Source organism: Streptomyces sp. SudanB5_2050, from assembly GCF_964272335.1.
GTDB lineage: Bacteria > Actinomycetota > Actinomycetes > Streptomycetales > Streptomycetaceae > Streptomyces > Streptomyces rochei.
The window spans coordinates 7,321,519-7,379,189 of record NZ_OZ186760.1 but is presented as its reverse complement, the minus strand read 5'-3'; the positions used below and the strand labels follow the sequence as shown (position 1 = coordinate 7,379,189).

General features: G+C 72.7%; 38 protein-coding genes and 1 pseudogene (1 of these 39 running past the window's edge). 18 read left to right on the top strand and 21 right to left on the bottom strand.

The genetic code is table 11. The features are described 5' to 3' along the window. Positions 1-50: 50 nt before the first annotated feature. Both ACFZP7_RS32410 and ACFZP7_RS32405 read right to left on the bottom strand, forming a co-directional pair. Positions 51-4,751 (bottom strand): annotated as a pseudogene (locus tag ACFZP7_RS32410) (SDR family NAD(P)-dependent oxidoreductase); the annotation flags it as partial. Positions 4,752-4,835: 84 nt separating this feature from the next. Further along, complete coding sequence (locus ACFZP7_RS32405) at positions 4,836-7,352, bottom strand: acyltransferase domain-containing protein (protein WP_385637603.1); 2,517 nt, start codon at positions 7,350-7,352, stop codon at positions 4,836-4,838. 662 nt (positions 7,353-8,014) lie between these two features. Here ACFZP7_RS32405 and ACFZP7_RS32400 point away from each other — a divergent pair. Genes ACFZP7_RS32400 through ACFZP7_RS32370 form a run of 7 tightly spaced genes read left to right on the top strand, consistent with a single transcriptional unit; the run spans position 8,015 to position 16,047 of the window. Further along, positions 8,015-10,042 (top strand): CoA transferase, encoded by a 2,028-nt coding sequence (locus ACFZP7_RS32400; RefSeq protein ID WP_385637601.1) that lies wholly within the window; start codon positions 8,015-8,017, stop codon positions 10,040-10,042. After that, positions 10,039-11,658, top strand: a complete 1,620-nt coding sequence (locus ACFZP7_RS32395) for a thiamine pyrophosphate-binding protein (RefSeq protein ID WP_385637598.1) — start codon at positions 10,039-10,041, stop codon at positions 11,656-11,658. Before ACFZP7_RS32400 ends, ACFZP7_RS32395 begins: the two co-directional genes overlap by 4 nt. An 11-nt stretch (positions 11,659-11,669) precedes the next feature. Further along, a complete protein-coding gene (locus ACFZP7_RS32390) occupies positions 11,670-12,488 on the top strand; it encodes an alpha/beta fold hydrolase (RefSeq protein ID WP_306693450.1) in 819 nt (272 codons plus the stop codon). Then, a complete protein-coding gene (locus tag ACFZP7_RS32385) occupies positions 12,485-13,657 on the top strand; it encodes an enolase C-terminal domain-like protein (protein WP_385637596.1) in 1,173 nt (390 codons plus the stop codon). Before ACFZP7_RS32390 ends, ACFZP7_RS32385 begins: the two co-directional genes overlap by 4 nt. Beyond that, positions 13,654-14,406 (top strand): SDR family NAD(P)-dependent oxidoreductase, encoded by a 753-nt coding sequence (locus tag ACFZP7_RS32380; protein WP_385637593.1) that lies wholly within the window; start codon positions 13,654-13,656, stop codon positions 14,404-14,406. Before ACFZP7_RS32385 ends, ACFZP7_RS32380 begins: the two co-directional genes overlap by 4 nt. A gap of 49 nt (positions 14,407-14,455) precedes the next feature. Further along, positions 14,456-15,253, top strand: coding sequence for an SDR family NAD(P)-dependent oxidoreductase (locus ACFZP7_RS32375; RefSeq protein WP_019330221.1), 798 nt, complete (start codon positions 14,456-14,458; stop codon positions 15,251-15,253). After that, a complete protein-coding gene (locus ACFZP7_RS32370; protein ID WP_355512883.1) occupies positions 15,253-16,047 on the top strand; it encodes an alpha/beta fold hydrolase in 795 nt (264 codons plus the stop codon). The genes ACFZP7_RS32375 and ACFZP7_RS32370 overlap by 1 nt, the downstream gene beginning before the upstream one ends. 64 nt (positions 16,048-16,111) lie before the next feature. On the opposite strand, the gene ACFZP7_RS32365 is transcribed toward ACFZP7_RS32370, so the two are convergent. After that, positions 16,112-17,083 carry a pirin family protein gene (locus ACFZP7_RS32365; RefSeq protein WP_164286730.1) on the bottom strand — a complete coding sequence of 324 codons (972 nt, stop codon included), beginning with the start codon at positions 17,081-17,083 and terminating at the stop codon, positions 16,112-16,114. Positions 17,084-17,182: 99 nt separating this feature from the next. Between ACFZP7_RS32365 and ACFZP7_RS32360 the strand changes: the two genes are divergently transcribed. Continuing rightward, positions 17,183-17,689, top strand: a complete 507-nt coding sequence (locus ACFZP7_RS32360) for a carboxymuconolactone decarboxylase family protein (protein WP_019330224.1) — start codon at positions 17,183-17,185, stop codon at positions 17,687-17,689. A gap of 7 nt (positions 17,690-17,696) precedes the next feature. Here ACFZP7_RS32360 and ACFZP7_RS32355 read toward each other — a convergent pair whose 3' ends face one another. Continuing rightward, the gene (locus tag ACFZP7_RS32355; protein WP_385637588.1) at positions 17,697-18,527 is read right to left on the bottom strand and encodes an alpha/beta fold hydrolase; all 831 of its coding nucleotides are present in this window, start codon (positions 18,525-18,527) and stop codon (positions 17,697-17,699) included. Positions 18,528-18,725: 198 nt separating this feature from the next. On the opposite strand from ACFZP7_RS32355, the gene ACFZP7_RS32350 reads away from it, so the two are divergent. Together ACFZP7_RS32350 and ACFZP7_RS32345 are read left to right on the top strand one after the other, a co-directional pair. After that, a complete protein-coding gene (locus ACFZP7_RS32350) occupies positions 18,726-19,715 on the top strand; it encodes a GlxA family transcriptional regulator (RefSeq protein WP_385637586.1) in 990 nt (329 codons plus the stop codon). 124 nt (positions 19,716-19,839) lie between these two features. Further along, a complete protein-coding gene (locus tag ACFZP7_RS32345; protein ID WP_086876218.1) occupies positions 19,840-20,478 on the top strand; it encodes an HD domain-containing protein in 639 nt (212 codons plus the stop codon). 64 nt (positions 20,479-20,542) lie between these two features. Here ACFZP7_RS32345 and ACFZP7_RS32340 read toward each other — a convergent pair whose 3' ends face one another. The 3 genes from ACFZP7_RS32340 to ACFZP7_RS32330 all read right to left on the bottom strand — a co-directional run bounded on the left by ACFZP7_RS32340 (position 20,543) and on the right by ACFZP7_RS32330 (position 25,871). Beyond that, on the bottom strand, positions 20,543-23,134 hold the full coding sequence (locus ACFZP7_RS32340; protein WP_385638556.1) for an MXAN_6230/SCO0854 family RING domain-containing protein: 2,592 nt from the start codon (positions 23,132-23,134) through the stop codon (positions 20,543-20,545). A 202-nt stretch (positions 23,135-23,336) separates the two neighbouring features. Then, the gene (locus ACFZP7_RS32335) at positions 23,337-24,029 is read right to left on the bottom strand and encodes a DUF4328 domain-containing protein (protein ID WP_031015104.1); all 693 of its coding nucleotides are present in this window, start codon (positions 24,027-24,029) and stop codon (positions 23,337-23,339) included. Positions 24,030-24,239: 210 nt separating this feature from the next. Further along, on the bottom strand, positions 24,240-25,871 hold the full coding sequence (locus ACFZP7_RS32330; RefSeq protein WP_385637583.1) for an MFS transporter: 1,632 nt from the start codon (positions 25,869-25,871) through the stop codon (positions 24,240-24,242). A gap of 130 nt (positions 25,872-26,001) precedes the next feature. Between ACFZP7_RS32330 and ACFZP7_RS32325 the strand changes: the two genes are divergently transcribed. The 3 genes from ACFZP7_RS32325 (at position 26,002) to ACFZP7_RS32315 (ending at position 28,563) form a co-directional block, all read left to right on the top strand. After that, positions 26,002-26,598: an XRE family transcriptional regulator gene (locus ACFZP7_RS32325; RefSeq protein ID WP_355512902.1), complete on the top strand. Its 597-nt coding sequence runs from the start codon at positions 26,002-26,004 to the stop codon at positions 26,596-26,598. Positions 26,599-26,694: 96 nt separating this feature from the next. Further along, positions 26,695-27,672, top strand: a complete 978-nt coding sequence (locus ACFZP7_RS32320; protein ID WP_385637579.1) for a class I SAM-dependent methyltransferase — start codon at positions 26,695-26,697, stop codon at positions 27,670-27,672. 237 nt (positions 27,673-27,909) lie between these two features. Then, the gene (locus tag ACFZP7_RS32315) at positions 27,910-28,563 is read left to right on the top strand and encodes a dihydrofolate reductase family protein (RefSeq protein ID WP_385637576.1); all 654 of its coding nucleotides are present in this window, start codon (positions 27,910-27,912) and stop codon (positions 28,561-28,563) included. A 63-nt stretch (positions 28,564-28,626) separates the two neighbouring features. Here ACFZP7_RS32315 and ACFZP7_RS32310 read toward each other — a convergent pair whose 3' ends face one another. The 3 genes from ACFZP7_RS32310 to ACFZP7_RS32300 form a co-directional block, all read right to left on the bottom strand. After that, positions 28,627-29,520: an aminoglycoside phosphotransferase family protein gene (locus ACFZP7_RS32310; protein WP_385632475.1), complete on the bottom strand. Its 894-nt coding sequence runs from the start codon at positions 29,518-29,520 to the stop codon at positions 28,627-28,629. 120 nt (positions 29,521-29,640) lie between these two features. Further along, entirely contained in the window at positions 29,641-31,203 is a 1,563-nt protein-coding gene (locus ACFZP7_RS32305) for an amidohydrolase (RefSeq protein ID WP_385632473.1), read from the bottom strand. Positions 31,204-31,209: 6 nt separating this feature from the next. Beyond that, complete coding sequence (locus ACFZP7_RS32300; RefSeq protein WP_029394448.1) at positions 31,210-31,422, bottom strand: MbtH family protein; 213 nt, start codon at positions 31,420-31,422, stop codon at positions 31,210-31,212. A gap of 89 nt (positions 31,423-31,511) precedes the next feature. Here ACFZP7_RS32300 and ACFZP7_RS32295 point away from each other — a divergent pair, with 89 nt between their 5' ends. Then, on the top strand, positions 31,512-32,627 hold the full coding sequence (locus tag ACFZP7_RS32295; protein ID WP_385637573.1) for an alpha/beta hydrolase-fold protein: 1,116 nt from the start codon (positions 31,512-31,514) through the stop codon (positions 32,625-32,627). A gap of 84 nt (positions 32,628-32,711) precedes the next feature. Here ACFZP7_RS32295 and ACFZP7_RS32290 read toward each other — a convergent pair whose 3' ends face one another. From ACFZP7_RS32290 to ACFZP7_RS32250, 9 genes are all read right to left on the bottom strand, one after another. Next, on the bottom strand, positions 32,712-32,789 hold the full coding sequence (locus ACFZP7_RS32290; protein ID WP_370443954.1) for a 50S ribosomal protein bL37: 78 nt from the start codon (positions 32,787-32,789) through the stop codon (positions 32,712-32,714). Between the two features lie 141 nt (positions 32,790-32,930). Next, positions 32,931-34,631 (bottom strand): ABC transporter ATP-binding protein, encoded by a 1,701-nt coding sequence (locus ACFZP7_RS32285; protein WP_385637570.1) that lies wholly within the window; start codon positions 34,629-34,631, stop codon positions 32,931-32,933. Then, the gene (locus ACFZP7_RS32280; protein ID WP_385637567.1) at positions 34,618-45,633 is read right to left on the bottom strand and encodes an amino acid adenylation domain-containing protein; all 11,016 of its coding nucleotides are present in this window, start codon (positions 45,631-45,633) and stop codon (positions 34,618-34,620) included. Before ACFZP7_RS32280 ends, ACFZP7_RS32285 begins: the two co-directional genes overlap by 14 nt. Positions 45,634-45,694: 61 nt before the next feature. Continuing rightward, positions 45,695-47,491 carry an ABC transporter ATP-binding protein gene (locus ACFZP7_RS32275; RefSeq protein WP_385637565.1) on the bottom strand — a complete coding sequence of 599 codons (1,797 nt, stop codon included), beginning with the start codon at positions 47,489-47,491 and terminating at the stop codon, positions 45,695-45,697. Then, positions 47,488-48,549 carry an iron-siderophore ABC transporter substrate-binding protein gene (locus ACFZP7_RS32270; protein WP_385637562.1) on the bottom strand — a complete coding sequence of 354 codons (1,062 nt, stop codon included), beginning with the start codon at positions 48,547-48,549 and terminating at the stop codon, positions 47,488-47,490. The genes ACFZP7_RS32275 and ACFZP7_RS32270 overlap by 4 nt, the downstream gene beginning before the upstream one ends. A 92-nt stretch (positions 48,550-48,641) precedes the next feature. Beyond that, complete coding sequence (locus ACFZP7_RS32265; protein ID WP_031015130.1) at positions 48,642-49,499, bottom strand: ABC transporter ATP-binding protein; 858 nt, start codon at positions 49,497-49,499, stop codon at positions 48,642-48,644. A gap of 38 nt (positions 49,500-49,537) precedes the next feature. Next, positions 49,538-50,605 (bottom strand): FecCD family ABC transporter permease, encoded by a 1,068-nt coding sequence (locus ACFZP7_RS32260; protein WP_385637559.1) that lies wholly within the window; start codon positions 50,603-50,605, stop codon positions 49,538-49,540. A gap of 11 nt (positions 50,606-50,616) precedes the next feature. Beyond that, positions 50,617-51,675, bottom strand: coding sequence for a FecCD family ABC transporter permease (locus ACFZP7_RS32255; protein ID WP_385637556.1), 1,059 nt, complete (start codon positions 51,673-51,675; stop codon positions 50,617-50,619). An 11-nt stretch (positions 51,676-51,686) separates the two neighbouring features. Further along, positions 51,687-53,045 carry a lysine N(6)-hydroxylase/L-ornithine N(5)-oxygenase family protein gene (locus ACFZP7_RS32250; protein WP_046248396.1) on the bottom strand — a complete coding sequence of 453 codons (1,359 nt, stop codon included), beginning with the start codon at positions 53,043-53,045 and terminating at the stop codon, positions 51,687-51,689. 179 nt (positions 53,046-53,224) lie between these two features. Between ACFZP7_RS32250 and ACFZP7_RS32245 the strand changes: the two genes are divergently transcribed. Next, positions 53,225-54,172 (top strand): methionyl-tRNA formyltransferase, encoded by a 948-nt coding sequence (locus ACFZP7_RS32245; RefSeq protein ID WP_019330249.1) that lies wholly within the window; start codon positions 53,225-53,227, stop codon positions 54,170-54,172. A 27-nt stretch (positions 54,173-54,199) separates the two neighbouring features. Here the strand turns inward: ACFZP7_RS32245 and ACFZP7_RS32240 are convergent, their stop codons facing one another. Together ACFZP7_RS32240 and ACFZP7_RS32235 are read right to left on the bottom strand one after the other, a co-directional pair. Then, on the bottom strand, positions 54,200-54,901 hold the full coding sequence (locus ACFZP7_RS32240) for a bleomycin resistance protein (protein WP_385637553.1): 702 nt from the start codon (positions 54,899-54,901) through the stop codon (positions 54,200-54,202). A gap of 34 nt (positions 54,902-54,935) precedes the next feature. Beyond that, positions 54,936-55,799, bottom strand: a complete 864-nt coding sequence (locus tag ACFZP7_RS32235; protein ID WP_385637550.1) for a LysR family transcriptional regulator — start codon at positions 55,797-55,799, stop codon at positions 54,936-54,938. Between the two features lie 70 nt (positions 55,800-55,869). Here ACFZP7_RS32235 and ACFZP7_RS32230 point away from each other — a divergent pair, with 70 nt between their 5' ends. The 3 genes from ACFZP7_RS32230 to ACFZP7_RS32220 form a co-directional block, all read left to right on the top strand. After that, positions 55,870-56,187 (top strand): hypothetical protein, encoded by a 318-nt coding sequence (locus ACFZP7_RS32230; protein ID WP_385637549.1) that lies wholly within the window; start codon positions 55,870-55,872, stop codon positions 56,185-56,187. Positions 56,188-56,395: 208 nt separating this feature from the next. Then, complete coding sequence (locus ACFZP7_RS32225) at positions 56,396-56,803, top strand: PGPGW domain-containing protein (protein WP_019330252.1); 408 nt, start codon at positions 56,396-56,398, stop codon at positions 56,801-56,803. A gap of 186 nt (positions 56,804-56,989) precedes the next feature. Then, positions 56,990-57,671 carry the start of a family 16 glycoside hydrolase gene (locus ACFZP7_RS32220; protein WP_385637546.1) on the top strand. The gene runs 2,327 nt beyond the window's last position, so the window shows 682 of its 3,009 coding nt (coding positions 1-682); its start codon is at positions 56,990-56,992; its stop codon lies beyond the right edge, outside the window.

The window sequence follows — 57,671 nt, the reverse complement described above, 5'->3', positions numbered from 1 at the left end:
CGTGGACGAGCCGCAGCCAGGTGCGCCGTTCGTCGCGGTCGGTCAACTGGTCAGCGGGAGATGCCGAGTTCGTTGGTGAGGAAGTCGAGCACTTCGGTGCGTGAGGCGGACTTCAGGTCGCGTGAGGACTCCGACCTGGGTTCGCAGGCGGTCTGCATGTCCTTGAGCCTGCGTCCGATGCGGGCGCGCGCCTCCGGTTCCAGCCCGACGGCGGCGAGTCTCGCCGCGAGTGCGTCGAGTTCGGCGAGCAGGTCGTCCGCGGTGTCCGTCATGGGGGTGCCGTCGATAACCAGTTGCTCGTGCAGGTGGTCGGCCAGCGACGACAGGGTCGGGTGATCGTAGACGAGGGTCGCGGGCAGCTTCATCCCGAGGCGTACGGTCAGCAGGTTGCGCAGTTCGACGGCGGTGAGCGAGTCGAAGCCGATGGCGTGGAAGGAACTGTCCGGGCCGATCGCCGCGCGCGTCTCGTGGCCCAGAACCCCGAGGACGAGTTCCTCCACGAGGTCCAGCACGGCTCGTCGGCGGTCGGCTTCGGGCAGGGCTGCCAGCTTGCTGACCAAGCCGTCCTCCTCGCCCTGACCGCCCGGGCCGTCCTTTCGCTGCTCGCCCAGGGAGCGCACTTCCGGCAGGTCGGCGAGGAGGCGGCTGGGGCGCACCGCGGTGAAGTCGGCGACGAATCGCTGCCAGTCGACGTCCGCCACCACCTGCGTGGCCACCGGCTCGGCCATGACCTGCCGCAGGGTGGCGACGGCGCGGTCGGGGCTCATGAGCGGGAGGCCATAACGGCGCGTGCGGTGGGCTACGGCGGCGTCGGCCACCATGCCCGCGCCCTGCCAGGCGCCCCAGGCGACCGAAGTGGCGGGCAGGCCGTCAGCACGCCGCCGTTCGGCCAGAGCGTCGAGATAGGCGTTTGCGGCGGCGTAGTTGCCCTGTCCCTTGGTTCCGGTTGTTCCGGCCAGCGAGGAGAAGAGCACCAAGTGGGCCTCCCCGGCCGCCTCGTGGAGGTTCAGTGCGCCCTTGGCCTTGACCTCCAGTGCGGCGGCGAGGCGCTGCGGGGTCAGGGCGTCGATCAAGCAGTCGTCCAGTACGCCCGCGGCGTGGACGACCGTGCTCAGCGGCCGTTCGGCCGGTACGGCGCCGATCAGGCGCCGTACCGCGTCCGCGTCGGTGACGTCGCAGGGCTCGATGGTCACGGACGTTCCTGAGGCGCTGAGTTCGGCCAGCAGCTCAGCGGCTCCGGGGGCGTCCGGGCCGCGCCGGCTGACCAGCAACAGGTGCTGGATGTCCTGGGTGACCAGCCAACGCGCCACGTTGGCTCCGACGCCTCCGGTGCCGCCGGTGACCAGCACGGTGCCGCTCGGCTGCCAGTCGTCGGCCGGGGCCGACGCGGCGGAGCGTACCAGTCGGCGAACGGCGATGCCGTCGGCCCGCACGGCAAGTTGGTCCTCGGCGTCGGGAGCGGTGAGGGCCTGAGCCACCAGGTCCCGCATCCGTTCGTCGGCACGTGCGGGCAGGTCGACGAGGCCGCCCCACAACCGAGGCTTCTCCAGCGCGGCGACCCGGCCGAGCCCCCACACAGCGGCCTGCGCGACATCGGCGGGGTCGTCGGCCTTCCTGGTCCTACCGGCCCCGTCAGCCTCGTCGGCCCCGTCGACGGAGACCGCCTGTCGGGTGGCGACCCACAGCGGGCCGATGCCCAGCTCGTCACTGACCTGCACAACCTGCGCCGTGGCGACCAACCCTGTCGGCACCGCAGCCGCATCGGGGTGCGGGCGGCCGTCGAGCGCCAGCAGGCTGAGCACACCGTCGACCCGACCGTCCTCGACGCTCTCACGCACGGCTCCGACCATCGCGTCCCGGTCGGCCGTCGCCGCGATCGGCACGTGGACGACTTCGCACCCGCGCTCGGCCAGCATCTTCTCGGCCCCCTCCACCCAGGGCTCCGTCCCGTCCGACTCGGGCACCAGCAGCAACCAGCGGCCGGAGAGCCGGTCCCCGGAGTCCCTCGTGCCGAGCCGCCGCCAGTGGATGCGGTATCGCCAGCCACCGTCCTGGGCCGCCGAGGAGGCGGTGAACAGAGGAGGTACGTCGAGCCAGTAGTGCTGGTGCTGGAAGGGGTAGGTGGGCAGGTCCACCGTGCGGGCCCGCGGGAACAGCGGGGCCCAGTCGACCGGGTGACCCTGGACGTACAGGGACGCTGCGGCACTCAACACGGTCCGCGACTCGTCGTGGTCGGGGCGCAGGGCAGGTACAGCCGTCACCGAAGTGGCGGTGGCGTCCGCGCAGTGGGTGACCATCGAAGTGAGCGTCCCGGCGGGACCCAGCTCGACGAACGTCCTCACACCCGCGTCGAGCAACGTGGCGACCCCGTCGGCGAAACGCACCGGCTCACGGACCTGACGCACCCAGTACTCCGGCGTCCCCCACTCCTCCGGATCCACCCACGCACCCGTGACATTGGAAACCACCCGCAGCGACGGCACACCGAACGCCACCGACTCCACAACCCGACGGAACTCCCCCAGCATCGGCTCCACCAAAGGCGAATGAAAAGCATGCGAGACCGCCAGACGACGCGACCGCGCCCCACAAGCAGCCACCACACGCTCCACACCCCCCTCAGGACCAGCGATCACCACCTGCCCCGGCGCGTTCACCGACGCGATCACCACGTCCTCACCGAGGAAACCGGCCAGCTCCCCCGCCTCGGCCCGAACCGCGACCATCACCCCACCCGCCGGCAACGCCTGCATCAACCGCGCCCGGGCAGCCACGACCCGACACGCATCCTCCAACGACCACAACCCCGCCACACACGCCGCCGACAACTCACCGACCGAATGCCCGATCAGACAACCCGGCCGCACACCCCAGGACTCCAACAACCGAAACAGCGCCACCTCCAACGCGAACAACCCCGCCTGCGCCCACACCGTCCGGTCCAACTCACCCGCATCCGAACCGAAAACAACCTCCCGCACCCCCGGACCGACCCGCCCACACACCTCGTCGAACGCCTCGGCAAACACCGGGAACCGCTCATACAACCCCCGCCCCATCCCCAACCGCTGACTGCCCTGACCAGCAAAAACAAACGCGGGCCGACCGGAGCTGACGGGCCCCGTCACCACGTTCGCAGCCGGGCGTCCCGCAGCCACAGCGAACAGACCCGCGAGCAGCTCTTCCCGCTCCCGTCCCGCCACCACGGCCCGGTGCTCGAACGCCGCACGAGTCGAAACCAACGACCAACCCACATCCACCACGTTCAACCCACCAGCCACCGACGCCAGCCGGGCAGCCTGCTCCCGCAACGCCTCAGCCGACCGCGCCGAAAGAACCCACGGCACGGCACCCGAAGCAGAGGAATCCGGTGCCGCTTCCTCCTCCGCCGGCGGCTCCTCGATGATCACGTGCGCGTTCGTCCCGGAGATCCCGAACGACGACACACCCGCCCGCCGCACACGCCCCTCCCCCGACGGCCAGTCCCGCGCCTCGGTCAGCAGCCGCACCGCACCCGAGTCCCAGTCCACCTCACCCGACGGCTCATCCACATGCAGCGTCCGAGGGAGACGGCCCTTCTCCATGGCCAGCACCATCTTGATGACACCGGCGACTCCGGCAGCAGCCTGCGCGTGACCGATGTTCGATTTCACCGACCCCAGCCACAACGGACGCTTCGCGTCCCGGCCCCGCCCGTACGTCGCCAGCAACGCCTGCGCCTCGATCGGATCACCCAACCGCGTCCCCGTACCGTGCGCCTCCACCACATCCACATCGGCCGGACCCAGCCCGGCACTCGCCAAGGCCGCACGTATCACCCGCTGCTGCGACGGACCGTTCGGCGCCGTCAGACCGTTCGACGCACCGTCCTGGTTCACCGCCGAACCCCGCACCACCGCCAACACCCGATGACCGTTCCGCCGCGCCACCGACAACCGCTCCAGCACCAGCACGCCCACCCCCTCGCCGAAGCCCATGCCGTCGGCCGAAACCGCGAAGGCTTTCGAGCGACCGTCAGGGGCGAGTCCGCGCTGCCGGGAGAAGGCGACCGGGAGCTGCGGTGTGGACATGACCGTGACGGCGCCGGCCAGGGCGAGGTCGCACTCCCCCGCCCGCAGGGAACGGGCCGCCAGGTGGACGGCGACCAGAGAGGACGAGCACGCCGTGTTCACGGTGATCGCGGGCCCTTCCATGCCCAGCGTGTACGAGACGCGCCCGGACAGCACGCTTCCGGAGGCGCCGGTGGCCAGGTAGCTCTGGGAGCGCTCCTCGGCGTTCAGCAACAGGGTGTTGTAGTCCTGCCAGTTGGAGCCCGCGAAGACGCCGGTCCGGCTGCCGTGCAGGGACTTCGGGTCGATCCGCGACCGCTCGATCGCCTCCCACGAACACTCCAGCAGCAGCCGCTGCTGCGGATCCATCGCCAGCGCCTCACGGGGCGAGATTCCGAAGAAGGCGGCGTCGAACTGTCCGGCCCCGTCCAGGAATCCGCCCTCGCGGACGTACGACCGCCCGGGGGCGTCCGGGTCCGGGTCGTAGAGGTTCTCCACATCCCAGCCACGGTCCCGCGGGAACTCCGAAACGGCGTCCGTCCCGGCCTCCAGCAGCGACCAGAACTCCCCCGGGCTGTTCACCCCGCCGGGCAGACGGCAGCTCATCCCCACGATCGCGATCGGCTCGCGCTCGCTCTCCTCCATCTCACGCACCCGGCGCTGGGTGTCGTCGAGTTCAGCACTGACACGCTTGAGGAGGTGGCGCAGTTTGTCTTCATGTGCCATCGGTTGCCGCCTTCGGGGATCGTGGGGGAAGCGACTCGCAGTGCGGGAGGTCGGCGCGCCTCAGGAGATGCCGAAACGTTTCTCGAGGAGTTCGAACATCTCGTCGTCGGTGGCTGCGGCGAACCGGTCGGTGGCCGGATCATCGACATCATCGACGGCGTCGGCCTGTCTCATCCGCCTGGCCTTGTCGGTCAGGGACCGCAGCAGCTCGTCGATCCGCCGGCCGGTCTCCTGCCGGGGCGTGCGGGCGTGCGGGGCCCGCAACCGTTCCAGCGCCTCGTCGGCCCGTTCCAGCGCAGTCAGCACAGCGGTCTCGGCGTCGATCGGTTCGTCGTCGCGGCTCGGTGCCGGGACCGCCGGGGCGGCGCCCGTCGCGTCGAACAGGGTCATCGCCAGGTGGCGGGCCAGAGCGGCCGGGGTGGGGTGGTCGTAGGCGATGGTGGCCGGCAGGTGGGCGCCGGTGGCCTCGCGGAGGCCGTTGCGCAGCCGGACCGCGCTCAGTGAGCCGAGGCCCATCTCCTTGAACGCCGTGTCGGGGGCGACGGCGTCCGCCATGCCGGCCGGGTCCGCTTCGAGCACCGCGGCGACGGTGCGGCACACGAGGTCCAGCAAAGCCTCGTCGCGCTGCTCGTCCGGGAGGGTTCTGACGCGGTCGGTCCATGTCTCGCCGCCGTCGTCGCCGTGACCCTCGATGCCGTGGTCCTCGACGGTCGGAAGGTCGATGCGGTTGGGGGTCGTGCCGGTGAAGGCGGGCGTGAAGTCGATGTCGATGCCGTGGACATACGCCTCCGCCACCGAGGTCAGGACCCGGCGGGTGCCGCCCTGGCCTCGACGCAGGGTGCCGACGGCGGCCACGTCGTCGATGCCGAACTCGGCCGCGGTGTCCTCGATGGAGGCTCCGAGCAGCGGGTGCGGGCTCACCTCGACGAACGAGCGGTGTCCGGCGGCGAGCAGGTTCCGCACGGCCTGGTGGAAGCGGACCTGGCCGCGGGTGTTGAGGTACCAGTAGTCGGTGTCCAGCGTGGTGGTGTCGCGTTCGGTTCCGTCGACGGTGGAGTAGAACGGCACGGCGGCGGGCCGGGGCGAGACCGGGCGCAGGACGTCCAGCAGGTGGTCGCGGAGGACCTCGACCTGGGAGCAGTGGCCGACGGTGTCCACGCCGGGGATGCGTTTGGCGTGGATGCCCTGGTCGGTCAGGTCGGTGACGATGCCGTCCAGGACGTCGGGCGGGCCTGCGAGCGCCACGGAGCGCGGGCCGTTGAGCGCGGCCAGTTCGACGGAGTCGGGCCAGGCCGCCATGCGCCGGGTGATGTCCTGTCCCGAGGTGGCGACGGAGATGACCGTGCCCTTGCCCACCAGTCGCAGCCAGGCCCGGCTGCGGTGGGCGAGCAGTCGGGCGGCGTCACGCATGTCGAGGGCGCCGGCTACCTGCGCGGCGGCGATCTCGCCGTAGCAGTGGCCGACGACGGCGGCCGGTTCCACGCCGTACGAGCGCCAGACCGCGGCCAGGGAGACCATCGTCGCCCACAGGGTGGGCTGGAGAACGTCCACCCGGCGCAGGGGTGGCGCGTCCGGTGCCTGGCGCAGGACGTCGAGAACCGACCAGTCGACGAACTCGGCCAGCGCGTCGGCGCAAGCGTGCACGCTGTCGTGAAAGGGCTCGCTGGTTTCGAGGAGTTCGGCGGCCATACCGGGCCACTGCGACCCCTGGCCGGGGAAGACGAAGACGGGACGCGGCGATCCGGTGGCGGTGCCGTGGACGAGGTGGGGCGCGTCACCTCCGGTGGCGAGTGCGCGCAGTCCGTCGGTGAGGGTGGCCCGGTCCGCGCCGACGACGGCGGCACGGTGGCGGTCGGGGCGCGCGGTGAGCAGGGTGTGCGCGACGTCGGCGGGTGCGGCCGGTGTGGTGTCGAGGTGGACGGCCAGGGTCGCGGCCGTGGCCCGGAGGGCGCGGGTGTGGGGGGCCGAGACCACCCAGGGGAGCGGTGCCGCGGGTGCGGCGTCCTGGGGCTGGTCGAGGAGGACGAGGACGGTGGTGGCGTCGCTGCCGTGCTCGGTGACCGCGGTGGGGCGCAGGGGTGTGTCGTCGTGCAGGGTCGCCAGCAGGCCCGGGAAGCCCTCGGCGGGGGCCTGGGTGATGCCTGGGGACAACGTGTGGGTGGCATGCGGGGCTTCACGGGCCGGGCTGCCGTGGTCGTCGGGCGCAGGGGCGTGATCCGCCGTGGTGGTGCGGTCCGCCGTGGTGGTGCGGACGATCGCCTGGGGCACAGCCCCCTCGGCGGTTGCCGCTGACTGCCTGGCCAGGATCAACGCGCAGTTCCCGCCGGGAAGTTCGGCACCGACGACGGCGTAAGAGGTGTCGCCCGCCCGCAGCGCTTGGGCGGCGAGGTGCAGGGCGAGCAGTGTGGGTGTCTCGCGGGTGTCCAGAGAGATCGTGGCGCCGGTCAGGCGCAGGGCGGCGGCGAGCCGGCCTGCGGCTCCCGCGCTCCCCGCGGTGATCAAGGTGGCCCGGGTGCGCCGTAGGACGGCCGGGTCGATGCCCGCCTGAGCGCCGGCGGCACGTACGGCATCCGCCATGCGGGCACGGCGTCCGGCGCCGACGAGAAGGACGGGATCGCTTTGCCGTTCGGAGTGCCCTGAGACGGGTTCGGGAGGCTGCAGGAATGGGGCCGAAACAGCACTGCCTGTCATTATTTCGCCCTACAGCAATACATTAATAGAGGCATCCCCCGTAAGTCTCCTTTGAATTGCCGAAGATTTCGGAACAGTTATTCAACCACTTTGCGGACGGAAGCTCGTCATCACTCTGCCAGCCCCAAATTTCACCCGTCAACCAGGGCTCGTGTGATCAGGGTCACGGTACTAATAGCCATGAATGCGGACATTCACTACTGCCATGTCCAGCCCGTCGAGGCGCTCACCAATAGATCGTCCAGCAAACGTAAAGCTCCGTAAAATTTCGTTTTGGCCATTACGGACCCCCTCCCCCTTGCCCCCTGAGCAGGGTTTCCGGATCCGGAGCGGGGGTGTGCGATGATTTTCCGCCGTCTCGGTGCTACGGTCGGCACGGAACGAATCATGCGCGCTTTAATGGCGCATCGGGACTGCCGGCCAGATCCCCCGCGGATGCGGGCGGCGCCGGTGTGATTTCCCTGGCGGTCGCCTCACGGCCGACGTCCACGACCAATCAGCGGTGACGACCGACGCCCGCACCGGTGCGCGGAGCGAGGGAGAATTCCATGACAAGGGCAGGGCCGCTCGAGGGCATCGCCGTACTCATGGCCGGCCGCAGTACACCAGCCGCACTGCTGGGGAGACTGCTCGCGGACCTCGGGGCACGTGTCGTGACGCTCTGCCGATCACCCGATCACGGGGACCCGTTCGAGCGGTGGCTGCACTCCGCCGCGCAGTCCGCGTCCGGTTGGGACCAGGCATCGCGTCTGCTGGAGACGGCCGATGTGCTGGTGTGCGACGCGGAGGGCGATGAGCGGCTCGCCGCTCTGGGGCTCGGGGCGCCGGAACTTCCGCATCGCAGCCCCGAGTTGGTCGCGGTGCGGCTGAGCGCGTTCGGGCTCACCGGCCCGCTGCGTGACGCCCCGGCCACCGAGCGGACCTTGCAGGCGCTGGCGGGCCTGACCTCGGCGACCGGCACCGAGGGGCAACCATCGGTCCTCTCCGTGGTGGGCCTGGCGTCGCGTACGGCGGCCCTGTCCGGTCTGATCGCCGTCGTGGCCGGGCTCATCGGCCGCGAGCGCGGAGGCGGCGGGGACTACCTGGACATCGCCGAGTTCGACAGCCTGTTCACTCTGACGGGCACCCTGCTTCCGAGCGTCGCGCTCGCCGGTCGCCCGCCACGTCGTACCGGCAACCGACACGGCATGGCGGCACCCTGGAACAGCTACACGTGCCAGGACGCCCCTGTCGTCATCTGCACGATGGGCGAGCCGATATGGCACAGGCTGACCGCAGTCCTGGGACGACGGGACCTCCCCGACGACCCGCGCTTCGCCGACACCGCCGCCCGCGTCCGCAACGCCGACGAGCTCGACGAGATCCTCGGCAAGTGGACCGCCGGGCAGCGGGCCGTGGACGTGGTGACCGCCCTGCGGGCCGCCGGCATCCCGTGCGCCCAGGTCGCGGCCCCCGAGGAGGTACGCGACGGAGCCGCCGCCCGGCGTCGCGGCCTGGTCACCGAACCGTCCGGTACACCGGGCAGCCCACTGCGCTCCCTCATACCCGCCGTCACCGACGGTCCGATGCCCCGGCAGGGCCGCCTCTGGGAGCCGATCGCGCGCGGCACTCCTCCGCTGCGCGGCGTCCGCCTGCTGGAGGTCGGCTCGTACACGGCCGGACCGCACGCGGGCCGGCTGCTGGCCCAACTCGGCGCCGACGTACTGAAGGTGGAGCCGCCGCACGGCGAAGGGTCCCGGCGGCTCGCCCAGCAGGTGGCCGGGGTCGGCTACCTCTACTACGTCAACAACGCGGGCAAACGCTCCTGTCGGCTCGACCTCGCCGACGCCGGGGACCGGGCCGGGTTCGAGCGGCTGCTCGCCGGATGCGACATCGTGCTCACCAACCTCGCGGCCGACACACTCACCGCGCAGGGCCTCGCCCCCGATCAGATCCTGTCCCGGCACGGCGTCGTGCACTGCACGGTCACCGGCCATGGCCTGGCCGCCGCCGACCGCAGCGTCGACACCGTGATCCAGGCCGAGTCGGGCATCATGCGCCTCGTCGGCGGCCCGGGCGCCGGGCTGAGGACTCCAGTGTCCAGCGCCGACGTCCTCGGTGCCTACCTGGCCGCTGCCGCCGCCGTCGTGTCCACCTACGTCCGTCTGCGCACCGAGCACGGATGCGCCGCCGACGTCGCGCTGTTCGACAGCGCTGTCTGGCTCACCCAGGACCGCTGGTTCACCGCCCCACCCGCACGGGCCCCCCACCTCGTCCGGGCGGCGGACGGCACGGTCCTCGTCGACGCGGAAGGGCCGCCACCGCAGGCCGAGGGCCCCGTCGCCGCCGTACTGGACGCGGCGGCAGCCGTCGGCGTGCCCGCGGCCCCGCTGCACGACCTGACCCGCGCGGTGCGGCACCCCCAGGTTCTCGCCCGGCGGATGGCCGTCGCCCGGGACTGCGCCGGAACCACCGTGCTCATCACCGGCAACCACCTGCGTTCCCTGCTTCGCGAGGACCCGCCACCCACCTGCGCGCCGGTCGACCAGAACGATCCCGTCTGGCTCCAGCCCGCCCCGACCGAGGGACAGCAATGAAGGTTTTCCACGCGCTCGCCGACGCTCTGGCCGCACACGGCGTCGATACCGTCTTCGGTCTCATGGGCAACGCCAATCTGCTCTATCTGCCCGCCTTCGCCGACGCGGGCGGACGGTTCGTGGCGGTCGCCCACGAGGCGGGCGCCGTCGCCATGGCCGACGGCCGCGCACGTATGTGCGGCGGCATCGGTGTGGCGTCCGTGACGCACGGGCCGGCTTTCACCAACGCCTTGACCCCTCTTGTGGAAGCGGCTCGTAGCCACAGCCAGGTCCTGCTGATCACAGGTGATCCGCCACCGGTGCCCACGCACTTCCACCACTTCGACATCGCGACGGTCGCGGCCGCGGCGGGCGCGGGGTACGAACGCGTCCACAGACCGGCCTCGCTCGTCGCGGACCTGAACCGGGCCGTCCAGCGGATCGTGGCCGAGCGGCGGCCCGTCGTACTCAATGTGCCGATCGACCTCATGCAGGCGGAGGCGGGCGAGCAGGCGCCGGTCACGCTCCCGGTGGCGCCGGGTCCTCTGGCGGCTCCGGAGGCCGAGGCGCTGGACGGCGCGCTGGGGCTGATCGGCTCGGCCAAGCGGCCGCTGGTCCTCGCCGGGCACGGTGCGGCCGTCGCCGGTGCGCGAGAGGCCCTGGTGGAGCTGGCGGACCGTACCGGAGCAGCGCTGGCCACCACCGTGCTCGGCAAGGAGATGTTCGCCGGTCACCCCCGCGACATCGGCATCTTCGGCTCGCTCGCGCACAGCGTGGCGAGCACGGTCATCGCCGATTCGGACTGCGTGATCGCGTTCGGGGCGAGCCTGAACATGTGGACCGTGCTCAACGGCGAGCTGCTCCGCGGCAAGAGAGTCGTGCACGTGGACACCGATCCGGCACGGTTCGGCTCGTACAGCCCCGTCGACGAGCCCGTGGCCGGGGATGCCCGCCGCACGGCCGAGACCATGAACGTCCTGCTGGATCAGGCCGGAGTCACCGCGGCCAACGGCGCCTGGGCGGAGCGCGTCGCCGGGCAACTGGCCGGGTTCTCGCCGCAGGACGACGTCGACGACCGCAGTGGAGCGGAGACCGTCGACATCCGGACGGCCATGATCCGGCTGGACCGGATCCTGCCCGCCGAGCGCAGTGTCGTCAGCGATATCGGCCGCTTCGACGTGGGTGTCTGGCCGTATCTGCGCGTGGCGGACCCGCTGCACTTCACCGTCATGGGCGGCTTCGGCTCGATCGGGCTCGGCGTCGCCGGGGCGATCGGCGCGGCGACGGCCGGGACCGGCCGGCCCGTGGTCGCCGCCGTGGGGGACGGCGGCTTCATGATGCACCTGTCGGAGTTCACGACGGCGGTACGGTACCGGCTGCCGCTCGTCGTGGTCGTACTCAACGACGGGGCGTACGGAGCCGAGCACTACAAACTCAGGAACCACGGCTACGACCCGGCGTACTCGGCGTTCGCCTGGCCCGACCTCGCCGGGCTGGCCACGGCGATGGGCGCACGTGCCCTCACCGTCCGCAAGGCGGAAGAACTCGACGCCGTCGGCGACCTGTTGTCGACGCTCGAAGGACCGCTCCTCGTCGACGTCCGGCTGGACCCCGACGTCAACCTCGTCCGGTACTGAGGAGGCAGGCCATGCCCACCACGAGCATGCTGACCGCTGCCGACGGCACCGGGCTCACCCTGCACCACTGGACAACGCCCGGCGCCACCTCGGCCGTCTTCTACCTCCACGGCATCCAGAGCCACGCGGGCTGGCTGTTCGAGACGGGGCCCGAGCTCAACGCACGCGGCATCGACGTCTACGCCCTGGACCGCAGAGGCTCGGGCCGCAGCGAGGGGCCTCGCGGCCACCTGCCGTCGGCCGATCTCGTCCTCGACGACTACGCCCGCGCCCTCGACGCCGTGACGGCCGAGGTCGGCGGTGCCGGGCCGGTCGCCCTGGGGCAGAGCCTCGGCGGCAGCGTGCTGGCCGCGCTGTGGTGCACCCGCGATCTGCCCGTCCGCAGGTTGGTCCTGTGCGCGCCCGCGCTGGGACAGCAGCGGGCGCGCCACACCGCGGACACGCTCGCCGAGCGCCGCGCGCTCACCGGCAGCGGGCTACGGCCCGTGGGGCTCGCCGACGGCGACTACACCGACCTGCCGCGCTACCGGGAGTTCCTCACCGGGGATCACCTGATGCTGCGCGAGGTCACCTCGGCCACGCAGGCGACGCTCGTGCACCTGGAGGACCACTACGCCCGCGGTGCCCCCCGCACCCGGCTCCCCGTCGACCTGGCGCTCCCCACTCACGACCCGATCATCGACCTGTCGGCCGCGCGAGCGATGCTGCGGCGTCTGACGTCAGCCGTGCACGAGGAGGTCTTCGCCACGGATCGGCACTACGTGGAGTTCACGTCGGCCCGGACGGCGTACTGGGACTGGCTGGCCACGCGGCTGAAGGAGGAAGCGTGATCCGTCGCGTACGGCTGCACACCGCCGTCGTGCCCATGGCCGCGGCCTTCGACCACGCCACGCGCTCCCGTCGCAGCGCGGCGTCCCTGCTGGTCGAGATCGAGCTGGCGGGCACCCGCGGATGGGGAGAGGGAGCGCCCCGCGACTACGTCACCGGTGAGACCCTGGAAGGCGCGGTGCGAGCCGTCCAGGCCTGCGATCCCGGGGAGCTGGCCGAGCGCATCGAGTGGCGGGACTTCGAGAGCGCCGTCGCCTCGATCGCACAGCTGCCGCTGACCGGGCTCGTCGACGGCCCGTCGGCGGCGGCCGCCGTGGAGATCGCCCTGCTCGACGCGGTGTGCCGGCATTTCTCCCGGCCGCTCGGCGACGTCCTGCGGGTCCTGGCCCCGCCTGCCCGATCACGGCGGGACGGACCGACGTCCGTCAGCCTCGTGATCCACCTCTCGCGCGACGTCGCGACCGTCCTGGACGCACTCACGCCGCGGGCGCTGGCGGCGTTGCGGCACGTGAAGATCAAGGTGGCGGAGCCGGCCGGGGCGGTGGACCGGCTGACGGCGGCCCAGGACCGCCTCCCCGCCGACACCCGTGTCTCACTGGACGTCAACGGCGCCTGGACGGCCGAGGAAGCGGAGAAGGTCGCGGGCGAACTGGACGGCGTGGGGTGGGTGGAGGAGCCGCTCCCGCCGCGGTCCTGGCCCGAGTTGGGCCGGCTGCGGCGGGCCACCGGTCTGCCCGTCATGCTCGACGAGTCCTGTACCGGACCGGCCGACCTCCACGCCGCCGCCACCAGCGGCGCCGCCAGCCACATCAACGTACGGCTGTCGAAGTGCGGCGGGTTCCTCGCCGCGGCACGCCTGGCACTGCGCGCCGACGAGCTCGGCGTCGGTTGCCAGCTCGGCGTTCACGTGGCCGAGGTGGGGCCGCTGTGGGCGGCCGGGCGCACCCTGGCCACCGCATGGGACCTGTGGCAGACGGTCGAAGCGGGCCGGGCCGACGAGTGGTTCCCCGTGCCACTGACCACGCCGGCGTTCACCGTCGACCGGTCACTGCACCGGGTCGAACCCTTGACCGGTCCGGGCACGGGCATCGAACCGACCGAAGAACTACTGCGACACACCCGGTGCGCGGCCACCTGGGAATCCGGCGGCGGCTGGCGGAGGATCACATGACGGCACGACGCGACGTGGCTCTGGTGACCGGAGCGGGCAGCGGCATCTGCGCGGAGGTCGCCCGAGGCCTGGCGGCCCGGGGCCTGCGGGTGGTCCTGCTCGACAAGGACGCCGAGGCGGTGCACCGGGTCGCGGACGGGCTCGGCGACCGGCTGGCCCGGGACCCGCTGGTCGCCGACGTGACCGACCCTCACGCCCTGGCGTCCGCCGTCGACTCGCTCGCCCCGCAGCACCGGCCGGGCGTCCTGGTCAACGGCGTCGGTGGCGACACCCGGGCCCGCTCGGTGACCCAACTGACCGAGGCCGACCTCCAGGAGGCCGTCACGCACAACCTGGCGAGCGTGTTCACCATGACCCGGCTGTGCGTCCCGCCGATGGTCGCGGCGGGGTGGGGCAGGGTCGTCAACCTGGCATCCGTGGCCGGTCGCACGTACACCCGGTTCAGCAATGCCGCCTACGTCGCCGCCAAGGCCGGCGTCATCGGGTTCACCAAGCAGTGCGCCTACGAACTTGCCCCGCACGGCGTGACGGTCAACGCGGTCGCCCACGGCGTCATCGGCACCGAGCGCATCCGCCGGGCTTGGGAGGACAAGCCCCCGCAGTGGACTGCCGACCGCGTCAGCCACATCCCCGCCGGCCGCTTCGGCAGCGTCGCCGAGGCCGCGGGCATGGTCTGCCATCTGTGCGGCGAGGACGCCGGATACACCACCGGCACGGTCGTCGACGTCAACGGCGGACTGCACATATGACACAGCGGATCGCACATCCGACGAGCAGGGACGGAGCGTTGGAACAACGATGAGTCTGGAACTCACCGACCGCGTGATGATGGTCACCGGAGCGGGCAGCGGCATCGGCCGGGCCGCGGCCCGGCTCCTCGTGGGGCACGGAGCACGCGTCGTCCTGGTGGGCCGCACCGAGTCGGCCCTCACGGAGACAACCGCCGGACTACCCTCCTCGCACCACTTGGTGGTGCCCTGCGACGTCGGTGACGACAAGCAGGTGGCGGACTGCGTGGCCCGGGCGGTGAGCCGGTTCGGACGGCTGGACGGGGCGTTCAACAACGCCGGGACCTTCGGCTCGTTCGGTCCGCTGCACCAGGACACCGCCGACAACTTCGATCGCGTGATCGCCACCAACCTGCGTGGGGTCTGGTCGTGCATGCGCGGACAGATCGAGGCCATGCTGACGGCCGGCGGCGGCGCGATCGTGAACTGCGCATCAGTGGCCGGGCACATCGGCCACGCCCAGAGCCCGCTCTACTCGGCCACCAAGCACGCCGTCATCGGCCTGAGCAAGTCGGTGGCCCTGCAGTACGCGGGCGACGGCATCCGCGTCAACGTGGTCAGCCCCGGTTCGACCGACACCCCCATGCTGCGCAGCCTGTACGCCGATCCCAGCGCCCTCGCACAACGGGCGCGCCGGGCTCCGCTGGGCCGCCTGGGCAAGTGCGAGGAGGTGGCCAACGCGGTCGTCTGGCTGCTCAGCCCCCTCGCCGCCTACGTCACCGGGCAGACCCTCGGGGTCGACGGAGGCGTCACGGCCGGATCGGCCATCCCCCGCACCAACGCCACGCCGGAAGGGCAGCACCGCTGATGACCGGTACGAACACCCACAGCGACGTGTGGATCAGGCAGTACCGCCCCGCACATCCCACGGCACCCCAGTTGATCTGTCTGCCGCACGCCGGCGGCTCCGCGACGTTCTACCACCCCGTGGCTGCCGCGCTGGCACCCCGGTGCGACGTGCTCGCGGTCCAGTACCCCGGCCGGCAGGACCGGCGCGCGGAGAAGCCCCTGGAGGACATCGACGAGCTCGCGAACCAGCTCTTCCCCGTGCTGCGGGCGCGTGTTCACCAGCCGGTCGCGCTGTTCGGACACAGCATGGGCGCCACCCTCGCCTTCGAACTGGCCCGACGGTTCGAGAGTGCGGGCATCTCCCTGGAGGCACTCCTCGTCTCGGCCAGGCCCGCACCGTCCCGGCAGAGGACGGGGGGTACGGTGCACCTCCTGTCGGACGAGGAGTTGGTGGCCGAGCTGAGGACCCTCGACGGCACCGCGGAGCAGGTCTTCCACGACGAGGAGCTGGTGCGTATGGCCCTCCCCGCCATCCGCGGCGACTACAGGGCCGCCGAGACCTACCGCTACCGACCGGGCCCGAAGCTGCGGTGCCCCATCCATGCCTTGACCGGGGATGATGACCCGATGGTCACCCCGGTCGAGGCCCGGGCATGGTCCGAACACACGAACGGCCCGTTCACACTCGACACCTTCGCGGGTGGTCACTTCTACCTGCTGGAGCACCGGGATGCGATTCTCGGCATCATCGCCGAGCATCTGCGCACGTGCTCACGCGCTCCCGGCGACCGTTCGGGACTCACCCGAGAGTGACTCGCGGTGGGTTCGGTGATCGAGCAGCGCCGAAACCCTTGGTGCCAACCCATGTCCCCGCAGATCAGCGCGCCCTTCGTCGCGGCTTCAAGGGGGTGTTCGGCAGTTCCGGCGCGGGCAGGGGTGCCCCGTCGTAGCCGTGCACCTCGCCGAAGCGGTCGCCCTTCATCCAGTCCTCGCGGGCCCGCACGATCTCGTCGTGCGACCGGCCGATGAAGTTCCACCACATGATGATCTCCTCGGGGAACGGGGGGCCGCCGAGGAGGATGAGCCGGGCGGGTGCGGCCGACTCGTTGGTCAGGGTCAGCGTCGCGCGGCCCGGCGCGACGTAGCCAAGTTCGGCCGGTCGCACGACGGCGCCCTCGACGCGTACGTCACCGCTGTCGACGAGGACGCCGTGCTCGAAGGCGGGGTCGACGTCCAGGGTGGCGGTGCCGCCCGGCACCAGCGTCAACTCGGCGCCCAGCAGCGGCGTGAAGGTGCTCACGGGCGAGGTGTCCCCGGCGAGCGAGCCGAGGAAGACGCGTGCCGTGCCGCCGTCGAAGGCGACCGGCGCGGGTGCGTGGTGCTGGAAGTCGCGGCCGGTGTCGCGGTGCTCCTCCGGCAGCGCCACCCAGAGCTGGACGCCGTGCAGGACGGTGGTGTCGGGGGTCGAGACCTCGGAGTGGGCGATGCCGAAACCGCCGGTCATCAGGTTGAGTTCGCCGGGTCTGACGAAGGCGTGGGTGCCGAGGCTGTCCCGGTGCTCGATCTCCCCGCTGAACAGCCAGCTGACCGTCTGCAGGCCGATGTGCGGGTGCGGGGCGACATCCATGCCGCCCGACGCGGCCACGTCGTCGGGACCGTAGTGGTCGGCGAAGCACCAGGCTCCGATCAGCGTCCGGGCCCGCTGGGGCAGCGTACGCCGCACGGTCATGGCGCGCGGGCCGCCGAGGGGGACGTCACGGGCGGTGAGGACCTCGACGCCCGCGGCGGGCACCTCGTCCTCGAGGGCGCCGCACCGCATCTCCGCGGGCCGTGTCTCCGTGTTGCTCACCGCGCGCCCCCGTCCGACCCCGACCTGAAAGTTTCACTTTCAACATCCATGGGGGTGATGATAGGACCTGCCGGAACAGAGCGCGACGAAGGAGACCACGTGACACAGCAGGCCCCGGTGGCGACGGACGAGCGGCGGGTCTTCGTCGACAAGCAGACCCCCGGCGCGTACAAGGCGTTCGTGGCCGCGGCGGAATCGGTGCGGGAGGCCGCCGCGGCGGCCGGCCTGGACCGCCTCCTCGTGGAACTGGTGAACATCCGCGTCTCCCAACTCAATGCCTGTGCCTACTGTCTCAGTCTGCACACCAGGGCGGCGCTGCGGGCCGGTGAGACGACCCAGCGCCTGGCGGTGCTGCCCGCCTGGCGGGACACCGAGCTGTTCACCGCTCGGGAGCGGGCGGCGCTCGCCCTCGCGGAGGCGACCACCCGTCCGGCGGACGCCGCCGCGCAGAGCGCCGCCTACGCGCAGGCACGGGGCGTCCTGTCGGACGACGAGGTCTCCGCCGTGATCTGGGTGGCGATCAGCATCAACGCCTTCAACCGGGTCTCCGTCCTGAGCAAGCACCCGGTGCGCGGCGCCGCACCCGCTCCCGTGTCGCCGGCGTGAGCGCCGACTAGGACCTCACGAAGTCCAGGAGGTCGGGGTTGACCACCTCCGGGTGGGTGGAGAGCATCCCGTGCGGGAGCCCTTCGTACGACTTGAGGGTGCCGTTCTTCAGGAGCTTCACCGACAGCGGCGCCGAGTCCGCGTAGGGCACGACCTGGTCGTCGGTGCCGTGCGCGACCAGCACCGGCACGTCGATGGCCTTGAGGTCCTCGGTGAAGTCGGTCTCGGAGAACGCCTTGATGCACTCGTAGTGGGCGTTGGCCGCGCCCGACATGCCCTGCCGCCACCAGTTGTCGATCAGGCCCTGGGAGACCTTCGCGCCCTCCCGGTTGAATCCGTAGAAGGGGCCGGAGGGCACGTCGATGTAGAACTGGGCCCGGTTGGCGGCCAGGGCCGTGCGGAACCCGTCGAAGACCTCGATCGGGGTGCCGCCGGGGTTGGCGTCGGACTTGACCATCACCGGCGGCACGGCGCCGACCAGCACGGCCCTGGCGACCCGGCCCGGTTCGGCGCGCGCCACATAGCGCGCGACCTCGCCGCCGCCGGTCGAATGCCCGATGTGGACGGCGTCCCGCAGGTCGAGCGCTTCGGTCAGCGCCGCGACGTCGGCGGCGTAGGTGTCCATCTCGTGGCCCGTGGAGGGCTGGCCCGAGCGGCCGTGGCCGCGCCGGTCGTGGGCGATCACACGGTAGCCGTGCGAGAGGAAGAACAGCATCTGGTTGTCCCAGTCGTCCGCGGTGAGCGGCCAGCCGTGGTGGAAGACGATCGGCGGGGCGTCGCGCGGGCCCCAGTCCTTGTAGAAGATGCTCGTGCCGTCGGAGGTGGTGACCGTACCCATCGCTGTCCTTCCGCGTGCCTGCCAAAGGTCCTGCGTTCCGCGGTCTCCGGGACCGCGGCCGAACACACGCTCGCCACCCTACGCCGATGTCCGGCGCGCCTCATTCCGACCGCCGGCCGCCCGCGCCGCCGGCCGATGGCGTGGACGGCCGGCGGGACAATGGCGCGCAGGGGCCCGCCGGGCCGCGGAGAGGGAGACATGACGGCGAGAGCGCACAGCGTGGGCATCCTGGTCTTCGACGGCATGAAGATGCTCGACCTGTCGGGGCCGGCGGAGGTCTTCGCGGAGGCCAACCGGTTCGGGGCCCGGTACCGGCTCGGCGTCGTCTCCCCGGACGGGGCGCCGGTGCGTTCGTCCATCGGCCTGCTGGTCCCGGCCGAGGCGGACGCGCGTTCCGCCGGCGCGCCGGACACGCTCGTCGTCGTCGGCGGTGACGCGCTGCCCGGCTCGCCCGTCGACCCACGGCTCATCGACGCCGCGAAGGCGCTGGCGGCCCGGGCCGGACGCGTCGCCTCGGTGTGCACCGGCGCCTTCGTGCTGGGTGCCGCGGGTCTGCTGGAGGGCAGACGGGCGACGACGCACTGGCAGCACACCACCGCGCTGGCCCGCCGCTGTCCGTCGACACGGGTGGAACCCGACGCGATCTTCGTCAAGGACGGGGCGACCTACACGTCCGCCGGCGTGACGGCGGGCATCGACCTGGCCCTCGCGCTGCTGGAGGAGGACCACGGGCCCGATCTGGCCCGCAAGGTCGCGCGCTCGCTGGTGGTGTACCTGCAGCGGGCCGGCGGCCAGTCGCAGTTCTCCGCCTCGTTGCGGGGCCCGGCGCCGCGGACACCCGTGCTGCGGCAGGTCCAGGACGCCGTACAGGCCGATCCGGCCGCCGACCACAGTCTGGCGGCGCTGGCGGCGCGCGTGCGGGTCAGCCCCCGGCATCTGACCCGGATGTTCCGGGCCGAGCTGGACGTCACGCCCGTGAAGTACGTGGAGCTGATCCGTTTCGACATCGCCAAGGCGCTTCTCGACTCCGGGCACAACGCCACCGAGGCCGCCGCGCTGTCGGGTTTCCCCAGCTACGAGAGCCTGCGCCGGGCCTTCGCCCGTCATCTGGGACTGTCGCCCACCCGCTACCGGCAGCGCTTCGCCACCACCGTGCCGGACGCCGGCCCGCGCCCGGACGGCGGCTGAGGCGGCGGCGCCGGGCCCATGGCCGCTTGTGAGGGGTTGTCGGCCATCGGGTAGCGGACGCCGGGGCCGCGCCGGGCGGAGGGTGGAGGCAGCAACGACGGCACCGATTCCCCGGAGGGCAGCCATGGCCGAGCAGATCGCCGGCATCGAGATTCCCGACAGCGCGCCGGCGCGGGAGGCGACCGACCTGATCCGCGACACCACACCGCCGCTGATCTTCCACCACTCACGCCGTGTGTACCTCTTCGGCAGCCTCCAGGCCGCCGCCCTGGGCATCCGCCCCGACCCGGAGCTGCTGTACATCGCCGCGCTCTTCCACGACACCGGCCTGGTGCCGCCCTACCGCGGTGACGACCAGCGCTTCGAGATGGACGGTGCCGACCAGGCCCGCGCCTTCCTGCTCGCCCACGGCATCCCCGAGGCCGACGCGGACACCGTGTGGACGGCCGTCGCCCTGCACACCACTCCGGAGGTGCCGTACCGGATGGCCCCCGAGATCGCGGCGACCACCGCGGGCGTGGAGACCGACGTGCTCGGCCTGCGGCTGGGCAATCTCACCCGGGCCCAGATCGACGCGGTCACCGCCGCGCATCCCCGCCCGGACTTCAAGAGGCAGATCCTGCGGGCGTTCACCGAGGGGTTCGAGCACCGGCCCGCGACCACCTTCGGCACGGTGAACGCGGATGTGCTGGAGCACTTCGCGCCCGGCTTCCGGCGTACGGACTTCGTCGAGGTCATCGAGAACTCGGCCTGGCCGGAGTGACCGGCGAGCCAACCGGCACAGGCAGGGACGGGCCGGCGCGGGCCGATGCGGGCCGGCGCCTGGCTCAGCCCAGCTCGGCGAGCAGGTCCCCGGCGGTCACGCGGGTCAGGGTCGGCGAGGCGTCCCCGGCCCCGGAAAAGAGCCGGTAGGACGTGCCCGACGCCCCCGGCGGCCGGACGTCACCGTGGACCGTCGCGAGGAAGACCCGCCGGCCGGCGGCGAGCCCGGCCGCGGCCGCGTCGGGGTCGGTGTGCGCCAGCCGTTCCTCGGCGTCCTCGTGGGACGCGACTCGGACGGCGAACGCGGCCTCGCTCTCGGCCGCCCGCCGCCGGTAACGCAGCACCGTGGGCTCCGGCTCCCGGGACACCACCGCCACCTCCGGCGAGAGGGCGGCCGCCCGCAGGACGGCGAGGTCCCACAGGGTCGCCCGGCCGCCCGAGGTGAACTGCTGCCAGAGGTCACCGGCCACCGCGGCCAGCTCACCGCCGCCGTGCGAACCGATGCTCTGGAAGCCGCCCGCGGACGGCAGGTGGGTGTCGGTCCACAACGCCCGCCGGCGGGCCAGGTCCACGATCATCGGCAGGCACACCTTGGAGTCGCCCGCGAGGTCGAAGCGCTGCCGCACGGTGCGCGGGTCGTAGGTCGCGTCGCGCGGGCCGTCCGCGGGCAGCGCCATGAACCCGGCGAAGGCGTCCGGCAGTTCCTCGAACGGGACGTTGTTGTAGCTGAAGACCAGCGGGACGGCGTAGGTGTCTCCCCGCCGCGCCAGCCGCTCCAGGTCGAGGTCCACGTACTCGGTGGCGCCGCGCGGCGCCGGGGCCGACGTGAGGTCGCCGGAGTGGATCGCCGCGTCCGGACCGTGCACCAGGTTCGTGTAGTCGCACAGGCCGGTGAACGTCCACTCGGCGTCGAAGAAGGCGACGGACAGGTCCAGGTCGGTGCGGTTGCCCCGGGGTTCCGTCCAGTGCAGGAACAGTCGGAGCACGGAGCCCTCGGGGAGTGCCTGGACGCTGCCGCGGCCCACGGTCACCAGGGCCTTGGCGGCGGTCCGCTCGGTGAACGGCACGGTGAGGTCGGTCAGTCCGGCGTCCAGCACCGACAGCTCGTAGGGCCGCCCGGCGGCGAACCGGCGCAGCAGTTCCCCCTCCAGCAGGGCGACCACCTCGGACACCGGCCCGGCGGGCAGGGCGGGGCGCCGCTCGGGGACGGACAGGGCCCGGGTGACGTCTCCCCGCGGGAAGAACACGCGCCGGGTCCCGGTGCGGTCCTCGGTGCGTATCCGCAGCGCCCCGAGCGCCGACAGCAGCGGGCCCGGGCCCACCTTCGGCAGCCCGTGCCGCAGGGCCTTCTCCAGCTCCGGCGCGAGCGCCTCGTCGGTGTGCAGGCGCAGCAACACGTCCAGGCGGCGCACCAGTTCGCCGGGCCGCTCCCCGGCGAGGGCCGCGGCCCGGGCGGCGTCCCCCTCGGCCACCGCCTGCTCCAGCCGTCCCGCCCAGGTGGCCGGGCGGACTCGGGTGCCGTCCGGGCGCACGGCGTCCGGGTGCGCGGCGGCCGTGGTCAGCAGGGCGGCGCCGAAGGCGGTGTCCGGGTCCAGCGGTGTGCCGCGCAGCACGGCGGTGGCGAGCGCGGCGCGCGGGTGCCGGATGTGCCCCTCGAAGGGGTGCAGCACCTCCGCGGCCCGCTTCCAGGCCGTGGGGTGCCGCAGCATGTCCTCGACCAGGTACGGCGTCGGCAGTCCGTCGAGGACGGAGAGCAGGTCACGCCGCAGGGAACGGGGAACGTTCGTGAACCGTGCCGGTGTCACCAGCCCGGCGTCGCCGCCCGAGAGCACGGCGAGCAGCCGCAGCACGTCGGTGGCGGTGGTGAGCCGCTCGGCGAGCAGCCGCCGCAGGGCCGGCAGCGACGGTGCCCGGCGCACCAGCGCGCCCAGGACCAGCGCCTTGGTCTCGCGGACCGGGATGTCCTGCGGCAGGTCGCCCCGGCCGGCCGGCGTGAGCGGCAACAGGGTCAGCAGGTCGTCCCGGTCCTGCGGGGAGAGCGGGGTGCGGCGGGCCAGCAGGGCGTCCACCGCCGTGGTGGCGTCGGCGGTCATGTCGGTGCCCAGGCGCAGCAGCCGCAGCGGGCCCGGTACGGTCGCCCTGGCGGCGCCGACGGCACGGACCGGACGCAGGAAGGGGTCGTCCCCGTCGATCCTGCGGTGGCACAGCGGGCATCCCGCGTAGTCCGAGCCGTCCCAGCACAGCCGGCAGACCAGGTGCGCGCAGGGTGACACGGGCAGGACGGTGCGCGCCTCGCCGCACAGCACGCAGGGCTGCTCGGGCTGCTGCAGCAGGAAGGCGAAGACGCGGTCCACGTACAGCGCCTCGGTGTCGCGCGGCACGGTGCGCGGGAAGCGGCGGAAGAGCGGGGTGTGGGTGCGGTCCGAGCCGAGCAGGTCGTCGACGAGTCCGACGAGGCGTACGTGGGCGGCCGCCAGTTCCTCGGAGTCCAAGGAGGCGAGGACCGCGTGCAGCGGCGCGGAGACGGCGTGGCCGCGGCCGAGCAGTTCGGCCTCTAGCCGGCGCAGTGCGGCCCTCGGCGGACCGTCCGGCTCGGACCCCGGGGTCACGTAGACGCTCTGGTCACGGCGCAGCAGTACGGACTCGGCGGCGAGCAACAGGAAAGCCTCCACGGCGGCGACGGCTCGGGACGGAAGAACGGGGGCGGAGAGTGGGCGCGCGGGATCTTTGCAGGAAGGTGAGAAGGATGCACGCCGGGGAGCCGCCCCCGTCGCCGCTCATCCCACCACAGGCGCGCGCCGGGGCCAACGCATTTATCGGGCCCGGGGATCGCGGGGCGGGATCACGGGTGCGGGCGGCTCAGTGCGTCGGCGGGGTGGGCCCCGCGAGGGCCTTCGCGTGCTGAGCGGCGGTCAGCCGGCGCACGAAGAGGATCGCGAGCACGGCGGCGAGGATGTCGAATCCGGCACCGGCCATGACCAGTCCCGCCGCGTCGCGGATCGCGTCGACGTCCTGGGCGTCGTCGTAGGTCCTCGACGCGTAGCGGTCGAAGACCGTGGCCCAGACCCAGGCGCCCCACCAGGCGTTGAGGAGTCCCCGGTGGCGCGGTGCCGCGCTGTGGGGCCAACGGTCGCCGGCCCGCAGCACGTCGGCGGCGATGCCGCGCGGGATCCAGAGGTTCGCGATCGGGATGAACCAGCAGGCGATCGCCCAGCCGGGCGTCCTGCGCTGGATCTCGGGTGCGAAGACCTCCGCGTTGTGGCGGACCCGGTGGAACCAGATGACGAAGACCACCGCCGTCGCGAGCAGGGCCGCGCCGTACAGCACGGCCGCCCCGGCCATGGCCTGGTCGGCGCGGCTCGCCTCTCCCCCGTCGAAGTCGACCACGCCGCCCGCGGCGACGTCGTCCAGCAGCGACCGCATGTTGAGCGATGCGGCGATGATCAGGAGGTCGGCGACGATGACGACCGCCAGCAGCGCGGTGACGGCGTGCGCGAGACCGATGGGCGAGCGCAGCACCGGGCCAGGCACGGCCGGGTACGGAACGGGCATGGGTGTGGACGCATGCGTCATGGCGGGCCCCCGGGACGGTGTCGAGCGCCGCGGCGGTCCGAGGACGGCGCGGCGTACGGCCGCGGATCCGCGGCGGCCTCGGGACCTTACCCCATCGTGGTGATCATTCCGCCGGACGGGACGGGGCGAGGACCTGACGGGCTGCCAGGCCGCCCTGCCCCGTTCTGCTCCGAGGGACGCGGCCCTGCGTCACGGAGTCCTCGCGTCGACCGCCCGCGCGACGCCGGTCCGTCCGCGGGCGGACGGTCGCGGGCCTCGTACGGCGATGTACAGGAAGAGCACGGCCATCACCGCGACCCCCGCCCACATGGCGTTCTGCCAGCCCTCGACGAACGACTCGCGGGCGGCCCGGGCCAGTTCCCCCGCGTACGGACCGCCCCGCTGCGCGGCGTCGACGGCGTTGGCCACCCCCTCGCGCGCGGTGTCCGCCGTGTGCGTGGGGACGCCGTCGAGCCGCGGGTCCACGGCGTCCCGGTAGCCGGCGGACAGGATCGCGCCGAGGAGGGCGATGCCGAGCGCGGTGCCGAACTCCCGGGTGACGTCGTTGAGGGCGGACGCGACACCCTGGCGGTCTCGCGGCAGGGCTTCGGTGACGGCCTCGGTGGAGGGGGTCATCGACAGGCCCATGCCGAGACCCATGGCGAGCATGCCGGGGAGCACCGCGAGGTATCCGCCGTCGACCGACACGACGGACGCCATGAGCGCCAGGCCGGCGCCGGCGAGCAGGACGCCCGTGGCCATGGTCGCCCGGGGTCCGACTCGCGCGCCCACGCGAGGGGCGAGACCGGAGGCGGCCATCATCAGCACGGCCATCGGCATCAGCGCCAGCGTGGACAGCAGTCCCGACCAGCCCAGTACGGCCTGGAGGAACGGGAAGAGGACGACGAAGACGCCGGCCTGGACCCCGAAGACGGCCAGCAACGTGACCGAGCCGCCCGCGAGGCCCCGGTCGCGGAACAGGCGTATGTCCAGGAGGGCCGCGTCCCGGCGGCGCAGCTCCCCGATCACGAAGCCCACCGCGGCGACGGCTCCGGTCGCCGACGCGAGCAGGGTCGAGGGGTCGGTCCACCCTCGCTCGGGCCCCTCCTGGAGGGCGAAGACGAGTCCGGCCACCGCGACGACGGAGGTCAGCGCGCCGACGGTGTCGAAGGCGTGTCCGGTGGTCTCGCGGGAGTCGGGGACCGAACGCACCGTCATGACGAGGGCGGCGGCGACGAGTACGACGGGGAGGACGAAGAGCCACCGCCAGTTCGCCACGTCGACGAGGGCCGCCGAGAGGAACATGCCGAGGATGCCGCCGCCACCGGCCACCGCGGTCCACGCGCCGATGGCCCGTCCGCGCTCCGCCGGGGGAAACGTCGAGGTGATGACGGCGAGGGTGATGGGCATGATCATGGCCGCGCCCACGCCGCCGAGCAGCCGCGCGGCGAGCATGACCTCGGCGGACGGGGCGAGGCCCGCCGCGGCACTGGCCGCCCCGAAGACCACCAGCCCGGTGATCAGGACCGGTCTGCGGCCGAGCCGGTCGCCGAGCGCGCCGAACGGCAGCAGGAGCGCGGCCAGGCCGAGGGTGTAGACGTTGATGATCCACAGGATCGTGCTCTGCGAAGCGTCGAAGGCGACGGCGAGGTCGGGCTGTGCGACGTTGAGCCCGGAGACCGAGGCGATGACGGCCATCAGGGCGACGCAGACGGCGATCAGGATCGCGCGGCGCCGGCGCGCGTCGGGGACTTCCCCGTCGGGGACTTCCGCGTGCACGACTCCCCCGTCGGGGACGCCGTCGGGGTCATGGCCGAGCCGGCCGGGGTGGGGCGTGTTCATGGGACCTCTCAAGGGGCGGACGATTCCCGGCTTGGACCGGAGGAAACAGAGGGAAAGCGGGGGCCGACGCGGTGCGGCCGACCACGTCGACGCTAGGCATCCGATGCGCTACCGGCATAGGATCTTGCGTATGACGCAAGACAACGGCGATCTGGACGGCCTGGTACGCAAGCGCATCCGTGCCCTGCGGGTGGCTCAGGGCTGGTCGCTGGAGGAGCTGGCGGCGCGCGCCCGGCTCAGCCAGTCCACGCTCAGCCGCATCGAGAACGGCCACCGCCGGCTCGCCCTCGACCAGCTCGTCACCCTCGCCCGCGCACTGGACACCTCACTCGACCAGCTGGTCGAGACGGCCACGGACGACGTCGTCTCCAGCCCGATGATCGACGGGGCCCACGGCCTGATGCGGTGGTCCCTGAAGGCCGAGCCCGGCATGTCGGTCGTACGCCAACGCATGACCGAGCCGCCGCCGGAGAGTCCCGCCCGCATGCGGGCCCACCCGGGGCGCGAATGGCTGGTCGTCCTGTCCGGCACCGCGATCCTGCTGCTGGGCGACCGGCGCTTCCGGATCGAGACCAACCAGGCCGCGGAGTTCCCCACCATGCTGCCGCACGCCATCGGCAGGGCCGAAGGCGGTCCGTGCGAGATCCTCGGCATCTTCGACCGCGACGCCCGGCGCGGCCACCAGCGCGGCGGGGACTCCGAAGAGAGGATCCGCCCGGCCCCGTGATCGCCGCTTGCGCGTCACGCGAGGTGAACGGGCATCGTCTTGCTTGCCGGGCAACACCTCGGGCGCGGGACGCATGCGCCCGCTTAGCGTGCGGGCATGGACCACGCACATCCGCGTCCGACCCACCCGACGCACCCCAGCGCACAGCCGGACCGTCCCGCACACTCCGATCACGCCGCACGCCCGGATCACGCCACACGCCCGGATCACGCCGCTCACCATGACCACCCGCAGGCGGCCGGCCACGACACGACCGGCCACGATTCGGCCGATCACGCCGAGATCCTCGACCTGGACGCCGAGGTGCTCGACGCTCCCCTCGCGACCATCACCGCCGGGCTCCCGCTCACCTCCCCGCCGCGCCACATCGTGGACCTGGGCTGCGGCACCGGCGCCGGCACCCTGGCCCTGCTCAGGCGGTTCCCCGGCGCCGAGGTGACAGCCGTGGACTCCTCGGCCGCCCATCTGCGCCGGCTGCGGGAGAAGGCCGAGGCCCAGGGGGCAGTGGACCGCGTCCGGCTGGTCCGCGCCGACCTCGACGCGCGCACCTGGCCGGGGCTCGACGCGCCGGAGCTGGTCTGGGCGTCGGCGTCCCTGCACCACATGGCCGATCCCGCCGACACGCTGCGCCGGGTGCACGACCTGGTGGTGCCGGGCGGGCTGTTCGCCGTCGTGGAGCTGGACGGATTCCCGCGGTTCCTGCCCGGGGACGCCCCGGCGGAGGCCCCCGGCCTGGAGGACCGCTGCCACGCCGCGCTCGACCGCCGGCACGCCGGGCGGGTGCCGCACCGGGGAGCCGACTGGGGTCCGCTGCTGGAGGCTGCCGGCTTCACCGTCGAGGACCGGCGCACCGTCGCGGTCGCCCTCGGCCCCGAGGACGCCGGCCCGGCGGTGGGGCGTTACGCGCTGGCGAGTCTGCGCCGCGTGCGCGAGGGCGCCGCCCACGCCCTGTCGGTCACGGATCTGACCGCCCTCGACCGGCTCCTGGACACGGACGGTCCGCACAGCGTGCTGCGCCGCGGTGATCTGGCCGTCCGCACCGAACGCACCGTGTGGGCCGCGCGCCGCACCTGACCGGGCCCGCCCGGCGGGCGGTGCTTCGGTGCGGACCGCCCCACGGCGGTCACACACCCTGGCGGTCACCCACCCTGGCGGTCACGCAGCCAGGCGGTCCTGCCGAGCGCCTGCGGGCTGCGGTCCGTCCCGCGCCCGCGGGCGGACGAATCGACAGCGCGCCGCCGGCCGACGAGGATGTCGGCCACCGGTCCGTCCGTCCACCGGGCCGCCGTCGGCCGAGCAGAGGAGTGAGCGATGAGCGATCGACCGGGCAGGGTGGTCAGCGACATCACGGTCTCGGTCGACGGGTACGCGGCCGGTCTCCACCAGACGGAGGAGCGCCCCTTCGGCGACGACGGCGGCGACGGCTCGGGGGCCGGGCTGCACGCCTGGATGTTCGACACCCCCGACGAGAACCGGGTCGAGGTCCAGCGGCTGGCCGCAGCGAAGGCGTTCATCATGGGCCGCAACATGTTCGGCCCGGTGCGCGGCGAGTGGGACCGGCGGTGGAACGGCTGGTGGGGCGACGATCCCCCGTTCCACGCACCGGTGTTCGTGCTCACCCACCACCCGCGCGAACCGCAGCCGATGGAGGGCGGCACCACGTTCCACTTCGTCACCGACGGGATCGAGGCGGCTCTGGAACGGGCCCGCGCGGCGGCCGGCGACGGCGACGTCCAGATCCAGGGCGGCGCCACCACCGTGAACCAGTACCTCGCAGCCGGTCTCGTCGACGAACTGCGGCTGCACATCGCGCCCGTCACGCTGGGCGCCGGCACCCGGCTGTTCGAGGGCGTGCCGCCCCTGCGGCTCGAACAGGTGGAGGCGCGGCCGGCGAGCCTGGTGACGCACGTGACCTACCGGGTCCGGGGTGTCCGGGGCGAGGCCCCGGGGCACGGGACCGGCTGACCGGCGAGGCGGTGGGCGCCGGCAGCGACCCTCGGCCGGTCAGCCGATTAGCCGGTCGGCCGGTCAGCCGGCGAGGGCCTGGGTGATCTGCCGGGTGGTCTGTGCGGCCACCCTCGGGTCGTCCGCGGCGTAGGCCGTGTAGGCGTTGAGGCCCGTCGCCAGGGCCCAGCCGCGGCCCCGGGTCCAGGTGGCGTCGTCCACCCCGAGCGCGGTGCGGAAGGCGGCCCGCGGCGCGGCCGACATCAGGGTGAAGGCGATGATCAGGTCACGGGCCGGGTCGCCGATGCCGAGTTCGCCGAAGTCGATGACCGCGCTGAGGCGGCCGTCGGTGGTCAGCAGGTTGCCCGTGTGGAAGTCGCCGTGGAACCAGACCGGGGGCCGGTCCCAGCCGGGGGCGCCGAGCGCGGCGTTCCACAGGTCGGTCATGGCGGTGGCGTCGAACACGTCGGCGACCTGCGCGATGGCGGCGCGCGTCGCCCGGTCCCGGGCGGCCAGCGGTTCGCCGGTGAGGTCGGCGCGCGCGGCCGGCGTCGGGGCCCGGTCGGGTGCGAACCGCTGGAGTGCGGTCAGGAAGCCCGCCAGTTCGACCGCGGCGCCGGACGAGTCGCCCAAGGCATGGACCGTGGCGGTGTCGCCGTCCAGCCAGCGGGTGACGGCCCATTCCCACGGATAGCCGAAGCCGGGTTCTCCCACGGCCACGGGCTCCGGGACCGCCAGGGGCAGGTGCGGGGCGAGCCGGGGCAGCCACTCGAAGTCCTTCCTGGCCTGTCCGAGGGCGTCGGCGTGGCGGGGCATCCGGACCGCGAGGTCGCCGCCCAGCCGGTGGATCACGTGGTCCGAGCCCGCCGGGTCGACGCGCCGCAGGGGCAGCCCGGCCCACTGCGGGAACTGCCGGTCGACCAGACGCCTCACCAGCGCGGTGGGGATCGAGGGCCGGTCCGGGTGTCCAGCGGTCAACGAAGACGCTCCTGAGGTCGGTCCGCCACGCGCGGTGTGCGTGTGCGGCGCGGTCGGGGCCCATGGAAGCGTGCCGCGCGCTCGCGCGTCGACCGCTTTTCGTCCCCCTCGCCCCGGAGTTCAGGTGGCACGGCCGTCCACGTACGTCGCCACCACCTCGATGTCCCCGATGCGCGAGGTGTCGACGCGCGTCGGGTCGTCGCCGAGCACGACGAGGTCCGCGCGCTTGCCCGGTGTGAGACTGCCCAGGTCGTCCTCCCAGTGGCAGGCGTGGGCGCCGGCCAGGGTGTAGGCGTGCAGGGCCTCGGCGACGGTGACGCCCTCTTCGGGGCCGATCAGGAGGCCCGACTCGGAGGCGCGCTCGACCATGAACTGGACGGCGCGCAGCGGCGATCCGTCCGTGACGGGTCGGTCCGAGCTGCCCACCAGCGGGATGCCGTGGTCCAGGAACGCCCTGCCCCGGTAGAGCCAGGGGGCGCGCTCCTCACCCATGATCGCGGCGTAGTCGTCGCCGAAGTACCGCAGGAAGTTGGGTTGCACGACCGCGCGGACACCGAGCCGGGCGAAGCGCGGGAGCTGGTCGGGGCGGATCAGTCCGGCGTGCTCGACGCGGTGCCGGGCGTCGGGGCGCGGGCGCAGCCGCTGGGCGCGTTCGAGGGCGTCCAGGGCCACGTCGGCCGCCCGGTCACCGATGGCGTGCACGGCGAGCTGCCAGCCGGCGAGGTGCCCGTCCACGATCGTGTCGGTCAGGACCTCCGGGTCGTCCTGCAACTGCCCGGCGTGCCCGAGACCTTCGTAGGGGGCGGTGAGCGCGGCGGTGCGGGCCATCATGCCGCCGTCGGTGAACACCTTCAGCGCGCCCACGGACAGCCGGTCGTCGCCGAACCCGGTACGCAGGCCCAGGTCGAGTGCCCGGGGGATGCCGTCGGTGTCGTGCGCGGCCACCGGGTGCAGGGTGTCCGCGGCCACCATGAGCTGCACGCGCAGCGGCAGCAGGCCCCGGTCGCGCGCGAGTTGGTAGGCACCCAGCTCGACGGGGCTGTGGCCCAGGAGGGCACCGCCGACGCCCGCCTCGGCGCAGGCGGTGACCCCTTCGGCCAGGCAGGTGCGGGCGGCCCGCCCGATCGCCTCGGCCAGTTCCTCCTGGGCGTACGGCAGGCGCAGCGCCCGGGCGGCGCCCATGGCTCCCTCGGCGAGGAAGCCGTTCTCGTGCGGTGTGCCGGCGGGCAGCAGGTCCAGGACGGCGGAGTTGACGACGCAGCCGTGCCCGGAGTCGTGCATCAGGTACAGCTTGTGCCCGTGGCTGACCTCGTCCAGTTCGGCGGCGGTCAGGTGGCGGCCCAGCGCCCGCTGGTCGTACCCGGCGATGCTCACCCAGGCCCCGGGCGATCCCTTCTGGGTGACGGCTTCGGCGACGCGGGCGAGGACGTCCTCGACCCGGGTGCACCCGGCGATGCTCGGGGTGCCCTGCTTGAGCCCGGTCCACGCCAGGTGGACGTGGGCGTCGATGAAGCCCGGCAGTACGGTGGCGCCCTGGAGGTCGACCACCTCGCGGGCGGGCAGGGAGGTGACGGCCTCGTCGAGTCCCACGATCCGGCCCCGCCAGACACCGAGGTCGTGGGCGACGGGACGGCCGGGGTCCATGGTGAGGAAGCGGGCGTTGGTCAGCCGGGCACAGAGCATCGGGCGTCAGGCGTCCGTGGCGCGGACGAGGGAACGGGGGCGCAGATCCGTCCAGTTGGCCTCGACGTACGCCAGGCAGGCGTCGCGGGAGTCCTCCCCGAACACGGTCGTCCATCCCCCCGGTACCCGGGCGAAGGACGGCCAGAGCGAGTGCTGGCCCTCGTCGTTGACGAGGACGAGGAATCGGCCGTCGGTGTCGTCGAAGGGGTTGGTGCTCATGCGCGTGGCCTCCCGGTGCATTAGGTTAGGCTCGCCTAAATCGTGATCGAGCTTAGCTTTGTCGCTTTCCGCTCCACAAGGAGACGTCGATGGCACTGGTGGGCGAAGGGGCCTTCACCGCGTACGGACTGCGCGGTGTGCCCGGCACCGACGGTTTCTGGGCGACCGCGAGCGCACCGGTGGCGGTGCCCGACGGCGACGGCTGGAGGACGCTGTTCCTGCGGCGCGGGTCCGAGGCGTCGAGCATCGACTTCGAGAGCTGGTCGAAGCCGGTCCCGTTGCGGCGGTGGGGGTCGACGGACTGCTGGTACGCCGAGGTGCGGATGCCCGCACGGCTGCGGGTGACGTACCGCTTCGTCGTGGACGGCGCGCCCTGTGCCGACCCGCTGAACCCGGTGGGCGCGGGCGGCGAGCGGTCCATCGCGGCGACTCCGGACGCCGAGGCCCAGCCGCACTGGCCGGACATCGCCCCCTCGGACGTCCTGCCGCTGCCCCGTACCCGGTTGCGCTGGGCCGGTGGGCGTCCCGGCGGGCGGCGTACCGTGCGGGTCCACCCGGTGGGCGGCGGCGGGCCGGTGGTGCTGCTGCTCGACGGGGACGACTGGCTGTACCTGCATCCGGCGGCGTCCGCCTTCGAGTCGGCGGTCGCCGGTGGTGACCTGCCGCCGGTCACCCTGGTGTTCCTGCCGGCCAAGGACCGCGTCGCGGAGTTCGGCTGCCGGCCCGAACTGTGGGAGGCGGTCCGGGACGACCTGCTGCCGCTGGTGGCGGAGTGCGGGGTGCCCGCCGACCCGGGAAGGCTGGTGGTCGCGGGGCAGAGCCTCGGCGGCCTGAGCGCCCTCTACGCGGCGCTGCGGTTCCCGGAGCTGGTGTCGCGGGTCGCCTGCCAGTCGGCGTCGTGCTGGTGGACGCCTGGCGCGGCGGACCTGGCCGACCCGCTGGGCGGTCCGGTCGGCGGCACCCTCGCCGAGCTGCTGCGACAAGAGCCGGATCTGTACGGAGCGCGGATCGCCTTCGACGTGGGAGAGCACGAGCGGCGGATGCTGCCGCACTGCGAGCTGGTGGAGAGCCTGACGGAGCGAGCCGGGGCGACGGTGCGGGTCACGCGGTCGCCGTCGGACCACGACCGGGCGGGATGGCGGCACGCGCTGCTCCGCGACGTCGCCTGGGCGCTGAACCGGCCCGGCGGCCGCGCGGCGGACTGAACACCGGGCGCCGAGGGGACGGGCGGTGCCGCGCCGGCCCTCGGGCGGGCGGCCTGGGCCACCCGCCCGGAGCGCGGGCCGTCCTCAGCTCTGCGGACGGCTGCCGTGGTTGGCGCCGTTCTTGCGGCGGGCCTTCTTCTTGCGACGTCGCTTCGAGGACATCTAAACCTCCCTGTTCCTTGCGTTGCGGACGTGGTGCACCGGATCGTCACCACCGGTGATCACAGAGCCCCTTTCCCACCGACGCGAACGCAAACACATGAAACGAAGGCAAACAGGTGGCGCCCGGCACCGCCTCCGGGGTCACCGGGCCACCGCGCGGCAGTAGCCCTCGTCGGTGGCCAGGAGGTTGCGGTGCGTGTCCTCGGCCGTGACGACGCCGTCGTCCAGAACGAGGACGCGGTCGGCGACATCCAGGAGTGCGGGGCTGCTGGTGATCACGAGGGTGGTGCGGCCCCGGCGCAGCGCGGCGACGTTGCGCGCGATGAGCTGCTCGGTGACGGCGTCCACTGCCGTCGTCGGGTCGCGCAGCACGAGGACCTCGGTGTCGGCGGCGAGGGCCCGGGCCAGCGAGAGACGCTGGCGCTGTCCGCCGGACAGGTTCGCTCCCCGGTCCCGGACGGGGTGGTCGAGGCCGTCCGGGTGCAGCGCGACGACATCGGTCAGCATGGACGCCTCGACGGCCGCGGTGACCGACCGGCCGGTGCCCGACGGGTCGATGTTGGTCCGCAGGGTGCCCGCGAAGATCTCCCCGTCGTACGGGTTGACCAGCAGATGCTCGCGGACCGCCTCGACCGACAGGTCCGCCAGGTCCCGGCCTCCGACGCGCACCACCCCCTCGTAGGCGCCGGGCGGCACCCGCAGGGCGAGCACCGCCGCGAGGTCGGCCGCGGCGCGCGGCTGGTAGGCCGCGATCGCCACGAACTCTCCCGCCGCGACATGGAACTTCAGCTCGCGCAGGGCCCCGTGGCGCACGCAGTCGATCTCCAGCCCGCCGCCCGCGGCCGGCCGGCCGGACCCCGGGACCGTCACCGGCGGGGCGTTCAGCACCAGTGCCATCCGCTCGGCGGAGGCACGCGCGATCATCACGTACTTCGGCATCTCGGAGAACAGCTTGAGCGGTTCCATGATGAACTGCGCCAGCCCCACCGCCATGACGAGTTCGCCGATGGTGATCCGCCCCTCGAACGCCAGCCACCCGGCCGTGAGGGTCACGGCGGCGGCGAGCACCGCGTTGAGGGCGAGCGCGGCGCCCGCGTAGGCGCCGTTCGCCCTGGCAACGGTGACGGACTGGTGCCGCGCCTCCGCGCTGACCTTCCGGTAGGACCGGAACGCCGCGTGGTTGCCGCCGAAGCCGTGCAACGGGCGCAGGCCGATGATCAGGTCGGCGACCTTGGCGCCCGCCCGCGCCACCCGGGCCTGCTGTTCACGGGTGCCGGAGCCGATCCTCCTCGACATCACGCTCAGCACCGTCAGGATCGCGACCGTGCCGGCGATCACCAGCACGCCGAGCCGCGGGTCGGCCAGGCCGAGTGCGACGGACGCGACCAGCACCGCGACAAGCGAGCTGATCAGCAGCGGCACCACCTCGATGATGTCGGCGGTCTGGTCGGCGTCCTCGGTGGCGATGGTCAGCACCTCGCCGGACTTGAGATCGACGTCCCTGGCGACGGGCTGGAGTCCGCACTCGGCCACCCGGACGCGCCAGCGGTGCGCCTCGGTCGTGTTGGCCTTCTGCAGCACGCGCATCCCGAACCGCCACGACAGCGACACCGTCGTGATGATCACCGCGAGGGCGGCGATCGACACGCCGAGCGAGCCGAGGCTCCGGTCCCGCATGGTGTGTTCGACGATCAGGCCGAGGGCGATCGGGAAGGCGGTCTCACCGGCCTGGTACAGGCCCATGAGGACGGTGCCCCCGGCCATGGCGCCCGTGTTGCGGCGCAGCGCGGTCCGCAGGATGTCGGACCCCGGGCGGGGCCGCTTCTTCTTAGCAGTTGTCATCGAGGTGGCGGGCAATCGCTTCCGGGGTTCGCAGGGTGAACAGATCGCGGATCGTGATCACTGGACCGTACTCCCGGCGGAGCAGCCCGGTCAGCCGCACCGCCAGCATGGAGTGTCCGCCGAGGGACACGAAGTCGCTCACCGCGCTCACCTCGTCGTCGTCCAGGTCCAGTGCCTCGGCGAAGAACTCGCAGACCGTGGCCTCCGTCTCCGTCGCCGGCCCGCGCTCCCCCGCCGTGGTCAGCGCGCCCAGCGGCTTGGCCTCGGGCAGCGCCTTGGTGTCGGCCTTCCCGTTCACCGTCAACGGGATGGCGTCGACCCGCGCGTAGTGCGTCGGGCGCAGGAAGTCCGGCAGCCCGGCGCCGACTTCGGCGGCGACCCGCGCCAGGTCGGCACCGTCCAGCACCAGGTACGCGGCGAGCCGGTACGCGCCGTCGACCTGCGGATCGGGCTGGGCCACCGCGGCGACGAACCGCACCGCCGGATGCGCCGCGAACACCGCCTCGACCTCGCCGAGTTCGACCCGGTGACCCCGGATCTTGACCTGCTGGTCGGTGCGGCCCAGATACGTCAGGTTGCCGTCGGGCCGCCGGACCACCAGGTCCCCGGTGCGGTACATCCGTTCGCCCGGCGCCCCGAAGGGGCAGGCGACGAAACGGTGCGCGGTCTGCGCGGGCTGCCCGAGGTAGCCGCGCGCGATACCGATGCCGGAAACGTACAGCTCGCCGGGCACCCCGTCGGGCAGCGGCCGCAGCCACGGGTCCAGGACGTACACGTCCGTGTTGTCGATCGGCACCCCCACCACCGGGTCCTGGCACTCGAAGGTGCCGACGCCGAGGGTGTTGATGGTGTACTCGGTGGGCCCGTACAGGTTGTAGCCGACCGTCCCCTCGGTCCGCGCGAGCCGCTGCCACAGGGCCGGGGTGACGGCCTCGCCGCCGAGCAGCACCAGCGCGGGCCTGCGCGCCGGGTCGTCGAGCAGGCCCTCGGCGACCAGTTGCTGCGCGTAGGTCGGGGTGACGTTGACGACGTCGATCCCGTGCTCCCGGCAGTAGGCGGCCAGCCGGGGGGCGTCGCGGCGCAGTTCCTCGTCGCAGATGTGCACCTCGTGGCCGTCGGCGAGCCACAACAGCTCCTCCCACGACATGTCGAACGCGAAGGACACCGTGTGGGCGATCCGGAACACCCGGTGGCCGTGCTCGGCCAGCACCGGTTCGAAGATCCGCCGCTGGTGGTTGACGAGCATGTTGGTGAGTCCGGCGTACTCGGTCACCACGCCCTTGGGCTTCCCGGTCGAACCGGAGGTGTAGATCGTGTACGCGGGGTGCCGCAGCCGGTGGGGGTCGTCGGGGTCGAACGTCGTGAACGGTTCGGCCTCGGGCAGGGGGCGGTCCAGCTCGATCAGCTCCCCGGTGAGGCGGGGCGAGACGGCGCTCACGGTGAGGACGACCTCCGGGCGGGCGTCCGCGACGATCGCGGCGATCCGCTCGTCGGGGTGGTCCAGTTCCAGGGGGACGTACGCGGCGCCGACGCGCAGTACGGCGAAGAGCGCGACGATCGAGTCCAGGGAGCGCGGGACGGCGATCCCCACGGTCGTCTCGGGTCCGATGCCGCGCCGGGCGAGCACACCGGCCACCTCGCGGCTGCGGTCCCTCAGCTCGGCGAAGGTCAGGGCCGATCCGTGGGCGACGAGCGCCACCCGTTGCGGGGCGCGGTCCGCGGCCAGGTCGAACCGGTCGACGACGGTGTCCGTCCCGAGGTGCGTGCGGCCGGTGGGCGCCGGCGCGGCTCCCGCACCCGGCAGTGCGCCGATCGGTCCCGTCGAGCGGGCCAGGTCGTCGAGCACGCGGAGGTAGTCGTCGAGGAGGCGGCGGGCGCGCGCGGTGTCGTGGTCGCGGTACTCCAGCTTGACGGTGAGCCGTTCGCCGGGGGTGACGACCCAGGTGAACGGGTAGTGCGTGGAGTCGTCGGCCCGTACCGAGGTGATGCCGTGCTCGGCGTTCAGCTCGGCGAGGGCGTCGAGGTCCAGGAAGTTCTGGAGCACGAACAGGTTGTCGAAGAGGGTGTCGTGGCCGGCGGCGCGCTGGATCTCGCCGAGCCCCAGGTGTTCGTGCTCCATGGCCTCGACCCGGGACTTCTGCACGCCCGTCAGGTACGCACGGACGGTGTCGCCCGGCCGCGGCCTCGTCCACATCGGCACGGTGTTCAGCAGGACGCCGACGATGCCGGAGAGGCCCTCGCCCTCCCGGCCGGAGACGGTGACGCCGAACACGGCGTCCTCGCGGCCGGTGTGCGCGCCGAGCAGCAGCCCGAAGGCGCCGGTCAGCACGGAGTTCAGGGTGACGCCGTGTGTCCTGGCGGCGGCCCGCAGCCGGTCGGAACGCTCGGTGGACAGGGTGTGCGTCAGGGCCCGCGGCAGGTCGTCGCTCAGGGCGGGCGCCGGTCCGGCGAGCAGTGTGGGCCCGGACAGGCCGGACAGGTGCCGCGCCCAGAACGCCTCGGCGACGGCGGGGTCCTCGGCGGCGAGTGCCCGGGCGTGGTCCTCGAAGCTCGGGGTGGCCGGGACGGGGGTCGGTGACTCGCCCGCGCGGACGGCCCGGTAGGCGTCGAACAGGTCCCGCAGCACGATCTCCCGTGACCAGCCGTCCCACAGCAGCAGGTGGTAGCTGAGCAGCAGACCGTCGCGGTCGTCGGACAGGCGCACCACGGTGAGCCGGACCAGGGGTGGCTCCGCCGGGTCGAATCCTGTGTTCCGGTCCCGCGTCCGCAGGGCCTCGACCTCCGCTTCCGTCGCCGCCTCGACCGTGCGGACGGTCACCCGCCGGCCGGCCGTGAGGACCTGCACCGGACGGCCGTCCTCGTCGGTGGCGAAGCCGGCGCCGACGGCGGGGTGCCGCGCGATCACGTGCGCCATCGCCTCGGACAGTGCGCCCGGGTCGAGGCGCCGGTCGAAGGTGAACCAGCTCTGCGCGACGTAGTGCCCGGCCGGCCCCGCCAGTTGGGCCTGGAAGTACAGACCGCGCTGGAGCGGCGTGACGGGCGCCGTGCGTGCGGTCGTCGTGGCGGCGTCCGCGAGCCGGGTGAGCGCGTCGCGCCAGTGTGCGGTGATCGCGTCGGGGACGCCCTCGGCGAGGGTGAAGGCCGCGTGCAGGGCGCCGGTGGCGTCGTCGGTCCAGGCGTTCACCTCGACGGCGTACGGGCTGCCCTGGTCGCCCGGGGTGAGGCGCAGGGCGCGTGACTCGCCGCCCCGGCCGAGGTAGTTGAACAGCACCTGGGGGCGGGCGGTCAGCAGCGGCGCCGTCTGCGGGTCGAGGTACCGGAGCCGGCCGTAGGCGGTGTGGGCGTCCTCGTCGGGCGTGCGGGCCCCGGCTTCGCGGGCGGCCGCCACCGGATCGGCGTGCGCGGTGAGCCGCACGGGGGCCACGGCGGTGAACCAGCCGACGGTACGGGTGTAGTCGTGGTGCTCCCGTGCCGGGACGCGGCCGTGCCGCTCCAGGTCGATCGCGAGATCGGTGGGCACGGCCTGGACGCGGGTGAGCGCGACGCGCAGCGCGCCGCAGAGCAGTTCGGTGATGCCGACGCCGAGTGCGGCGGGTGCCGTGCGGGTCAGGCGGTCGCTCGGGGCGGGGGCGAGCACGGCCGTGACCGTGCGCCGTGTGCCGTGGGTGGGGAGCGGCGCGGGTGCCTGGAGGGTGGTGATCCAGTGGCCGAGGTCCTCGGCGGTACGGCCGGCGCCGGAGGCGAGTGCCTCCGCGTACTCGGCGTAGGAGGTGGTCGGCGCGGCCGGGGATTCCCCGCGCATGGCGGCGGTCAGGTCGTCGATCAGGATCAGCCAGGACACCGAGTCGACGGCCAGGTGGTGGGCGGTGACGACCAGGGTCCGGCTCGCCTCCAGCCAGGAGAACGCGACGACCCGCCCGGCCTCCGGATCGAGGCGGCCGGCCGCCTCGTCCGCCACGGTCGCCGCGGTCGCCGCGGTCGCCGCGGTCGCCGCGGTTGTCCCGGTCGCCGCGGTTGTCCCGGTCGTCCCGGTCGTCCCAGCCGTCGCGGTCGTCGCGGCGGAGTCCACCCGCTCGACGGTGACCGTGCGGGCGGGTTCGGTGGCCAGGGACCACACCCCGTGGTCGACGCGCAGCCGCAGCCGCAACGCCGGGTGCGCCGCGACGACGGCGCGCGCCGCGCGTTCGGCGTCGGCGAACCCGGCGCCCTCGGGTGCCGGCACCGCCCTGGCCTGGGCGAACCGGGCGAGCGAGCCGCCCAGTTCCCGCTGGCGCAGGATGATGGGCGTCGGCGGCAGCGGGCCGTCCGCCGGGCGGACGGACACGCTCGCCGCGGCGGGCCGGCCCGCGGCCATCCGTGTCGCCAGTTCCGCGGCGAGCGCGCGCGGGGTCCGGTGGAGGAACACGTCCTTGGGGGTGACCGGTACGCCCAGGGCCCGGGACCGGTTGACCACGGTGATGGCGACGATGCTGTCGCCTCCGGCGCGGAAGAAGTCGGTGTCGGCGTCGACGGCGGCGCCGGGCAGCGCCTCGGTGAAGACCTCCACCAAACCGGCCAGCGCGCTCGCGCCGGGGTCGCCGTCCGTGGCCGGCGGGGGGCCGCCGTGGTCGTCGCGTGCCGCGCGTGCGCGCAGGGCCTCGCGGTCCAGTTTGCCGTTGACCGTCAGCGGCAGGGCGTCCAGGGGCAGCACCCGGCCCGGCACCATGTACGCGGGCAGTCTGGCCGACAGGACCTCGGCGAGATCGCCGGGTGCGCGGCCCACGACGTGGGCGACGAGGTGGTCACCGCCGTCCGCCACGGTGACGGCCGCGTCGCGCACGCCGTCGAGTTCCCGGATCGCGGACTCCACCTCGCCGAGTTCGATGCGGAACCCCTTGAGCTGGACCTGGTCGTCGACGCGGCCGATGAACTCCAGCTCGCCGTCGAGCGTCCGGCGGGCCAGATCGCCGGTGTGGTACATCCGCGACCCGTCTCCCGTGAACGGGTTCGCCACGAACCGCGCGGCGGTGAGTGCGGGGCGCCCGAGGTAGCCGAGCGACACCTGGTCGCCCGCGACGTAGACGGCGCCCTCCTCCCCCGGCGGGACCGGGCGGAGCCGGTCGTCGAGCAGGTGGGTGACCAGGCCGGGCAGCGGCTCGCCGATCGGGCTGACCTCGTCACCGGTGGCGAAGTCCACGTCGGTCAGCACCCGCCGGGTGACGTGCACCGTGGTCTCGGTGATGCCGTACATGTTGACCAGTTCGGGGCGGTCGGTGCCGTGCCGGGCGACCCAGTCCCGCAGTCGTCCCGGGTCCAGTGCCTCGCCGCCGAAGATGACGCGACGCAGTGCGGGCAGCGCTCGCCCGGACCGCCGGTCGGCCTCCATGAAGCGGTGGAACGCCGACGGCGTCTGGTTGAGCACGGTGACGCCGCGGTCGGCCACCAGCCGGTGGAAGTCGACCGGGGAACGCGTCAGCCCGTACTCCGGCACCAGCAGTTCACCGCCGTGCGCCAGCGCGCCCCACAGCTCCCAGACGGCGAAGTCGAAGGAGAACGAGTGGAACTGGACCCAGACGTCGTCGGGTCCGAAGCCCATGTCGGGCTGGGTGTCGGCGAGCAGCGTCACGACGCTGGAGTGCGGGACGACGACGCCCTTGGGCCTGCCGGTCGACCCGGAGGTGTAGATCACGTAGGCGGGGTCGTGCCACTCCGGTCCGACGCCCGGTCCGACGCCCGGTCCGTCGGCGGCCGCCCGCGGCGCGTCCCCCTGGACCAGTACCCGCGCCCGCACGCCGGCCCGGGACAGCAGCCGGGTGAGCCGGTCGTGCTGCTCCGCCTCGACCAGGACGACCCGCGGGGCCGCGTCGGCGAGGACGTACTCCAGTCGGTCGTCGGGGTAGGCCGGATCGAGGGGCAGGTACGCGGCGCCCGCGCTGACGGTCGCGACCAGTGCGACGGCCTGTTCGAGGGAGGGCGGGACGGCGACGGCGACCAGCGCGCCGGGCCCGGCACCGGCGGCGCGCAGGACCCGCGCCAAGTCCTCCTTGCTGGCGGCGAGTTCGCCGTAGGTCAGGGAACGGGTGGTGCCGTCGAGGCGGCACTGGGTGACGGCGACGGCGGCGGGGTCTCGGCGCGCGGCGGCGTCGAACAACTCGGGCAGGGTGGTCCGGCTGACCGGTTCGGGGCGTCGCGAGTCGTCGGAGGCCAGGTCGCCGACCGGGGCGTCCGGCCGGGTGAGGAGGCCGGTGAGGGTCCGCAGGAACCTGCACAGGATGTCCCGGGCGCTCGTCTCCCGCAGGAGGCGGCCGTCGTAGATCAGATTGAAGCGCGGGCGACCGTCGGCCGTGCGCTCCGCCACCAGCGTCAACGGGTAGTGGGGCGCTCCCTCGTTCTCGACACGGGTGATCACCAGGGTGTCGTCGGGCCCGCGCAGGTCCTCGATGTCGGCGGCCACGTCGAAGACCACCAGGGTGTCGAAGAGGGTGCCGGTGCCGGCCGCGCGGGCGAGTGCGGACAGGGAGACGTGCTGGTGCGCGAGGACCGCGCTCTGGTGTTCCCTGACCGAGGCGAGCAGGTCCCGTGCCGTCGTGGTGGGAGACCAGCGGGCGCGCAGCGGGACGGTGTTGATGAACAGGCCCACCATGTCCTCGACGCCGGGCAGGTCGGCGTCCCGTCCGGACACCGTGGACCCGAACACCACGTCCGTGCGGCGCAGGATGCCGCCGAGGGTGACGGCCCAGGCGCTGTGCACGGCCACGCTCAGCGGTACGCCGGCCGCGCGGACGGCCGCGTCGAGGTCGTCCGCCGGTTCCAGCGCGGTGTCGGCGAACCGGTCGGAGGGGGTGTGGCCCTCGGCGACCAGCGACGGACCGGCGAGTCCGGCCAGTTGCTCGCGCCAGACCCGTTCGTCGGCGGCGGCGTCGCGGCGGGCGAGCCGGCGGACGTGGTCGGCGAAGCCGCCGAGCGGGTGCGCCGATCCCGGAGCGTGGTACTCGGCCAGCAGCGCGCGGAGCATGGGCATCACCGACCAGCCGTCGGCGACAATGTGGTGGACGGTCTGCACCAGGACGTCCCCGTCGGTGCCGCCGCGGACGAGCGTGAACCGCATCAGCGGTCCGGTGGCCAGGTCGAAGCCGGCGAGGCGGTCCCGCTCGGCGAGTTCGCGGATCTCGTCGGCGGTGACGCCGGGACGGTCCAGGACGGTGAAGGGCGCCTGCGCGCCGTCCTCCAGTACGGAGACCACCCGGCCGTCGGCGAGGGGTACGAAGCGGGCGGCCAGGTTCGGGAAGAGGGTGAGCAGGCGGGTGGCGGCGGCCGCGAGCCGGTCGGCGTCCACCTCTCCCTTCAGGGTGAGCAGTTGCTGCTCGACGTAGCTGCCCGTCGAGGCGTCGTCGTAGACGGAGTGGAAGTACAGGCCCTCCTGGAGCGGGGTCAGGGGGAGGACGTCCCGCAGCGCCGGGCCGTCGAGGGCGTCCACGTCGGCCTGGGTGAGCGGCAGCGGGGCGAAGTCGCTGGGCGAGTGGCCGCCGTGTTCGAGTGCGGCCAGCCCGGTGAGCGCCTGGACGTAGTAGGCGCCGAGGGTGTCGATGTCCTCCTCGGTGAACACCCCCTCGGGCCAGGAGAGGGTGGTCGCCAGTGCGTAGCCTCCGGCCGGTGCGGGTTCGGCGATCGCGTTGAACTCCAGGGCGCGCGGCAGGCGCATCCGGGGGTCGCGCCGCTCGCCCAGTTGCCCGGTGGTGTCGGTGAGTTGCCAGGGGCCGTGCGCGCCGGCCTCGAAGCGGCCGAGGTAGTTGAAGAGCACCTGGGGTGCGGGGACGTCGAACTCGCTGCCGGCCAGGTGGCGCAGGGCGCCGTAGGAGACGCCGCGGTCGGGCACCCGGGCCAGGTCCTCCTTGACCGCCTTGAGCGCGGCGGTCAGGTACCGGGGGTCCGTGGGGTCGGCGGCTGCTCCCGGGTCCACGGTCACCGGGAAGAGCGTGGTGAACCAGCCGACGGTCCGCGAGAGTTCCGGTTCGAAGCCGGCGGTCGGCGCCACGAACTGCGGCTCGCGGCCGTGGCCCTCGAGTTCGATGTGCGCGAAGGTCTGGTCCTGTCCCAGGTCGCGTCGCCGGCGGGCGAGGGCGACGGCGAGCGCGGTCAGCAGGACGTCGTTGACGCCCGCGTGGAACTTCGCGGGTGTCTCACCCAGCAGCGCGGCCGTGACCTCGGGCCCCACCGACACGGTCCGCAGGCGTTCGCGGGCGACGGTGTCGTTCTCGTCCGGTGCCCGTCTGCCGAGCGGCAGGTCGGGGCCGGGCAGGGGCCGGCGGTAGTACGCGCTGTCGGCGTCGAAGGCGGCGCGTTCCAGCAGTTGGGTCCAGCGCCGGAACGACGTGCCGACCGCGGGTAGTTCGACCGCTTCGCCGCGGGTGTGCCGGCGCCAGGCGGTGGCGAGGTCGTCCATGACGATCCGCCAGGACACGCCGTCGATCACCACGTGGTGGGCGGCGAGGACGAGTTGCCCGGCCGCGCGCCGCCAGACGGCGCTCAGCATGGCGCCGCCGTCCGGGTCCAGCGCGTCGATGGCGAGGGCCACGCACGCGTCGAGCGGCCGGTCGCTCTCCTGCCACCGGGGCGCGGTGCCGTCCGCCTCCGGGATGTCGAAGCTCCAGCGCTCGCCGCGCACCAGTCGGGCGCGCAGCATGTCGTGCCGGGCGACGAGGGCGGCCAGGATCCGGTCCAGGCCGGCCGCGGTCAGCTCCGGCGGGGTGTTGAGGACCACGGACTGCACGAAGCCGTCGATGGCGTCGGTGGTCTCGCCGAGCCACTGCACGACGGGCGAGCCGACCACGGGGCCGGTCGCCACGTCGCGGTGGTCGACGAACGCCGTGTCCTCGCGGCCGGCCACCGCGGCGAGCGCCCCCAGGGTGCTGTGCGTGAGGATCTGCCGCGGCGTGACGTGCAGGCCCGCCTCGCGGAGCGCGCCGAGGAGCGAGATCGCGAGGATGCTGTCGCCGCCGAGCTGGAAGAAGTCCTGGTCGACGCCGACGCGGTCCAGGCGCAGCAGTGCCGCGACGGCGTCGCACACCGCGCGTTCCTTCTCGGTGGCGGGCGGCACGGCCGAGGCCGTGGCGATCTCGGGTTCGGGCAGCGCGTTGCGGTCGAGCTTGCCGTTGGCGGTGAGCGGGAAGGCGCCCAGCACCACGATGTGGGCGGGCACCATGTACTCCACCATGTGCTCGCCGGCCCACGCCTTGACGTCGGCGGCCCGCAGCGCGTCGTGCCCGGCGGCCGGGATCACGTAGCCCACGAGGTAGGTGCCGCCCGCCGCGTTCTTCTTGGCGACGACGCAGGTGTGCCGGACACCGGGGTGCTCGGCGAGGCCGACCTCGACGTCCTCGATCTCCAGCCGCATCCCGCGGATCTTGATCTGGTTGTCGGCCCGGCCGAGGAAGTCCAGTGAACCGTCGGGGGTGAAGCGGGCGAGGTCGCCGGTGCGGTAGAGCCGGGACCCGTCGTCGGCGAAGGGGTTGGCCACGAACCGGGACGCCGTCAGGCCGGGCGCGTTCACATATCCCCGGCCCAGGAGGAAGCCGCCGACGTACAGTTCGCCGCCGACCCCGACCGGGACCGGGCGCAGCTCGTCGTCGAGCACGTACAACTGGGTGTTCGGGTTGGCCCGGCCGATCGACGTCGACAGGCGTTCGGCGGCGCCCCGGTAGATGACGTGGGAGACGCCGATCGTCGTCTCGGCGGGCCCGTAGCCGTGGTACATGGGGATGTCGAGCCGGGTGCGGAACCGTTCGTAGAGTTCCGGGGTCAGCACCTCGCCGCCGCACCAGACGTGCCGGAGGCTGTCCAGGCGTCCGGAGTCGCCCGCGATCTCCAGCAGCACGTCGAGCATGGACGACACGAGGTAGGTGAAGGTGACGCGCTGTTCGGCGATGACGCCCAGCAGATGGTGCGGATCGCGCTCGCCGCCGGGCCGCAGCACGACGAGCCTGCCGCCGCACACCAGCGGCAGGAAGATCTCGTTGACGGAGATGTCGAAGGACAGCGGCGCCTTGAACAGTGACGCGTCGTCGGGGCCGAAGCCCAGGATCTCGTGGACCTGCCACAGCAGGCGCTCGCTGATCGCCTCGTGCCGGATCATGGCGCCCTTGGGGCGTCCGGTCGAGCCCGAGGTGAAGATGACGTAGGCCAGTGCGTCGCCGGGGACGGTGATGTCCGGTGCCTCGGCGGGCAGTGTGCCGTGTCCCCAGTCGGCGAGGTCCACGGCCACCGCGGCCGGTTCGCCGTCGGGCCGCTCCCCTCGCGCGTTGAGCTGTACGGCGACGCGGGCGTCCTCGACGACGACGGCCCGGCGCGCGGCCGGCCAGTGCGGGTCCAGCGGTACGAACGCGCAGCCGGCCTGGAGCACGCCGAGCAGCCCGACGACCATGTCGGCGGAGCGTTCCAGGGAGATGCCGACCACCTGCTCGGCGGTGAGTCCGAGCCGGCGCAGGCGGTGGGCCAGCTGGGCGGAGAGCGCGGCGACCTCGCGGTAGGTCAGGGCACGGTGTTCGTCGACGACGGCGAGGGCGTCCGGCCTGGTCCGTGCCTGCTCGCGGAACAGCTCCATCAGGGTCGGGCGTACGCGGTCGGCGCCGGTGTCGTTCCACCGGGCCAGTTCCTCGCGCCGTGCCGCGGCACCGACCGGTGCGATGGTGCCGAGGGGCCGGTCGGGGAAGTCGGCGAGGTCGTCCAGGGCGAGCCGCGCCTCGTCCGGTGCGGCGCCCTCGGGCAGGGCGACGGAAGTGTCGTCGGTGCCGGCGTGTGAAGCCGCGTCGCCGCGGCCGCCGTTGTCGACCCAGCCCAGTACGTCCGGGAACAGGGTGCCCGGCGAGAGGTCGATGCCGTCGGGGCTGCGGCCCGTCGCCCAGTAGGACAGACCGACGGCGCACGCCTCGGCGATGGTGCGGTCGGAGAAGTCACCGGTGCGGCGGCGGATGCCGGCCAGTTGCTCGGGAGTAAGCCGTATGTGACGAGCGCTCGGTTCCATCATCGAAGACTCAACGCCCCTTCCAAGGAATGAAGGCAGGCTAGCCTGACTTAGGGTTACCTAACTAGGCCGCCTGGCTGCCCTCCCGCCAGGCTCGCCACAGCCGTGCGTACCGGCCGCCGAGGGCCACCAGCTCCTCGTGGGTGCCCTCCTCCACGACCCGTCCCGCGTCCAGCACCGCGATCCGGTCGGCCGCCATCGCCTGGGTCAGCCGGTGTGCCACGAAGAGGGTGGTGCGCCCGGCGCAGGCGGCCAGCACGGCCCGCTCCAGTCCGGCGGCGCCCTCGCTGCCCGCCTCCGCCGTCGACTCGTCCAGCACCACCACCGGCGACCGGCTCAGCACCAGCCGGGCCAGGGCGATCTGGGCGACCTTGGTGACGTCGAGGCGCTCTCCGCCCTCGCCCACCACCGTGCGCAGCCCCTCGGGCAGCGCGTCGACCCACGCGTCGGCCCCCACCGTGCGCAGGGCGTCCATGAGTTCGGCGTCGGTCGCCTCCCGCGCGGCGAGCCGCAGGTCGTCGGCGAGGGGACCGGAGAAGACGTGTGTCTCCTGGGTCAGGATGCTGACCAGGGCGCGTGCCCCGGCCTCGTCGAGACGGGCGAGGTCGGTCGCCCCGACCCGCACCGATCCGGCCTCGGGAGTGCCGATGCCCGCGATCAGCGCGGCCAGGGTGGACTTCCCCGCGCCGGTCGCCCCGACCAGGGCGAGCGAGCCGCCGGACGGGATGGTCAGGGACACGTCCCGCAGCACCGGCTCCTGGGCGCCGGGGTAGCGGTACGTCAGCCCCTTCACCGTCACCGGGTGCGGCCCGTCCTGCGCCGCCGTGACGGACGCGTCGCCGACCAGGCGGTCCGCCGCCCCCTCCCCCAGCACCCCGACCAGCCGGGTGAGGCTGGCGCCCGACTTCTGCGCCTCGTCGAAGGTGAACATGATGGCGCCGAGCGGGGTGAACAGCCGGTGGAACAGCAGCGGCGCCGCCGACACCTCGCCCAGGGTCGCGGCATCGGCCTCCAGCAGGGCGTACCCCACCACGATGATCAGGGTCAGTCCGATGAACTCGGCGCGGTTCTCCCTCCCGACGAACCGGCCGAAGAAGCGGAACACCTCGATGCCCAGGTCGCGCACCCGCCAGGACTCGCGGGTGACCTGCTCGCGGAAGGCGTCCTCGAGCCGGTACGCGCGGACCGTGTCGATGCCGTCGAGACCGCTGATCAGGGCCTGCGCCCGGTCGGCCTGCGCGCGGCGCTGCCTCTGGTAGAGCGGCGCGGACCGGGGCAGGTACCAGCGCAGGGCGAGCGCGTAGGCGGGCAGCGCGCCGGCTCCCGCGAGACCGAGCCGCCAGTCCAGTCCGAACATGCCGGCCGTGGCGATGACCACGAGGACGCCCGCCGAGAACACCGTGGGGACGGCGGTGCGGATGCCCTTGGAGATGACGGCCACGTCGTCACCCACCCGGGAGAGCACGTCCCCGCGGCCGACCTGCTCGACTCGGGTGCTGGGCATGGAGAGGACGGCCCGGACGGCTCCTTCCCGCAGCCTGGCGAGCAGGTCGGCGCCGAGCCTGCCGATCAGGTAGGTGGACGCCGCGGTGGCCGCCGCGCCGAGCAGCGCGGCGGCCCCCATGAGGGTCCCGATCGTGACCAGGACCGACTGCGACTCGCCCGCCACCACGGCGTCGACCACCCGGCCGAGGAGCAGCACCGGGAGCACCTGGAGGGCCGCCCCCGCCACCGTGGTGAGCACGGTGGCGGTCGTCAGCCAGGGCGCCCGACGGCAGTGGGTCCCGACCCACCGGGCGGCCTCGCGGCCGGTCGCCGTGCGCAGGATCGCCGGGGCGACGCGCGTCTCGGTGCGGCTCACCCCTGACCGGCCGCCTCGACCAGTTCGTCGATGGCGTACGGCATGGACAGCAGCGTGCCCTGGGAGATGGCCGCGCCGACCGCCGGTCCCTCGCTGTCGAGCAGGTACGACACCTTGCCGTTCTTCACCGCGTTCAGGTTGGTGAACAGCTCGAACTTCTTCAGCGCGTCCTGGTCCGCCTGGTCGTTGATGACGAAGACGCGGTCCACGTCGACCAGGTCGACCCGCTCCGGGGAGAGCGTCGTGTAGAAGTCACCGCCCGCGACCTCGTCGATCTCCGTCTGGTACTTGAAGCCGAGGCCCGTCACGAGGCGTCCGCGCACGTCGGTGGAGGTGAAGGGGGCCACCGACTTCTCGTACCAGGACAGCACCACCGCGGTCTGGTTCGCGAACTCGGGGTGCTCCTTCTTGGCGGTGTCGAGCTTGGCCTGGATGTCGGCGACCTTCTTCTCGCCCTCCTCGGCCTTGCCGACCGCCTTGGCGATGTGCAGCGCGTTGTCCTGCCAGGGCGCGCTGAAGGGCTCCTTCTCGGCCTTGGTGCGCGCGACCGTCGGGGCGATCTTGGACAGCTTGTCGTAACCGGCCTGGTCGATCTCGGAGTACACCGCGACGATCAGGTCGGGGCGCAGGGCGGCGATCTTCTCGTAGTTGGGGCCGTCGTCGCCGTTCTTCATGACGACCTCGGGCCGGGTGTCGCCCCATTCGTCCTTCACCCAGGGCCACTGGGTGTTGATGTCGGGGCTCTGGCCGGCCGGGTTCGGGTACTGGTCCACCATGCCGACCGGCTTGATGCCGAACGCCAGGACGGTCTGGTCGTCCGTGTAGCCGACGGTGACGACCCGCTCGGGAGCCTCGGTGACCTTCGTGGTGCCGAACGCGTGCTCCACGGTGACCGGGAAGGCGCCGCCGGCGGCCGGGGAGTCGCCGCCCGCCCGGTCGGCGGAGTCGTCGGACTCGGAACCGCATCCTGCGAGGAGGCCGACCCCGAGGGCGGCGGCGGACAGGGCCGCCGCCAGTCGTCGCCAGGGCCTGATACGCGTCGTTCTCTGGAAGAGCATCCGGGGATCCCTTGCTGTCGCGCTGTCCACTGCGCCCCGTCTGAGGGCAGCAAACCTTACCGCGCCGAAGTGAGGTTAGCCTACCCTCACCACTACAACTCCGGTGCGAGCCGGTCGAGTTCGACGTGCGTTCGACCTATCGGCACGATCAACGGCCGGTCGCCCACCGGGTCCTCGATCACCTTGGCCCGCAACCCGAAGGCCTCGTGCAGCAGTTCGGCGGTGATGACGTCCCGTGGATGCCCCTGGGCGAGGATCGACCCCTCGCGCATCACGACGAGGTTGTCGCTGTAGCGCGTGGCCAGGTTGAGGTCGTGCAGCACCATGACGACCGTGCACCCCGACTCGTGCAGGTCGTCGACCAGGTCCAGGACGTCGATCGCGTGCGCGAGGTCCAGATAGGTGGTCGGCTCGTCCAGGAGGAGCAGGTCGGTGCCCTGCGCCAGGGTCATGGAGATCCAGACGCGCTGGCGCTGACCGCCCGACAGCGAGTCGACCGGGCGGTCGGCGAGGTCGGACACGCCGGTCATGGCCAGCGCCCGCGCCACCACGTCCGCGTCGTCCGACGACCACTGCCGCAGCCAGCTCTGGTGCGGATGGCGGCCCCTGGCGACCAGGTCGGAGACCGTCAGCCCCTCCGGCGCCACCGGTGCCTGCGGCAGCAGGCCGAGCTTCTTCGCCACGTCCCTGGTCCGGAGCCTGGCGATGTCGTCTCCGTCCAGCACGACCTTTCCGCCGGTCGGCTTCAGCAGCCGCGACAGCGTGCGCAGCAGCGTCGACTTCCCGCAGCCGTTGGGGCCGATGATCGTGGTGACCACGCCGGGCGGGACGGCCACGTCGAGGCCGTCGATGACGGTCCGGGTGCCGTACCCGACCGTGACGCCCCTGGCCGCCAGCCGCGAGGCACCGTCGGTGCCGGGCTTCACTCCGGTGATGGACTGAACGACCACAGGGCCCCCTTGTTTAGGCTCGCCTTACTTTGTACCAGCTATCCGCGGTTCGCCCGCACCAGCAGATAGACCAGGAAGGGGCCGCCGATCGCGGCGGTGACGACACCGACCGGGAGGGAGACCGGCAGCACCGCCCGGGCGATCAGGTCCGAACCGATCAGCAGCAGGGCCCCCACCAGAGCGGAGGCCGCCATGGGCGGCGTGGGATGCCGGCCCAGACGCATCGCCACCTGCGGCGCGACCAGCGCCACGAAGGGGACCGGTCCCGCCGCGCTCACCGCCGCGCCGGCCAGCAGCACCGCGCACAGCAGCAGCACGGCCCGCACCGCCGCGTACCGGACACCGAGGCCCGCGGCTATCTCGTCGCCGAAGTGCAGGGGCTTGAACTGGAAGGCGACGCACGACACGACGGCCAGCAGGGCGAGCGTGCACCACAGGGCGAGCGACACCTCGTTCCAGGACCGGTCGTCCAGCGAGCCGACCAGCCACGCCTGGGCCCTGGCCACGTCCCTGATGTCGGCGGTGACCAGCAGCCAGGTCGTGATGGCCTGCATCATGGCGGTCACCGAGATGCCGATGAGGACGAGCCGGAAGCCGTCGATACCCCGCCGCCAGGCCAGGAAGTACACCAGCAGGCCGGTGCCGAGCCCGCCCGCGAGCGCCGCCGCCGACAGGCCCACGGAGTCGGTGATCGCCGCGGCGGTGCCGCCCGAGACGGTCACCAGGAAGACCGCGACCGCGCTCGCACCGCTGGTGATGCCCAGTACGTCGGGGCTGGCCAGCGGATTGCGCGCGACGGACTGGGTGATCGCCCCGGACACCCCGAGCGCGACGCCGACCACGAGACCGGCCAGCGCCCGCGGCATCCGCAGGTCCATGATGACGAACTCGTCGACCTGCTCTCCCCGGCCGAAGACGGTGGCGACCACCCGGGGCAGGGCGATGGGGAAGTCCCCGACGCCGATGGACAGGCAGAACAGCAGGAAGGCCCCCGCCGCCAGCAGCAGCGTCACGCCGGCCAGCCACGGCCGCCAGACGAACGACACGCCGCCGAGCCGCACACCCGGCGTCAGGGACGGCCTCGTGGCCGTCTGATCCGTTCTCACGTCCGCCCCGTTCACGCGCTCTTGAACTTTCCACGCCACACCAGGATTGCGAAGAAGGGGGCGCCGAGGAGGGAGACGACGATGCCGGCGTCCAGCTCGCCCGGCCGTACCACCAGGCGCCCCACGATGTCGCAGACCAGCAGCACGACGGCCCCCAGCAGCCCCGCGTACGGCACCAGCCACCGGTAGTCCGGACCGGTCAGACGGCGGGCCACATGGGCCACCATCAGCCCGAGGAACGCGATCGGGCCGCAGGCGGCCGTCGCCGCGCCCGCCAGCAGGGTCACGGCGACGATGCCGACGGTCCGGCTCCGGGCGATGTTCAGGCCGAGCCCCCTCGCCACGTCGTCGCCCAGGTTGAGCAGGTTGATCGCGGGCAGCGTGGACAGGGCCAGCAGCAGGCCGACCGCGACGAACCCGGCGACCGGCCAGATCACGTCGAACCGGACTCCGGCCACCGAGCCCGCGTTCCAGAACCGCAGCGCGTTCAGCGACTCCTTGTCCGACAGGGCGACGGCGGTGGTCATCGCCGCGAGGAACACGGTGACCCCCTGGCCGGCCAGGGCGAGCGTCAGCGGGTTGCCGGCGCCCCGGCCGATGCTGGCCAGCCCGAAGACGACGACACCGGCGAGGGCGGCTCCCAGGAAGCCGAACCAGACGTACTGGTAGGGGCTGGTGAACCCGAACAGCGCGATCCCCGTCACCACGGCGAACGAGGCACCGGAGTTCACGCCCAGCAGCCCGGTGTCGGCGATCGGGTTGCGCGTGTATCCCTGGATCAGCGCGCCCCCGACCCCGAGGGCCAGGCCCGCGACGACCGCGAGCACCGTGCGGGGGACCCGCACGGTCTGCACGATGAGCCTGATCTCGGTGAGCCGCTGGTCGGAGCCGGGCTCCGCGAGCAGCCCGTGCCACACGTCGACGGGGCTCAGGGCGCGCGCGCCGACCGCCAGGGACGCGGCCGACGCGGCCACCAGGAGGACGGCGAGCACACCCAGACCCACAACACGCTTGCGGCGGGGCTGTGTTGTGCCCGGGGGCGCCGCGCTCCGGGCCGCAGTCGTGGTCATGGCGACGTACACTAACGCGCCGCGCTGCCGGTCCCGTCAGCGACCGTCCGGGCGGTGTCCGCGCCGGAGGACCGGGTGCCCCGGCCGAGGAGCGAGTCCAGGATCTCCCCGACCCTGATCGCCGTGTTGGACAGCAGGGACGACGTGATGCCGTGGGTGTGCTCCGTGCCGCCCTGGAGGTAGATCCCGCAGCGCAGGCCGGGGTCGGTGGCGAGACGGTAGTCCCGCTCGACCCGGACCAGGCCGTCGTCGTCGCGAAGGCAGCGGTCCGCGACCTCGCCGAGCAGGCCGAGGGGGTCGGCCGGGCTGTAGCCGGTGGCGAACACCACGACGTCCGCGTCCAGGAGCGTCTCCTCGCCGGTGACGAGGGAGGTCACGGTGGCCCGGACCTTCTCCGGTGTCTCCTTGACGTCGGTGAGCCGGGACACGTTGAGGAAGCGCAGCCGCTCGGTGCCGAGGACCTTCTCCCGGTACATCTCCCGGTACAGGTCGTCGATCAGGTCGATGTCGACCACGGAGTAGTTGGTGTTGCCGTGGTAGTCCATCAGCCGCCGTTTGACGCCGGCCGGCGCGGCGAAGTACTCGTCCACGGCCGCGGGGTCGAAGATCCGGTTGGCGAAGCCGCTGTCGTCGGCGGGGCTGTAGCCGTAGCGGGCGAACACCGCGCACACCTCGGCGTCGGGGAAGCGGCGGTGCAGGTAGGCGACGTTCTCCGCGGCGCTCTGCCCGGCGCCGACGACGACGAACCGGGAGGGCGAGGTGCCCTCCAACGCGTCGACCTTGGCGAGCAGTTCGGAGTTGTGCCAGACGCGGTCGCCCCGCTCGACGCCCTCGGGCAGGAGCGGTCGCAGTCCGGTGCCGATGACGAGGTTGCGGGCCCGGTGCACCTCCAGCCCCTCCCCCGAACGGACCGTCACCTCCAGGTGCTGCACGGTCCCGTCCCGCTCGACGGGGGCGACCCCGACGACCTCGTGGCCGTAGGAGACCAGGTCGTCGACCTTGGCGGCGGCCCACTCGAAGTAGTCGTGGAACTCGACCCGCAGCGGGAAGAGGTTCTTGTGGTTGATGAAGTCGATCAGCCGTCCTCTGCTCTGGAGGTAGCACAGGAAACTGAACTCGCTCGCCGGGTTCCGCAGGGTCACCAGGTCCTTGAGGAAGGACACCTGCATGGTCGCGTCGTCGATCAGCATGCCCCGGTGCCAGCCGAAGCGCGGCTGCTGCTCGAAGAAGTGGGCGCTGACCGCTTCCTGCCCGTCGGCGCGTGCGTTGTGCTCGCTCAGTGCGATCGCCATGGCGACATTGGACGGCCCGAAGCCGATGCCAATGAGGTCGTGGACCAGTGTTGCGTCATCAGGAAGAACCTGTGACATGTCACTCCCATCCTGCGGCCGCCGAAAACTTAGGTGAGCCTAAGCTAATGCTGTGAGGCTGTCGATAGGGCGAACCGGGAGACCTGCGCCGCCAACTGGGGTGTCCGACAAGGTTGTTGTGGACTAAGGTAAGCCTTGCTTTACTGCCCGGGCCGTCCCCTGCCTCGAGGAGGAACCCCATGCGGGTCGTCATGTTCGGCTACCAGACCTGGGGGCATCGCACCCTGCAAGCCCTGCTGGACTCCGAGCACGACGTGGTGCTGGTCGTGACGCACCCCAAGAGCGAGCACGCGTACGAGAAGATCTGGAGCGATTCCGTCGCCGACCTCGCCGAGGAGCACGGCGTCCCGGTGCTGATCCGCAACCGTCCGGACGACGAGGAGCTGTTCTCCCGCCTCAAGGAGGCCGACCCGGACATCATCGTGGCGAACAACTGGCGGACCTGGATCCCGCCGCGCATCTTCGGCCTGCCGCGCCACGGGACGCTGAACGTGCACGACTCGCTGCTCCCGAAGTACGCCGGCTTCTCGCCGCTGATCTGGGCACTGATCAACGGAGAGTCCGAGGTGGGCGTCACCGCGCACATGATGAACGACGAGCTGGACGCCGGTGACATCGTCCGCCAGGAGGCGGTGCCGGTCGGGCCGACGGACACCGCCACCGACCTCTTCCACAAGACCGTCGACCTCATCGCCCCGGTCACCATCGGCGCGCTCGATCTCATCGCCTCCGGCCGAACCGAGTTCACCAAGCAGGACCGGTCGCTGGCGAGCTTCTTCCACAAGCGGTCCACCGAGGACATCCGGATCGACTGGAGCTGGCCGGCCGAGGACCTGGAGCGCCTGGTCCGGGCCCAGTCCGACCCCTACCCCAGCGCCTTCACCTTCCACCGGGGCAAGCGGCTCGAAGTGCTCGCCGCCGTGGTGTCGCAGGGCCGTTACGGCGGCACCCCCGGCCGCGTCTTCTACCGCGAGGGCGACGGGGTCGTGATCGTGGCCGGCGCCGACGCGCGCACCGGACGCAACCACGGACTGGCCATCACCCGGGTCCGGACCGAGGACGGCCGCGAGCTGCCCGCGACGGAGTACTTCACCTCCATGGGGGGCTACCTGACCAGCCACCCCTGACCTGACTCCCCGGTGCCGGACCGGGCGTCAGCCGCGCAGCTCCGCCAGGCGCGCGAGGTCGTCGCCGGCCGACTCCCGCTCCACGGCGGTGAGTCGGACGGCGGCCGCCCGGGCGAGCGCCGCCGCCTTGGTGCCGTCGTCGCCGAGCCGCCCGGCCACGTCCGCCCGCAGCACGAGGAGCCGGACCAGTTGCACCGGCGTGGGCCGCTCGTCGTCGAGGCGCAGCACCCGGTCGACGACCTTGGCGGCGCCCGCCGGGTCGTCCTTCGAGTCCGCGAGGAGGAGGGCGTGATGCAGAGCGCGGGCGAAGGTCTCCTCGGGCGCACGCGCGTCCCGCGGGCCGGCGTCGAGGGGCTGTCCGACCCGGACACAGTTGCCGCCCGGGTCGGACACGAGGAACTGCCGTACCCCGTACGCCATGTCCCGGAGCGGCCCGATGCGCGGCAGCCCGCGCGTGGGGATCCTGCCGTACGCCGCCTTGAGCCCCGCCCGGAAGGAGGCGTGGAGCCCGTCCACATCGTCGGTGAGGACGTAGCAGGTGCCGAGCGAGGCGGCCGGCTCGTGCTGCCTGACCGCGAAGAACTGCAACTCGATGCCGCCGCGCTCCACGACGGCGTACGGGTTGGGGCTCTTCTGCCGGTACGTCACCTCGAATCCGAGGGCGGTGTAGAAGTCGAGGACGGGCTGGAGGGTTCGGCACGGCAGGATCGGGATCGTCTTCTCGGCCATGCCTCCCAGTGTAGTCAAATTTGACCAGAGAGGGTCAGGCCCGCCGAGACACGCTCTGGGCCCTGCCGTTCGCCGTTGCCGCCGCTTCCATGAGGGCGGCGAGGGAGTCGCGGTGGTCGTGCTCGTTGCACCCGATGACGATGGAGCTCGGCCCGGCGTCGGCGACGGGGACACAGGCCGTACCGGGCGGTGTCGGGGTGACCAGTGAGCGAGGAAGGACTGCGACGACTCGTCCGATTCTGACCATCGGAATCAGTTCGGCGACGTCGTTCAGCTCCGGCCCGTCGGCTCTCTCATCGGATACGCCACGCCAACGAGGGAAGGTCTCTCCTTCGAGATCCGCGTAGCTGATGCTGGTGAGTCCGGCCAGACGATGGCCTTCGGGCAGCACCGCGACACGATCCTCGACGTGGAGCGTTCTGGTCGTGAGGCCGGTGAGGTCGTCGAAGGGTGCGTACAGCAAAGCGGCGTCGGCTCGCCCGTCACGCACGAGGTCTGCTCGTCGCGGACCGGCGTGGAACATGATGTCCACCTGTCCGGCGTCGGGAGTGTTCGCATACTCCGCGAGCAGCCCGGAGAGCAGCCCGGCGTCGCCTCCCGGCTTCAGGACGAGGCGCAGCGGCCCGGACTCGGCCGCCCGCCGGGTGCTCTGCACGGCGACGGCCATGGCGTTCAACGCGTGCCGGCCCTGCTCGAGCAGTACCGCACCGGCGGCTGTGAGTTTGACGCTCCGGCTGGTCCGGATGAACAGCTGCACGCCCAGGCGACCCTCGACGCGCTGGATCGCCTTCGACAGTGCGGGCTGCGCGATGCGCAGGCGCGAGGCCGCGCGACCGAAGTGAAGCTCTTCTGCGACGGCCACGAAGTATCGGAGCTCTCGCACCTCCAGCTCATCCATGCCCGCAGGTTATCAGTGTGCGTTCGACTGGTATTGGACGCCGTCATCTGAAGAGTGTTTGGGTTGAAGCATGTTCACGCACACCATGCTCGTGTCCTTCGAGAACCACATCTCCGACGCGGACCTCGATCAGTTCCTGTCCGATATCGAAAAGTCCATGAAGGAGACCGGAGTCGTGCGGAGGTACTCCGCACGGCGCCATGTCCCGGTCGCCGGCGAAGAGGCGATCCCGGCGTTCATCGCCACCGCAGTGCTGGAGTTCGGCGTCGACACCGTCGAAGACCTCGCGACCATGTTCGCCGCGCCGGGCGCAGGCGAAGTGATCCACACCTGGCAGGCACGTCACCCCTACAAGGTGGCGTGGGTGAACCACGAGACCGGGGCATGACGCGACACGTTCGGCAAGCAGGCACCCGGCCCGCCCGGGGCCGCACCGCGAGGCAGAAAGCCGTTGTCTCCCGGGGGTCCGCGCTTCCGCATGATTCATGGGGCCGGCCTGCCCGCCGGAAGGAATCGCCCGGGCCCCGGTGGCTGCCTAAGGTGGGACACACCTAGGCGAACGGGAACTCCGACCGGTTCCGGAGAGGTGCGGCGACATGGCGCGAAGCGTCGAAGCGGTCCGGCGGACGGTCCTGGGCTCCCTCGGTGCCGTACTGGTGGCCGTCGGCCTGGCCCTGCTGGTGCTGCCCGGGCCCGGTCTGCTGCTCGTGTTCGCCGGAATGGTGCTGCTGTCGCGCGCCGTCCCCGCGCTGGACCGGTTCGTCGGCCCCGTCCGACGGCAGGCGATGCGCGCGGCCGAGGAGAGCGTGTCCTCGCCGTGGCGGATCGCCGGCTCCGTCACCGCCGGGCTGTGCCTCGTCGGCGCGGGTGTGGCCTGGGGCCTCGTCCCCCGGTTGCCGTACTCCGGATGGACCACCGGGGCGAGCCTGATCGTCTCCGGCATCGTCCTGTTCGCCCTGCTCGCCTGGAGCCACCGCCGCGTCCGCGCGGGCCGTCGCGACTGAGCGCGGGCACCACCCCGGGGCAGAGGGCGCCGGACGCCGCGCGACGGCGGGACTTTGAACGCGTCGATGACAAAGTATGGACATGTCAAGCAGAAGTCTCCTACCTTGGCGGCGGAACCACAGTCGTACCGCACGACGACCGGAGCGACATCCGGCACGGTCCGGTCCCCACGTCCCGGAGGACCAATGCGCTCACGCCTGTTCCCGCGTGCCCGAAGACACCTAGTCCTGCTGCTGGCGTCGGCCGTCTCGGCCGGCGGCTTCCTCGCCGCCCCCGTGTCCGCGGCGGACCGCGCGGACGTCCCGCCGCAGGAACCCGGAGTCACCCTGCGCGTCTTCGACGTACAGACGCCGCTGAGCAAGATCTGCACGCTCAAGCCCGGCCAGACCCCCAACCACGACAAGCTGATGCCGACGGTCGACTGGTCGACCACCGAGGACTTCGGCGGCATCGCCGACAACTTCGTCTCGGAGGCGACCGGTTACCTGGTCGCACCGCGCGACGGCACCTACGCCTTCCGGCTCACCAGCGACGACGGCTCGCGGCTGACCCTCGACGGCACCACGGTGATCGACCACGACGGACTGCACGGGGCCGAGCCGAAGGACGGCGCCCTCGACCTCACCGCGGGGTCGCATCCGTTGCGCATCGAGCACTTCGACCGCGGTGGCGGGCAGCAGCTCACGCTCTCCTGGCGCCCGCCGGGCGAGAGCGAGTTCACCGTCGTGCCCCGCGAAGCGCTGACCACCGACGCCGGTGTCGTCCGGGTGACGGCACCCGGGCGCAAGGAGTGCGAGTCGGGCACCGACACCCCCGGCGACGGACTGCCGCTGACCTCGGTGCGTCCCGACCTCACCCTCACCGACC

Bases quoted from the DNA above. Each gene is read 5' to 3' on its own strand.
- ACFZP7_RS32245 (WP_019330249.1), top strand. From the start codon at position 53,225: ATGCGGGTCGTCATGTTCGGCTACCAGACCTGGGGGCATCGCACCCTG.
- ACFZP7_RS32285 (WP_385637570.1), bottom strand. From the start codon at position 34,631: ATGACAACTGCTAAGAAGAAGCGGCCCCGCCCGGGGTCCGACATCCTG.
- ACFZP7_RS32305 (WP_385632473.1), bottom strand. From the start codon at position 31,203: ATGCTCTGTGCCCGGCTGACCAACGCCCGCTTCCTCACCATGGACCCC.
- ACFZP7_RS32255 (WP_385637556.1), bottom strand. From the start codon at position 51,675: ATGACCACGACTGCGGCCCGGAGCGCGGCGCCCCCGGGCACAACACAG.
- ACFZP7_RS32235 (WP_385637550.1), bottom strand. From the start codon at position 55,799: ATGGATGAGCTGGAGGTGCGAGAGCTCCGATACTTCGTGGCCGTCGCA.
- ACFZP7_RS32355 (WP_385637588.1), bottom strand. From the start codon at position 18,527: ATGGGTACGGTCACCACCTCCGACGGCACGAGCATCTTCTACAAGGAC.
- ACFZP7_RS32300 (WP_029394448.1), bottom strand. From the start codon at position 31,422: ATGAGCACCAACCCCTTCGACGACACCGACGGCCGATTCCTCGTCCTC.
- ACFZP7_RS32390 (WP_306693450.1), top strand. From the start codon at position 11,670: ATGCCCACCACGAGCATGCTGACCGCTGCCGACGGCACCGGGCTCACC.
- ACFZP7_RS32330 (WP_385637583.1), bottom strand. From the start codon at position 25,871: ATGAACACGCCCCACCCCGGCCGGCTCGGCCATGACCCCGACGGCGTC.
- ACFZP7_RS32335 (WP_031015104.1), bottom strand. From the start codon at position 24,029: ATGCCCGTTCCGTACCCGGCCGTGCCTGGCCCGGTGCTGCGCTCGCCC.
- ACFZP7_RS32280 (WP_385637567.1), bottom strand. From the start codon at position 45,633: ATGATGGAACCGAGCGCTCGTCACATACGGCTTACTCCCGAGCAACTG.
- ACFZP7_RS32295 (WP_385637573.1), top strand. From the start codon at position 31,512: ATGGCACTGGTGGGCGAAGGGGCCTTCACCGCGTACGGACTGCGCGGT.
- ACFZP7_RS32405 (WP_385637603.1), bottom strand. From the start codon at position 7,352: ATGGCGGATGCCGTACGTGCCGCCGGCGCTCAGGCGGGCATCGACCCG.
- ACFZP7_RS32230 (WP_385637549.1), top strand. From the start codon at position 55,870: ATGTTCACGCACACCATGCTCGTGTCCTTCGAGAACCACATCTCCGAC.
- ACFZP7_RS32380 (WP_385637593.1), top strand. From the start codon at position 13,654: ATGACGGCACGACGCGACGTGGCTCTGGTGACCGGAGCGGGCAGCGGC.
- ACFZP7_RS32225 (WP_019330252.1), top strand. From the start codon at position 56,396: ATGGCGCGAAGCGTCGAAGCGGTCCGGCGGACGGTCCTGGGCTCCCTC.
- ACFZP7_RS32345 (WP_086876218.1), top strand. From the start codon at position 19,840: ATGGCCGAGCAGATCGCCGGCATCGAGATTCCCGACAGCGCGCCGGCG.
- ACFZP7_RS32250 (WP_046248396.1), bottom strand. From the start codon at position 53,045: ATGTCACAGGTTCTTCCTGATGACGCAACACTGGTCCACGACCTCATT.
- ACFZP7_RS32290 (WP_370443954.1), bottom strand. From the start codon at position 32,789: ATGTCCTCGAAGCGACGTCGCAAGAAGAAGGCCCGCCGCAAGAACGGC.
- ACFZP7_RS32315 (WP_385637576.1), top strand. From the start codon at position 27,910: ATGAGCGATCGACCGGGCAGGGTGGTCAGCGACATCACGGTCTCGGTC.
- ACFZP7_RS32240 (WP_385637553.1), bottom strand. From the start codon at position 54,901: ATGGCCGAGAAGACGATCCCGATCCTGCCGTGCCGAACCCTCCAGCCC.
- ACFZP7_RS32370 (WP_355512883.1), top strand. From the start codon at position 15,253: ATGACCGGTACGAACACCCACAGCGACGTGTGGATCAGGCAGTACCGC.
- ACFZP7_RS32395 (WP_385637598.1), top strand. From the start codon at position 10,039: ATGAAGGTTTTCCACGCGCTCGCCGACGCTCTGGCCGCACACGGCGTC.
- ACFZP7_RS32270 (WP_385637562.1), bottom strand. From the start codon at position 48,549: ATGCTCTTCCAGAGAACGACGCGTATCAGGCCCTGGCGACGACTGGCG.
- ACFZP7_RS32350 (WP_385637586.1), top strand. From the start codon at position 18,726: ATGACGGCGAGAGCGCACAGCGTGGGCATCCTGGTCTTCGACGGCATG.
- ACFZP7_RS32320 (WP_385637579.1), top strand. From the start codon at position 26,695: ATGGACCACGCACATCCGCGTCCGACCCACCCGACGCACCCCAGCGCA.
- ACFZP7_RS32375 (WP_019330221.1), top strand. From the start codon at position 14,456: ATGAGTCTGGAACTCACCGACCGCGTGATGATGGTCACCGGAGCGGGC.
- ACFZP7_RS32400 (WP_385637601.1), top strand. From the start codon at position 8,015: ATGACAAGGGCAGGGCCGCTCGAGGGCATCGCCGTACTCATGGCCGGC.
- ACFZP7_RS32325 (WP_355512902.1), top strand. From the start codon at position 26,002: ATGACGCAAGACAACGGCGATCTGGACGGCCTGGTACGCAAGCGCATC.